This is a genomic window from Capnocytophaga catalasegens, from assembly GCF_026005215.1.
Taxonomy (GTDB): Bacteria; Bacteroidota; Bacteroidia; order Flavobacteriales; family Flavobacteriaceae; genus Capnocytophaga; species Capnocytophaga catalasegens.
Window position 1 is genome coordinate 106,472 of the sequence record NZ_BPMA01000021.1, and the last position, 57,671, is coordinate 164,142.

Consider the following 57,671-nt stretch of genomic DNA (forward strand, 5'->3'; position numbering starts at 1 on the left):
TTATTTCTATTCTGATATACTTTTTGTATAATCCATTAGAAAAGGAAAAACAAACTATTTGCCTAATGTATGTAGCATTTGCCTGCGAGTGTGCCAACTGGGTACCTACTGACTATGTACAATATTTAGATAATCCGTCATTAGCCCCATCTGATTATAGCATTTTTATAGAACCTGCATATACAAACTTAGTTCTTCCAGATACATTAGGATATAACGGAGATATTATTTGCTTTACAGGACAATTCTATCAACAAAAAGGCTTTCCAAAAGGTTATAAATCATATCAATACCCCGAAAAAGCTCGTGTATTTCGCTATACTGATTATAAAATAATTTCAAGCAATTATCAAATTATTCAAAAAAACATAAAAGAGCCTAACAACTCTTTGTAATATCTTTTTATTATATACAAAATTATCTCAGTTTTTTAATCATCTAAGTACGAAATCGTAGGTAAAAAAGCTCCTTTTAAGGTATTTTTCTCTTTATCAACATCAAAAAATAGCATTTTATGACGAAAAATACTATTTTATTTTGTTGAAAATCAGCTATATAAACATTTTTATCCTTTTTTATTTTTTATTTTCAAATAAAAATTTACTTTTGCGCAAACAAAAATATATTAAAATTATGTATTGGACATTGGAATTAGCATCTTATCTGAGTGATGCACCTTGGCCTGCTACCAAAGATGAAATTATCGATTATGCAATTCGTACAGGCGCACCTATGGAGGTTGTTGAAAACTTACAAGCCTTAGAAGACGAAGGAGATATGTACGAATCAATTGAAGAAATATGGCCAGACTACCCTACTGATGAAGATTATCTTTGGAATGAAGATGAATATTAAAAAAGAGATGCCCTTTTGCATCTCTTTTTTCTGTTCATCTATTCTATTTTAGGCAATTGCCAATGGTATTTTACCGCAAGTAATCGTATTACAATAATAACTGCTACCGTTAGTATATCGACCCAATTATTTTCAAAATTTGCAGATCGCAACAATACAAATACTATCCCCCCTACAAGACACGGAGTAGCGTATATCTCCCGATGCAGAATAGCAGGAACTTCATTGCACAAAATATCTCGAATAGCTCCACCAAAACAACCTGTAACCGCACCAAGCCCAATAGCAATAGCCGGATGAAGCCCAAAAGCAAGCCCTTTGTGTATCCCTATAATGGTAAATACTCCAAGTCCAATTGTATCAAAAAGCAGTAATGATTTGCGTAAATATAACATCTTTTCACGAAAAATAAATGTCAGAGAAGCTCCAATAGCTATCATGACCATATAAATAGGTTGTTTCATCCAAAAAACGGGTGTACTTCCAATCATCATATCACGCAATGTCCCCCCTCCCATGCCAGTTACCGAAGCTATGATAAACATTCCGAAGATATCCATTTTATGTTCTCTCGCTGCCAATGCTCCCGAAATAGCAAAAACAATTGTTCCTATCAAATCCATAATAAATAAAAATGGGACAAAGGTAAAATCATTGGGCAAAGCTTTCAGTGTTTCCATTATAAATAATAAAAAATCGTGCAAAATTACAATTTTTCAAAAGAAGTACATAATTCTGATACTTAAAATTTTTCCATAGAATATTTTTTGTACCTTTGTGCCTAAATTTTTTGTATTTGAGTACTCGTAACAAATTAAAAATAGTCAATGACCCAGTACATGGGTTTATAAATATCCCTGACGAATTGATTTTCGACCTAATAGAACATCCTTATTTTCAAAGACTTAGACGAATTTCACAAATGGGACTTTCGTATTTGGTATATCCAGGTGCAAGACATACACGCTTTCATCATGCGATGGGGTGTATGCACCTGATGCAAAAAGCTGTACAAACACTTCGCTTTAAGGGAATTCAGATATCCAAAGAAGAAGAAGAAGGTTTATATATAGCCATCTTACTACACGATATTGGACATGGTCCTTTTTCGCATGCAATGGAACACAGTATCGTTGAGGGAATTTCTCACGAAGAAATTTCGCTATTATTTATGCAAGAACTAAACAAAGTTTTCGACAATAAGCTCTCTATTGCTATTCAGATTTTCCGAAAAGAATATCCACGAAAATTTATGAATCAATTAGTTTCAAGTCAGTTAGATATTGACCGATTAGACTATTTGAAACGGGATAGTTTTTATACAGGAGTTGCCGAAGGAAATATCAATTCAGAACGAATTATCGCAATGCTCAATGTCAAAAACGATATACTTGTTGTTGAAGATAAAGGCATTTATTCTATTGAGAAATTTTTAGTTGCGCGTCGATTGATGTACTGGCAAGTATATCTGCACAAAACAAGTATTATTGCCGAACAATTACTTATAAAAGTATTGAAACGTGCCAAAGAATTGACTCACATAGGCAAAAAACTTCCAATGTCTTCGGCTTTGACCTATTTTGTTAGAAATAAAATTTCTACAGAAACCTTTGACAACAAAGCACTTTCTATTTTTGCTAAATTAGACGATTGTGATATTATCTCTGCTATGAAAGAATGGGAAAATTGTGATGATTTTGTTCTTGCAAAACTCAGTACAATGCTTCTGAACAGAGACCTACTTCGAGTAAAAATTCGAAAAAACTTACCTGACAAAGAAAAAATAAAGCAACTTAGAGAACAAACTGAACAGAAATATAATATCCCGTTAGAAATGACTGATTACTTCGTTTTTACAGGAGAAATTTATAATACAGCTTATAATAAAAATAGTCAAAATATTTTTATTTCGACTAAAAATGGGAAAATTTTAGATGTAACAACAGCTTCTGACCAAATGAATTTAGAAGCACTTTCTACTAAAGTTACCAAATATTTCTTGTGTTATCCAAAAGAATTTAATTGACAAGTTATAACAAAAACGATATTTTTTAATCAAAATTGTAAATAATTTGATTTGTTTTTTTATTTTTGTACCCAAATAAACAAATCAAATGGTAGAGTAATACCATATTCATTAAAATCGTACATAGTGAAAGTAAAAGCTATACAAATATCCGAAATACTGCAAGGAGAACTTGTTGGAAATCCTGATGTGGAAATTTTTAAACTTGCAAAAATAGAAGAAGGCACTAAAGGTGCTATTACTTTTTTGGCTAATCCAAAATATCGGCACCATATTTACACAACTGAGGCATCTGTGGTAATTGTAAGTGATGATTTTGTTCCTGAACAAAAAATAAAATCGACACTCATCAAAGTTAATAATCCGTATTCGGCTTTTACGAAATTATTGGAATATTATCATCAGATGAAGTTGATGAATAAAGTTGGGATTGAAAATCCTGTTTATATAGCTCCATCGGCAAAGATTGGAGAGAATGTATATATTGGTGCATTTGTTAGTATTGGAGAAAATGTTGTTATTAGTAACAATGTAAAAATTTATCCAAATACGAATATCGGAGAAAATACTTCTGTGGGAGAGAATACAATTATTTTCAGCGGGGTGAATATCTACTCCGATACTGTTATTGGTAAGAACTGCGTACTGCATTCGGGAGTGGTCATTGGAGGTGATGGCTTTGGCTTTGCACCACAAGAAGATGGTCATTATAAAAAAGTGCCACAAATAGGAAATGTCATTTTGGAAGATAATATTGAAATTGGAGCAAATACAACAATTGATAAAGCTACGTTGGGTTCAACAATTATCCGGCAAGGTGCCAAGATTGATAATCTAGTTCAAATTGCACACAATGTAGAAGTTGGTGAGCATACGGTAATTGCCTCGCAATCGGGAATAGCTGGGTCGACCAAGATAGGAAGTAATTGCGTTATCGGAGGACAAGTAGGTATTGTAGGGCATATTAGTATAGGTAACGGCGCAAAGATACAAGCACAATCGGGAATTGCTAGCAATATTGATGATAATGAAGTAGTGCAAGGTTCTCCTGCATTGGGATATATGGAATATAACAAGTCGTATGTTGTATTCCGCAAACTTCCGCAGTTAGCAAAAAAGATACACGAATTAGAGAAATATATAATCCATAAAAAACAATAAATAGTGAAACAGCATACTTTATCAACGGAGATTACCCTCACGGGTAAAGGTCTTCACACGGGAAAAGATGTTACATTAACTTTAAAGCCAGCCCCTATCAATACGGGGTTTGTTTTTGTACGTGTCGATTTGGAAGGCGCACCACACATTGAAGCAGATGCCAATTATGTTACAAATACTGAAAGGGGTACTGTTTTAGAGAAAAAAGGTGTGCGGATACAGACCTGCGAGCACATTTTGGCTTCGCTTGTGGGAATGAATTTGGACAATGTTTTCATTGAGCTTAATGCCTCAGAACCTCCTATTATGGACGGGTCTGCGAAATTCTTTGTAGAAGCCATTGAGAAGGCAGGAGTTGTAGTGCAAGATGCCGAGCGCAATGAATATATCGTTCGGGAGGTAATCTCTTATGTAAATGAAGAAACAGGTTCGGAAATAACGATAATCCCTTCAGAGGAGTATCAGGTTACTACGATGGTCGATTTTGGGACAAAAATTCTCGGCACGCAGAATGCATATATGAATTCGCTCAAAGAATTTCCAAAAGATATAGCTTCGGCACGGACATTCAGTTTCTTACACGAGCTTGAAACACTTCTGGATCATGGACTTATCAAAGGAGGCGACTTGAACAACGCTATCATCTACGTAGATAAGGAATTATCAGAAGAAACGATGGATAAGCTGAAAAAAATCTTCAATAAAGACAAGGTTGCTGTTAATCCCAATGGGATATTGGACAATATAACACTACACTACTCTAATGAGGCAGCACGGCATAAGTTATTGGACGTGATTGGCGATTTGGCGCTTGTAGGTACATACATAAGAGGCAAAGTAATTGCTAATAAACCCGGACACTTTACCAATACACAATTTGCAAAAAAATTATCAAAAATCATTGCCAACGAAAAGAAAAACGATATTCCGAAAGTAGATTTAAACCAAAAACCATTGCTCGATACGGTTCAAATAATGAATTTGTTACCGCATCGTCCTCCAATGCTTTTGGTTGATAAGGTATTCGAACTTTCAGACAAACACGTAGTTGCTACTAAGAACGTAACGATGAACGAACCATTCTTCGTTGGTCACTTCCCAGGCGCACCGATAATGCCAGGTGTTCTCCAAATAGAAGCAATGGCGCAGGCAGGAGGTGTACTGATACTAAGCACCGTTCCCGACCCTGAGAATTACCTTACTTTCTTTATGAAAATAGATAATGTAAAATTCAAAGTACCCGTAATGCCTGGTGATACACTTATCTTCAAGTTGGAATTGCTCACTCCTATTCGTCGTGGTATTTGTCATATGCAAGCATATGCGTATGCTAATGGACGACTTGTTACCGAAGGCGAGTTGATGGCAAAAATTGTTAAACGAGATAATCAGGTATAGCTATGAATCAACCTTTGGCATATATACACCCCGAAGCTAAAATTGCACAAAATGTAGTGATAGAACCTTTTGCTGTGATTTCTAAGAATGTTACCATAGGCGAAGGCACTTGGATTGGGTCAAACGTAACGATAATGGAAGGAGCTCACATTGGGAAGAATTGTCGTATCTTCCCTAGCGCTGTAATCTCTGCCATCCCGCAAGATTTAAAATATCAAGGCGAGGAAACCACTGTGCATATTGGTGATAACACAACAATACGAGAGTGTGTAACCATTAACAAAGGTACTTTTGACCGAATGAAAACTGTTGTAGGTACGAATTGTTTGATTATGGCGTATTGCCATATAGCTCACGATTGTATTGTGGGAGATGGTTGTATTTTTTCAAATGGGACGACGCTTGCCGGACATGTAAGCGTGGGCAATTCGGTAGTTATGGCAGGAATGACTGCTGTACATCAGTTCTGTTCGATAGGAAATTATGCTTTTGTAACGGGCGGGTCGTTAGTTCGTAAAGATGTTCCTCCGTATGTAAAAGCAGCGCGCGAGCCGTTATCTTATGTAGGAATAAATTCGGTTGGATTGCGTCGCCGTGGGTTTTCTTCTGAGAAAATTCGAGAAATACAGAATATCTATCGAATTCTTTTCCAGAAAAATTTGAATAATTCGCAAGCCCTCGAATATATTGAAGCAGAACTGGAGGCTACACCCGAGCGTGATGAGATTGTTCAATTCGTACGCGATTCACAACGTGGAATTATGAAAGGATATTTTAATTCAAGTAATTGATATTAAAGTAAAAACTATTAAAAATCACAACTTTTCATTCGAATGCATATCATAGTGTTTATTATGCTTATGCAATGTGGCAACAAATAAAAACACTACAACACAATTTTATTTAGAATTGAACACAGAAATATTATAAATTAAATACATTTTTTATGGCTTCAACAGCAGACATTAGAAAAGGATTGTGCATCAGATACAATCACGATATTTACAAAATCATTGAATTCTTACACGTAAAACCAGGAAAAGGTCCTGCTTTCGTTCGTACAAAACTCAAAAGCGTAACAACAGGTAAGACCATCGATAACACCTTTTCGGCAGGGCATAAAATAGAAGATGTACGTGTAGAAACGCGTTCGTTTCAATATCTTTACGAAGAGGGTGATACCTTTATATTTATGAATACTGATGATTACAATCAGGTAGCTATCCGAAAAGATATGCTCGACACACCAGACCTTCTCAAAGAAGGCGAAATAGTGATGATTATCTTCAATGCCGAAGACGAGTCACCCCTATCGGTGGAGATGCCTGCCAATGTGATTCTGACTGTAACACACGTAGAGCCTGGTGTAAAAGGTAACACCGCTACCAATGCAACCAAACCTGCAACCGTAGAAACAGGCGCTATTGTCAATGTACCTTTATTCATCAACGAAGGAGATCGCATTAAGGTTGAAACCGAAAAAGGTACATACGTAGAGCGAATGAAAGATTAACCAATGTAATAAATCACAAGTATTATTATTTTAAGTATAAATAAAAAAGTTTTCATTTTTTTTAAACTACACGTTTTTTATTACTATCTTTTTAAAGTTGTTAAATTTTTATTAGTTATCTGTTTATATATTTTATATAAGCAGATACTTTTTTTATAAAACTACCTAATATAAATTATTTTTTATCACAAACTATCTATTTAATAGATTTATATATACACATATCAATTAAATATATTATAAAATAATTTTTAACATATAACCTCCTTGACTTGTTTATTATAAAAATATTTATTTTATGTAAAAAATATATCTTTTAATATAAAAATGAAAGAATTTTTAATCTCCGTAACTTGATGGAAAAGAAAAATGAAATCATTTTTAATCTCCGTAACTTGACGGAAAAGAAAAATGAAAGCATTTTTAATCTCCGTAACTTGACGGAAAAGAAAAATAAAATCATTTTTAATCTCTGCAAACTGACGGAAAAGAAGAATAAAATCATTTTTAATCTCCGTAACCTGACAGAAAAGAAAAATGAAATCATTTTTAATCTCCGTAACTTGACGGAAAAGAAAAATGAAAGCATTTTTAATATTTTCAATTATTAAAACAATAAAAATAACTATATATTTATATATATAGGATATAAGATACTAATTTACAATTTGTAATATTACAAAAATAAATTATTTTTTTTTACATAAAATTTTTTTTTATTAAAAAAATAATTATATCTTTGTCCCATAAACTAAAAATAAATCAAAGTTAAATTAAAATTAGTTATTATGAAAGCAGGATTAACAAAACTATCTACCAAAGAATTAGCAACACTTGCCGAACAAGTTATCAATGCTACTAAACAATCAAATGTAAATGAAGCTAAAAAGCATTCGTTTTTATCTCAATTAGAAACTTCTTATGAAGAATATACTCCAGTACTATTTAAAACAACATATAGTGGTAAAGGAAAAAGTGTAGCTCAAGCAGATAAAGAAAGAGATACTTATTTACGTAGTTTTAAACTTATTTTAGAAGGTTATGCTAAACTTAAATCAATTACAAACTATGCTGATGCAGATAGTTTATATAATATACTAAAAGTACACGGTCTTAATTATGATAAACTATCATACTCTGAACAAACAGCACAGCTTAATAAATTAATAGAAGTATTGGAAATAGCAGAGAATACAGCCAAATTAGAAAAATTTCATTTAATAGAAATTTTTGATTTGATTAAAAGTGCACAAGAAAATTTTAAATCTATTTATGATGAACAAGCACTTGCTAATGCTGAACTTAGAAAAATAAAACCTGCATCTGTATTACGTAAAGATTTAGAGAAAAATCTAAAACGTTTCTTAGATTATGTTACACTTATGATTGATACTCCTTCTTGGAAGCCTCTTTATAATCAGCTTAATGAATATGTAAAAGCAAGTAAAAAACCTAATATAGCAAAAGAAGATAAATCAGATATAACAATATCTTAAAAAAAGATTATATTATGTAATATGACTATTAGTTAAAATGACATTATCAGAAATAAAAGATATTATTCTAAAGGCACAAAAAGAAGAAAAAAAAGTATATACAAATTATTTTATTATAACAAGTATTATTTGTCTTTTACTTTTATTTATAATTCCTATATTGCTAATAGTTCCTATTATATTTCTTTTATTCAAAATTTATCTAAAAGAAGAATCAAAACGAGTTAATCTATTTTTTGAACATATTTCAAAAGGAAAAAAAGCAGTTGTAATAGGTGATTTTTATTGTCGATTTGAATTTATACATAATTTTATAACATTAGATAATCTATACTATATACGTATAAATATAGATAATCAAACGATTACTATTCCTATCTTAAAGGAATATCTTTCAGAAATAAAAATAGCTCTTAGTAATGTTAATAAACAGGAATATCATCAAGTTATAAATCAATTATATAAAAATGAAAATCTTGCAACTTCTTATACTCCTACAACTATTATGCCTGTTAGTGAATTTCTTACTTATGCAAAAAAAGAGATTATTCTTGATTTATCAACAGATAAAAAATTAAATAAAGGAATTAGTTTAGAAGATATCCTTTCTATTTTAAGTATTTATTTTTTTAAAAAAGATATACAATTAGAAGAAAGACAAGAGTTATTTTATAAAAAAGAGAAAATTTTTACTAAAATAGTAAACTATATCAATCCTACATTTTCTTATGTAAAGGAAGGACATATTAGTCTTAAAGAATTTCTTTACTCAGGATTATATATTGAAGATGATTATATTGTAGATGGTAATGATTTAATATTTGGTAACTATAATGGAATACCTTTTCAACTATGTCAGTTAGATGTAAAGCTACCTTATAAAAATAAACAAGATAAATCATTGAATTATGACAATATTTTTAATGGATGGTATTTCATTGGCAATTATCCTAAAAAGATACCATCTCCTTTAATTATCGTTCCTAAAAAAAATATTACAAATTGGTTTGAAAATAATTTAAATTATAAAAACCTAAATAAGTATTTAGAAGATATTGATTTAGAAGACCCCGAGTTCAAAAAAAAATATAATATTTATTGCAATGACCAAATTATGGCAAGATATATTCTTACTCCTATAATGATAGAGAAAATAAAACAACTCTACGCACAAAGTAAAAATGGATTCTTTATGGTATTTCATCAGCATACAATTATAATAGCTATTCATCATAATAAATATCAAAATACAGAATTTGATGAAATCAATTTTAACTCTGAAATAGAAAGTCTAAATTTATTAAATAATTTATATAGAAATATTACACTACCATTGCAGATGGTACAATCTTTACAATAAAATACTACCACTTGGTAATATATAAACATAAATAATTTACTTTTAAATAAAATTCATATGATAATTATTACTATTATTTTAATTATAATTGTATTCTTAGTATCATCATATAATACAATAGTATCAAATAAAAATCAGATACAGAATGCTATTTCATCGTTAGATGCTCTTTTTATACAGCGTTCCGATTTAATTCCTAATATGGTAGCTACTGCTAAAAGATATGCTATTTTTGAAAGAGAAACTCTTGAACGTATTATAGAGCTTCGCAATTCAGAAAAAGTTACTAATCAAGAAAATGCTTATATACAAGAAGATAAAATAAGTTCATTACTGAAAGAATTACGGATACAAATAGAGAACTATCCTGAACTAAAAACAAATGAACAATTTATGGCAATACAAAGACAACTTATCAATTGTGAAGAACAAATTGTAGCAGGAAGAAGATTTGTAAGTAGTTCTATTACTATTTATAATAATAGTATTGTAGTATTTCCTAATATACTTATTGCTCGTAGTTTTGGGTTTGTTACTTATCAATGGCAATATGCACAAGAAAAGCAAAAAGAAGTTCCTAAGGTTGATGAATTATTTCAAAAATAAATTTTTTTATATAAAATGAGTTATTTAATAAAACCCAAAGACTATAAACCTATTCTAGATTTACAACAAACAGAATTAGGAATACAGAAAATAAAAGATTTTTTTCAAGTAAATCTATCTGCTGAACTTCGATTACGAAGAGTTACCGCTCCCCTATTCGTTTTACAAGGTACAGGACTTAATGATGATTTGAATGGAATAGAACGTGCTGTTCAGTTTCCTATTAAAGATATAGATAATGCAAAAGCAGAAGTTGTTCATTCTTTAGCTAAATGGAAACGTGTAATGCTTGCCGATTATAATATTAGACAAGGATACGGAATATATACTGATATGAATGCTATCAGAGCTGATGAAGAGTTAGGAAATCTTCACTCACTTTATGTAGATCAATGGGATTGGGAAATGGTCATCAGCGAAGAACAACGCACTATTTCTTTTCTTAAAAATATTGTGAAAAGAATTTATGCCACCTTACTTAGAACAGAATATTTGGTTTGCGAAAGTTTTTCAGATATAAAACCAATATTACCTCCTGATATATATTTTATTCACTCTGAAGAACTTTTACAAAAATATCCGAACCTTTCTGCTAAGGAAAGAGAAGCCGCTATAGCAAAAGAGCATAAAGCTGTTTTCATAATAGGAATAGGTGGAAAACTCTCTAACGGCGAAAAGCACGATGGAAGAGCGCCCGATTATGATGATTGGAGTACATTATCTGAAAACTATTTAGGACTAAATGGCGATATTATTCTTTGGAATCCTATTTTAAATGTTCCTTTTGAAATATCATCAATGGGAATACGTGTAGATAAAAAAGCTCTTTTGTATCAACTAAGTCAAGAAGGAAAAGAAGACAGACTACAATTTTACTTTCACCATCGATTAGTTAGTGATTCACTTCCTCTTTCCATCGGTGGAGGAATAGGTCAGTCAAGACTTTGTATGTTTTTACTTCACAAAGCACATATAGGAGAAATTCAAGCAAGTATTTGGTCAAAAAAAATGATTGAAGATTGTAAAAAAATAAATATACCTTTAATATAATGTAATTAAAAAATTATGAAATTTATACAACCTTATACCTTAGAACAAATAGCTACAATTATTAACTCAAAATATGTAGGAAATAGTAATTTCCCAGTACTTGGAATGAATGAAATCCATGTAGTTGAAGAAGGAGATATTGTTTTTGTTGATCATCCTAAGTATTACGACAAAGCCTTACAATCACGAGCTACTATTATTCTTATAAATAAAGAAGTAGAATGCCCAACAGGAAAAGCACTTCTTATATCTGATGATCCCTTTCGTGATTTTAACAAATTAACTGATTTTTTCAAGCCTTTTCAAGAAGCACAAACAAATATAGCGCCTTCAGCAGTCATTGGAAAAAATACAATTATACAACCCAACGTTTTCATTGGAAATAATGTAAAAATTGGAAGTAATTGCCTTATTCATGCGGGAGTTACTATTTATGATGATTGCATTATCGGAGATAATGTTACTATTCATTCAGGAACTATTCTTGGTGCCGATGCTTTTTATTATAAAAAACGTCCTGAAGGTTTCGACAAATTAAAATCTGGTGGAAGAGTTGTTATTCAAAATAACGTTGATTTAGGTGCTCTTTGTACTATTGACAGAGGCGTTACGAACGATACAACTATTGGTCAAGGAACTAAAATTGATAATCAAGTTCACGTAGGACACGATACTGTTATTGGAAAAAAATGCCTAATTGCATCACAAGTAGGAATAGCAGGTTGTGTTATCATTGAAGATGAAGTTACCATCTGGGGACAAGTAGGAATAACAAGTGGAATTACCATTGGAGAGAAAGCAGTTATTTTAGCACAGAGTGGTATCTCCAAATCCCTCGAAGCACGAAAAACTTATTTTGGTTACCCCGCCGAAGAAGCTCGCAAGAAATATAAAGAAATGGGAGCTATTCGGGCTTTAATCCATCATAAAGAATAAAATAATTTTCTATTCAAAGTAGAATATAATTTATTTATTATAAAAAATAATCTAATAAAACAATATAGAAAACTATTTGTATTTTACCATTTATAATTATTGTTTGTTTATTGTTTTTATATTTGATATATAATATAAACAATTCTGATTATCATTTATCAAAAATAAAAAGGCTTTACATAAATTTATGTAAAGCCTTTTGTGCCTACGACTGGATTCGAACCAGCACGCCCGAACGAGCACCACCCCCTCAAGATGGCGAGTCTACCAATTTCTCCACGTAGGCATATTGCTAATAAAAAAAGTTAAGTTGTGTAACTTAACCTTGTGACCTGGCTGGGGCTCGAACCCAGGACCCCAACATTAAAAGTGTTGTGCTCTACCAACTGAGCTACCAAGTCTAAAAAAATACTCTTATGAAAAAAAATTAAAATTGTGACCTGGCTGGGGCTCGAACCCAGGACCCCAACATTAAAAGTGTTGTGCTCTACCAACTGAGCTACCAAGTCCTTAACTTTCTTATCAGAATGCGGGTGCAAATATACAACAAAATCTTTATAACACAAGTAAAAAATTATTATTTTTGCACTTTATTTTTATGTATATATTCAACTTTTTGAAAAACAGCATTTTATATGAGTAAAAAAATTATTCTTATCGGTTATATGGGTTCTGGGAAATCAGTAATTGGAAAGTTTTTAGCTCAAAAAATAAATCTTCCTTTTATTGATTTAGACCTTTTTATTGAAGAAAAGGAACAAAAAACAATTTCAGAAATCTTTAAATTGAATGGAGAAATTTATTTTCGTAAAATAGAAACTATGTATCTGAATCAATTATTAGATAGTAAAAAAGATTTTGTGCTTTCTGTAGGAGGAGGAACTCCTTGTTTTGGTACAAATATACAGCAAATAAACAAGGCTTCTGAATTTGTTTTTTATTTGCAACTCAATGCTCAAAGTTTAACCAAACGCCTTACTACACAAAAAGGAAAACGTCCTCTCCTTACAGGATTACAAGATGATAAAATTTTGGAAGATTTTATAAACAAACATCTTTTCGATAGAAATCCTTATTACAGACAAGCACATATTATCTTACCCTCAGACGGGCTTTCTATTACAGAAATAGTTAATAAAATAATCACGTTTTTACCTTCTGATTTATTTAAAAAGAAAAATGTAATAGAATAAAGATTAAATAGTTTTTTATATAATATTTTCCAATAATAATTTACTCGAAAACGTAAAAGTTTTTATACTTGGAGAAAATATAATCTTCTTCTGTAAAATGTATATTTTTTCATAATTTTGCACTTTACAAACAATTTTATTTTATGTTGATATCTAAAAAAAACTTGGAGAGAACAACTCATCTTCTTGCTGATATTAGTGCATTGTTAATTGGAAGTGGTTCTAACACTCGACGTGCATTACGTAATGTAGAACGAATAGCCAATGCCTTGGGGTATCATTCGGAGATTTTTCATTCATATTCAGGTGTAATACTTACTGTATATGATAAAACAACACAAGAAAAAGAAACTTTAGTACTGACTATACCTCATCACGGAGTTAATTTTAATGCTATTTCTGCTATTAGCATTCTTTCGTGGCAAGCTATCGAACAAAAATTATCTATTGATGATATTGAAAAAGAAGTAGCTTTTATAAAGAAGCAACCTCATTATAATATGGTCTTAATGTGGTTTTTCACAGCCATAGCAGGAGGTTCATTAGCTTATATTTTTGGAGGTAACAATGGTAGTTATATTGAATTTGGAATTTCATTCTTAGCTACTTTTGCAGGAATTTCAGCAAGAAAACTTTTACAAATAAAGCATTTTAACCATTTTATTTGTTGGGCTTGGGCGGCATTCGTCTCTGTATCAGTTGTGAATATATTCCGAATGTTGGAGGTTGAACCGATAAACAATGCGTTGGCTGCTTGTGTTTTATGGTTAGTACCTGGAGTTCCTCTCATTAACGGATTCATAGATTTACTTACTGGACACGTAGTTTCTGGATGGGCAAAAATATCTACAACAGGTATTTTGGTTTTTATGATAGCTATTGGTTTTTATCTTTCACTTATTCTTTTTGGTTATGAATTACTTTGATATATTTTTACAACTTTCTGAACGTATTTTCTGGTCAATGTGGGTTTCTATTGGTTTTGCCATGTTATTTAATACACCTCGCAGGGCCATGTGGATTGTTGGTCTATTAGGAGCAATTGGCTGGGCTATTAAAGCTATACTTTTACATACATTGATGCCTGCACAAGTTGTTCTAACAACTTTTGTTGCTGCTTGTGCTGTTGGATTTCTGGGTATGTATTTTGCTCATCGAGTACATACTCCACCTGTGGTTTTTACCATTCCTGCAGTTATCAATATGGTTCCAGGCAAATATGGCTATGAATTTATGATGGGACTTATTAAAATTGTTACTTTACAAAATGAAAATGACCTCACTACAGAACTTGTTTTCAAAACGTTAAGACAAGGGCTACAAACTGGATTTATAACAATGAGTTTGGCTTTCGGAGTGATTGCTCCTATACTATTATTGAATACATATTCCGTCAAAGGAAAAGATTTGAACAAATTTATTGCACAACGAATCAAAAAACGTAGAAAAATAAATAATAATTCACAAAACACATCAGCTTAATGAAAAAATTACTTTTGGCAAGTACCTCTACTCTACACGAGGGTACTTATTTGTCATATTTACAAGAAGAATTGTATCATTTTTTTGAAAAAATTGATGAAATTTTGTTTATTCCGTATGCACGCCCCAGTGGTATTTCTCACGACCAATATACAAAAATCGCACAACAAGGATTTTCTCATATTGGTAAAAAAATTATTGGAATCCACACTCTTGACAACCAATACGAAGCTATCAGACAAGCACAAGCAATTTTTACAGGAGGAGGAAATACGTTTTTACTCGTAAATGAATTATATCAACTACAACTTATTGATATTCTAAGAGATACTATTAACAAAGGAACACCTTATATAGGAACAAGTGCTGGAAGCAATATTGCAGGGCAAACGATGCAAACTACCAATGATATGCCTATTATTTATCCTCCAAGTTTTCAAACTTTGGGACTTGTTCCTTTCAATCTGAATCCGCATTACTTAGACCCTGACCCTAAAAGTACTCACAAAGGAGAAACTCGCGAGACTCGCATTAAAGAATTTCATACTCTGAATAATATTCCTGTTGTGGGGCTTCGTGAAGGAAGCTGGTTACTTATTAACAATGAGCGCATTACACTAAAAGGTAATCTCACTGCACGTATTTTTGAACAAGGAAAAATTCCCTATGAATGGGACGGAAAAACAAATTTGCCTTTTATAAAATAATTAAAAAATAACACACTTCACAAGAGATTTGAATTGCAAAATATAATTTGCTTTATCATAAATATATTTTTATAGTGATTATTTGCTTAAAAAATAGTATCTTTACGCTCAAATTTTTGTTAGAGAACAAAAAAGATAATATATTGTTTTCTAATCACTTAAAAATAAAAAAATGTATTTAATATTCGATACCGAAACCACAGGACTTCCTAAGAATTACAATGCTCCTATTTCTGATAGTGAAAACTGGCCTCGTGCTGTGCAGATTGCTTGGCAATTACACGATGAAATGGGGCAACTGATTGAACATCAAGATTATTTAATACAACCTGACGGATTTAATATTCCGTACGATTCAGAGCGAGTTCACGGAATATCAACAGAACTTGCTCAACAACAAGGTATTACAATCCGTGAAGTTTTGCAAAAATTCCAAGAGGCTCTTAGCAAAACAACCTATATTGTAGGGCAAAATGTTAGTTTTGACATCAATATTATGGGAGCCGAATTTTATCGATACAAAATAGAAACAAACCTTGCCGAATTTCCTGTTTTAGATACTTGTACCGAGATTACAGCAGAGCTGTGTCAAATACCTGGTGGTCGAGGAGGACGTTTCAAACTACCAACCTTGACTGAACTTCACGAATTTTTATTTAAAATTCCTTTTGCCGAAGCTCACAACGCAACTGCCGATGTTGAAGCTACCTCGCGCTGTTTTTTTGAGTTAATCCGTATTGGAGAAGGTTTTTCCGAAGAACAGATTTCAAAAGAATACATAGACAGATTTCGGATTGCTAATCCTGAGACAATACAACTTATTGGTTTAAAACACATTAACCTAAAAAAGGCTTCAGAAGAAATTCGAGAAAAATTACAGAAAAGTAATATTCTTAATGATATTTCAGAACAACAAATACAAGAAAATTTAGCTCTATTAGCCGATGCTCCTTTTGTTCATCTGCATAATCACACTCAATTTTCGGTTTTACAAGCAACAGCTTCTATCGCTGAGTTAGTCAAAGCTACTGCCCAACAAAAAATGCCTGCCGTTGCAATTACCGACATAGGAAATATGATGGGAACTTTTCATTTTATCAAAGAAATTGCCACATATAACAAAGGTGTAAAAATACGCAATCAAGAAGCTATTGAAAAAGGAGATGAATCTCAAGAACTTTCTATAAAACCTATTGTAGGTTGTGAGTTTTTTGTTTGTCAAAATCATCTTGACAAAACACAGAAAGACAATGGTTATCAAATAGTTATGATTGCTAAAAACAAAAAAGGTTATCATAACTTGGCCAAAATGGCTTCTATTGCTTATACTGAAGGTTTTTATTACGTTCCTCGCATTGATAGAAAAATTGTAGAAAAATACAAAGATGATTTGATTATTCTTTCCGGAAATTTGTTTGGCGAAATTCCTTCCAAAATTCTCTACGTTGGTGAAAAACAAGCTGAAGAATCTCTTTTGTGGTGGAAAGAACTTTTCGGAGAAGATTTTTATTTGGAAATTATGAGACATGGGCAAGAAGATGAAGACCGCGTTAATTCTGTTTTACTTAATTTTTCTAAAAAGCACAATATCAAGTTAGTAGCTACAAATAATACTTATTATATAAACCCAGAAGATGCCAATGCACACGACATTTTACTTTGTGTGAAAGAAGGTGAAAAACAAACAACAGAAATTGGTCGTGGTCGTGGATACCGATATGGATTGCCGAATCAGGAATACTATTTCAAGTCAGCACAAGCAATGAAAAATCTTTTTAAAGATATTCCTGAAACCATTCTATCAATAAAAGAAATTATTGAAAAAATTGAACCTTATGAGCTGGCTCGTGAGGTGCTTTTGCCAAAATTTGATATTCCGGAAGAATTTCAGGTAGAAGATGATGAAACAGGTAAAAAAGGAGAGAACAAATATCTTAAACACTTAGCTTATCTGGGAGCTGAAAAAAAATATAAATCAATTACTGACCAAATAAAAGAACGTCTTGATTTTGAGCTTTCAATCATTGAAAAAACAGGATATCCTGGGTATTTTCTCATCGTACAAGATTTTATCGCTGCGGCTCGGTCTATGGGAGTTTCGGTAGGCCCAGGACGTGGTTCTGCTGCGGGTTCAGCTGTGGCTTATTGCTTAGGAATTACCAATATTGACCCTATAAAATACGATTTACTTTTTGAACGTTTTCTGAATCCTGACCGAGTAAGTATGCCCGATATTGATATTGATTTTGATGATGAAGGACGAGGGCGTGTAATGGAATACGTTATTGACAAATATGGTGCCAACCAAGTAGCTCAAATAATTACTTACGGCACAATGGCTGCCAAATCCTCTATTCGTGATACAGCAAGAGTGTTGGATTTGCCTCTTTCTGATGCCGATAAAATAGCCAAACTTGTCCCTACTATAACAGATAAAAAACTCAATACGCTCAACAAACTTATCGCTGCCGATGAACAACTTTTACGCGAAAAACTTCGTTCGGAAGATGTAGAAAAAACACATCAGCTAAAACAACTCTCACAAGGGAATGACCTACTGGGAGAAACTATTCAGCAGGCTAAATTGTTGGAAGGTTCTATCCGAAATACGGGAATTCACGCCTGTGGAGTTATTATCACTCCTGATGATATTACTAATTTTGTTCCTGTTTCGATTGCCAAAGATTCTGACCTATGGGTAACACAATTTGATAACTCCGTGGTTGAAAGTGCTGGACTTCTGAAAATGGATTTCTTGGGACTAAAAACACTCACTTTGATAAAAGATACCGTTAAATTGGTCAAAGAAACGAGAAATATCGACCTAAATCCTGATGATTTTCCTATTGATGATGAGAAAACTTATCAGCTTTTTCAACGAGGTGAAACTGTTGGAATTTTCCAATATGAATCGGCAGGAATGCAAAAATATATGAAAGAGTTGAAACCGACTGTTTTTGCTGACCTTATTGCGATGAATGCACTTTATCGTCCAGGTCCTTTGGAATATATCCCAAGTTTTATCAGACGAAAACACGGTTTGGAGCCCATTTCGTACGATTTGGACGATATGGAAGAATACCTAAAAGAAACGTACGGAATTACCGTATATCAAGAGCAAGTTATGCTTCTTTCGCAGAAATTGGCAGGTTTTTCAAAAGGTGAAGCCGATATGCTACGTAAAGCGATGGGGAAAAAACAAAAAGATGTTTTGGATAAAATGCGTCCAAAATTCATTGAACAAGCCTCTGAAAAAGGATATGACACGGAAAAATTGGCTAAAATATGGCAAGATTGGGAAGCCTTTGCAAGTTACGCCTTTAACAAATCTCACTCTACCTGCTATGCTTGGGTTGCTTACCAAACGGCTTATCTTAAAGCCAATTATCCTGCCGAATATATGGCGGCGGTTCTCTCTAACAATATGAATGATATTAAATCGGTTCGCTTCTTCTTGGAAGAATGTCATCGTATGGGAATCAAGGTGTTAGGCCCCGATGTGAATGAATCGAATTACAAATTTGCAGTGAATAAAGATGGAGCAGTTCGCTTTGGAATGGGCGCGATAAAAGGCGTTGGCAAAACCGCTGTTGATACCATTGTTGAGAACAGAGAAAACGGGCATTACAAATCTATCTTTGATATGGCAAAACGTGTTGATTTGCGTGCTGCCAACAAAAAAGCCTTTGAAAATATCGCCTTGGCTGGTGGTTTCGATTCGCTGGGAGCCGCACATCGAGCTCAATATTTTTATACTGAAGTCGGAGAACAAAGTTCGCTTTTGGAAAAAGCAATTCGTTATGGTTCCAAAGCACAAGAAAGCGCTAACTCTCTGCAAATGAGTCTTTTTGGCGAAACAAACGAAATCGAAATTCCAGAACCTACAATGCCTACTTGCAACGAGTGGGGAACTTTGGAGAAACTTCGCCGAGAAAAAGAAGTTGTCGGAATGTACATTTCGGGACACCCGCTTGATGATTTCAAACACGAAATAAAAAATTTCTGTAATAGCGAATCGTACAATCCTTCTGAGCTTGAAAACTTGGTGGGCAAAGAAATAAAAATGGCTGGTATGGTAACCCAAGTTGAACACAAAACAGCTATGGACGGAAGAAAATGGGCTATTTTTTCAATAGAAGATTATGATAATATACACGAATTTCGAATATTCAAAGATGATTATCTGAAATACCATATCTATCTGGTTACCAATCAGTTTATATATTTTAAAATAAAAATAGAAGAAGGATTTTTTGATAAAAAAACCAATCAACGTGGAAAACCAAGAGTTGTTTTCACTCAAATGTATTCATTGCAAGATGTTTTAACCAAAAATGTAAAAAAAGTAGATATTTGGTTAGATTTAAAAGATATTTCGATAGAAAATATCGCACAACTCAAATATATAACTGAGAAATATGCTGGTAATATTCCTTTGAATTTTTTAATCTACGAACCTCAAAGTACATCGGTTAACGTAGTTGATACCGAAATAGAAGAGAATTCAGAAGAGAATTTGGAGATGGCAGAAATAGCCCCTTCACAAGAAGGTATTCGACGTGAAGATATGAAGATATCTTTGGAAATGTATAGTCGAAAGACAAAAATTCAACTTAATAAAGACTTTTTGAACGAACTTGAATACAACAAATATTATTTCAAATTAAGTTAAAAATCAATTTAAAACTAATTTTCAATATATTTTTATTGAAATGTTATTAAGAATTCAGTTAAATTATCTTCTTCAGATAGGTTAAGTTTTTTGCGAAGACGATATCGAGCTGTTTCTATCCCTCGCACCGAAACTCCTTGCATCGTGGCAATATCTTTGGTAGAATAATTAAGTCGCAACAATACACAAAGTTTCAAATCAGCAGGTGTTAAATTGGCGTATTTCAGTTTGAGATTTCGGAAAAAATTCTGATGTATCATATCAAAATTTTCTTGAAACATTTGCCATTGGTCTTGGGTAGAAATATGTTCTCTAATATGCTGAATAATATGATTTCCTTGTTGTTTAGTAAGTTTATTTTCTGTTAAAAAACATTGAAATTCTTGTAAAAGATTTTTTAGAAAATCATCATGTTTAATATTCAATATAGTAGCACTTGCCAACGCTTTGCTTTTGTGTTCCAATTCTGATTCAAGTTTTTCGTTACGAAGTTTTGTTATTTCTTCTTGTTGTTTTTCAAGTAGTCGTTGTTTTTTGGCTTTTTCTCTCACAAAAAGCTGTTCCTTCTTTTTTAATTTATATCGATAATAAAATATTGTAAATAAAGAAGTTATAGCCAAAAAAGTAAATCCATACAAGACAAAAGCCTTAGCCGATTTGTACCATGGAGTAGTTATCTCAAAGGGAATTTTACACGACGCTATTTCTTGATTTAATTCATTGATTATCTTAGTTTTAAGTAGATATTTTCCTTGCGGAATATTTTGATATGTAATTGTAAAGTCAGAGCTATTTTCGTTCCATCGCTTGTCATAATTCTCCAAATAATACTGCAAACGATAGTTTTGTTGTGAGAAATTAGGATATTGCAACTCAAAAACCAAATTATTCTTTGTATAATCAAAAGACATTCGGTCTTTTATTCGCTCCGATGTGCATTGGTCAGTATTTCTATCATAAGATTTCAAAGACGATAAAACCAAAGGGGGAGTCGAACTTCGAATAATTTTTTCCATAGAATGATACAATGCTATTCCTTCGTTCAAACAAAAATAAGAATTGCCTTGTTCAACAAAAATAGTTGCTCGTCGCTCGCTTGATGGATTTAAAAGATTATTAAATGCGATTTTATCTTCAATAGAATACGCACCATCTTTGAACTTCACTGCGTAATATTCTTTATCTGTAATAAACCAAAACAAATTATCATTAACAGGTACTATCTTTCTGGTTTTGACCAAATTGGGCAAGTTTTTATTAAGTAATTCATAAGATATAACTTGCTGATTATCATCATTGTAAATATAAAATTGTTGATTATCTGTAAAAATTATTTTTCCTCGTAATTTTAATAATTTAAGTGGTTTATTTTCAGAAAATTGTTCATAAAATTCTTTATTTTTGATATGAATTAAATCTTCTTTCAGAGCAATTCGATAAACACCTTTATGTGGATGATTTGCCCAAATATTGCCTACATTATCTATTTCAATATTCTGTATCAAATCCGAAAAATCAGAAATTGAATGAGAAACTATCCATTTTCCTTGATTATTTTTCTTAAAAATAGTCAAATACGTATATGATGATGCTACTAAAACCTCTTGTCCGTGAATAATCCCTTTTTTCATATCCGTCCCTCCTACTCCTATATTATTAAGATTTTGTATATGTTGTGTATTATCAATAACAGATGTTCCCTTATTATGCCCTACAAACAACTGATTATCAAATCTTTTGACAAACCAAACTTGCGAATCTAAATTGGGTAACTTACGTAATTTTCTATCATAAAATTCATAAACTCCTTTATTAGAAGCCAAGTACATTTTTCCAAAAAACACTTCCATATCTTCCACTAATTCAATATCCGATTTGAAATCAAAAAATTGAAGTTTAGAATGAGGTTTCAAGTACGAAATTCCATTATCAAGAGCCAGCCATATATTCTGTTGTACATCTTGAAATAATCCTAGTATTGTATTGTTTTTCAATCCATTAGATTTATTGATATGCCATATTTTTTTTCCTTGAAAATCCAAAGCAAAAATTCCCTCATCTAAACTACCCAAAATCAGTAACGAATCAGAAGTTATAAGAGTTCTATTAAGTGATATTTTTGAAAATTCTTGGTCAAAATCTGTTTTCTTTCGTTGCAACTGTTTGGTTTTCAAACTATAAGAAAACAAACCATTTTTTATAGTTGTCAGAATAAGGCTATCTCTATGCTGAAAAAGTCCAATTATTTTATCATTATATATCTGTTCCTGTTTTATAACAAGTTCGAGCGAATCATTGTTTAATTGATAAAAATCTCCTTCAATTCCTTGCATATAAAGAGCTTGCGGAGTTGGGTATATTCCCAAAGGAGAAGGATTGGGTTTGTGAATTTTTATATGTTTTCCATCATAGGTAAAATACGAAGAAAAGGTCTGAAAATACAACTTTTTTCCATATTTGACAATAGACCAAACTTCATCATTTTGAAAAGGATAATCTGTAAGTTGCTCACTTAAAGATTGATAGACCAATTGATAAGAATCTGTCCGGTAAAAAAAGCCAAACTCTTCAAACGAACCTACATATATGCGCTCCTGTCCGAAAATTTTATCAACAAAAACCGCACGTACTATTTTGTTTTCAGGCAAAGTATATAATTTCCATTTTTTACCATCAAAACAAAGTAATCCTTGGTTATTAGCTATGTAAATAACTCCGTTCGAATCTTGTGCAATGCCCCAATTCTGCGTACCTGCTTCGTATTGATATTGCGAATAATTATGTACAAAAGGTACAAAAGGCAATTTTTGTCCTAAAAAAGTGCCTGAAATAAATAACAAAATAAACAAAAAAAGATTTTTTCGCTTCTGTTCATACCTATTTTGTTTTTTCTTTTGTATCATAACATTGTAATTATTAGATTTTTACATAAAAAAATAAAAATAAAAAAAGAAGATTATTCATCTTTACAAAAATAATCTTCTTTTAAGAAAAAAACACTATATTTTGTCATTTTTTTCTAATTTCCCCAATCAATTTTTCTTGAAGCGTACATAACTATGGCTAAAATGGCAAACAAACCAAGACTTCCTACCAAAAGCGCATAGCTTTCTAACTGAATAATTACAAATATAAATCCGTACAAAGCCAAAAGAGAAAGTCCTATAAATAGTGGAAATTTCTTATTTTTCAATATTGAAATCGAATAAAGGCTAATGAGTGAAACTACTAATAATGAGGCTATTAAGTAGGCTTTAAGAAAACTACTATGCTCGGTTATCGAAATGAGCAAGGTGTAAAACATCACAAGCGAAAGACCTATCATTGTATATTGAAAAATATGAATTTTTATCTTACTTATGGTTTGTATCAGAAAGAAAATCAAAAATGTGAGCCCAATAACCAGAAAACCATACTTGGAGGCTCTTTCGTTTTGTTGATATTCATCAACAGGGATTACAAAATCAACTTCAAAAGCATACTGACGGATATTGGGCAAAACTTCAAATGATTGTTGCGAAAAAGGTCTATTTATATGCAAAATTTTCCAATTTGCCGAGAATCCATTATTTGTAATTTCTTTTTGATAAGGCAAAAAACTTCCTGTAAAACTTGGAGACTTCCAATTGGATTGCATCGTACTTTCGGTAACTTTTCCTATGGGAACAATTCCTATCTTGGAACTTCCGTCATACATTATTGAAAAACTAAAATCTCCTTCTTCAAACGCAGTCAAATCAATAAATGATGTTTCAAGTGAAGAAATATCTGTCTGATAATACGACCCATCATAACTTTCTGCTGTCGATTGATTATCATAAATCGGTTCAAAAGTATAATTTTTGCCTGCCAAATTGATAGAAACTTCATTTTTGATACTTGACAAATTGGTTGTACGAATAAGAATAGTCGCCTTATTCCATTGAATATCTTTGTTAGAAATATTTTTAGACGAAAAATCGGGTTTTAGATATTTTCCAACAAAATCCATTTGTGTAGAAAATACAACCGATTCGTAATTATTGCGTTTCTTAGTTTCGGTGGTTACCTGAGATGAATTTTTCAGTAATTCTGGAAAAAAATAAGCATAATTTTGAAAACTCTCTCGCTGAATTATTATTTTTTTAGTTGTTTGGTCATATACTTCATTTTCTTTGTATGCTGTATACGGAATTTTCAAAATAGGTCCGTAGAGGAAAACGTCTTTTCCCCATTTTGAATTGATTTCATTGACTACACTTAACTGACGTTCTGCTCGTTCTTCAATAAGATTTCTTACCAAGAATAAAGGTATCAGTAAGAAAAGTGTTAAAAATCCAATCATAATAAGCCGTGCTGTATTCGATTGAAAAAATGATCCGATGTTTTTTGAATTTGTGTTCATAAAAATTCTTTTTTTAAAAATTAATATTATAGTATTTATTATTATTTCGTAATAAAAAGCACTTTGTTTTTCAAAGTATTTATGTAAAAAAAATTATTTTCGCATATTTTCGGCTATTTTTTCCAAAGCGTTCAAATGTTCTTCAAAAGCCTTTCTTCCTTTAAGTGTAGCTTGATAAGTAGTATTAGTCTTTCTCCCAATAAAATTCTTTTGTACTTCTATATATTGTTCATTTGCAAGTGTTTTAGTATGATTTGCCAAATTTCCATCAGTAACATTTAGTAACTCTTTGAGCGTATTGAAATCGGCTTTTTCATTCACCATAAGAACCGACATAATTCCCAATCGAATTCGATTATCAAAAGCTTTATTTATATGTTGTAAAATTTCTTTCAAATGTCAAATTTTCAATTAAACAATCTAATTTCTATCATATTTAAAATACATTATTGCTCCATACAAAATATGACAAATTCCAAATCCAATAACCCAAAAAAGTAATCCATATCCTGAAAAATAAACTGCCAAAAATCCTAAAATAATTTCAGTAATGCCTAAATATCGAACATCTCTGAATGTGTATTTGCTCACATTGACACAAGATAATCCGTAGAAAATCAAAGTCATAGGCGACAAAAGTCCATAATATTGATTTTTTAATAACAGAATTATCAATATACCTCCTGTTAACATCGGAATAGAAAAATTCCAAAATGCTCGTTTGGAAGTCGTATTGATAAGCATTTCTCCTTTACGTTTTGCTTTTCTTAATGACAAAAAATAAGCTGTTGCTAGTGAAAATATTAACACAATAAAAGCTATGATAAGAATTGCTTTAAAAGTCCAACTCTCAAGAGTTATACACTGATATGGGTGTTTTTCAATAAGATAATAAACCCAATAGGCTCCCACCAAGGCATAAATTCCTGCTAAAACTCCCGAAAGTCCGCTCAATGACAAAAATTGTGTTGATTTACTCATCAGTTGTTTAATATCTTGTAAATCTTTTAAATAGTTTTTATCTTTCATACAAAAAGTACTTTGAGTTGCAAAGTAAAAACAAATTTTTGAGACTACAAAATTTTTTGCCTATTTTTTATAAAAAAGCGAGTTTTTACAACTAAAAACTCGCTTTAAAGATTATGAAATATTTCTAATTTTAATGATATGTAATCTCTCGAACCAAAATCAATTTCGGAAATTCATTTATATATTCAATGCGTTCTACCCAATTTCCTTTTTGGTCAAATTTATAAACAAATTTCTTTTCTTCAACGAATGTATCATTTCCATCAAAAATACGTTGTCCAATTTCATTTCCCAAATTATCATATTTGAATATTGTCTTTTGTACTAATGTGTTATTTTTGTATAAATCAGTTTGCAAAAGTCTTCCTTGTTTATCATAAGTATACTTTTCACAGTTTTCAGGTTGTTCTTCTTGTTTGTTATATTTGCAAAGTTCTACTACTTTTCCTATATTGTTATAACTATATGTATATTTACCACACGGGGTATTTTTAAATCGGGTACATACTTCTTCTATTTCTCTTCCTTTTGCATCATTTTTGTAAGTAAAAGAATTAGTTAGTTCGCCTTTGGCATTATAACTATTATATGCTATTTTAAAGCCATTAGTATCATATACGTACAGGTTTTTTTGAAAAATTTTCCCATGTGAATCATAAATATCTCGAGTGGTACGTTTACGTTTTGCATTGTATTTGAAGATAACTTTCTGATTGAGTTTTCCTGTTTTATCGTGATAATTAGTTTCTGTTTTGTAACCTTCTTTGTCAAAAACAGAGATAATGTCACCTCTCCAAAAATCAGCTTTGTCTCCTTTTTCTATAACACCAAAACTCTCAACAACTTTATAAGGAGTGATGTAAATAGATTGTACATTAGCTTTCAAACCAAGCTCTTTTAGGTGGCTAACAGGCTTCTCTGGCAATACCATTTGTCCCATAGCAATATTACACATAACAAGTGCAATTGTTAATAAAATATTAGTTTTCATTAGTAAAAAAGTTATTTATATATTTATTTAATAAAAAATGTTTCTCTGGGCAAAGTTACATAAAAAAATTAAATAAAAAAACTAAGTTTGTAAAATTTAAACAAAAAATAATAATAAACTAAAAAAATAAGTCTTAAAGAAGTATTATTTTTTAAGTTTTTAAATAAAAAAATGTAATTTTGCCTGCTCTAATTTATTATTATGGAAATATTTTTCTCATTATTAGCATCATTGCTAATACTAATAGGTATTATAGGAGTTATTGTACCTGCTTTACCTGGGGTTATTTTATGTTATATCGGGATATTATTACATTATTTTTTAGGCTCGGGAACAATTTCTTGGGTTTGGCTACTTATTTTTGGGATTTTGACTATTTTTACATTAGTACTTAACTATATTATTCCTCTTAAAACAACTCGAAAATATGGAGGAAGCAAATGGGGCGATATAGGTGGATTAGTCGGAATGCTTGTTGGTTTTTTTTGGATTCCCGTACCATTTGGTTTTCTTATCGGAATGTTTGCCGGTGTTTTTCTGGGTGAATATGTACAGAATAAGAAAGCCAAAACAGCATTCAAAGCGACCAAAGGAGCATTGATTGGTTTTTTGTATAGCACAACATTTAGTTTCTTGGTAGGGCTTTCGATGTTAGTCGTTCAACTATATTATTTTATATTAGGATAATCGTTTATGTAAAAAATTATTTTTTTAAATATTTTTGTTTTTAAATTATTAAAAATCAAACATTTAGTAATTTCATATTAAAAATATTTATTTTTTAAAGAAGAAAAATTTGCATAATAAAAAAAAAGTTGTAATTTTGCACTCGCATTTTGAAAATCATAATTCATTCAATTTGGCCCGTTCGTCTATCGGTTAGGACGCCAGGTTTTCATCCTGGTAAGAAGGGTTCGATTCCCTTACGGGCTACAAATCAAAATATTAAAAATTAGTATTAGGTCCGTTCGTCTAGGGGTTAGGACGCCAGGTTTTCATCCTGGTAACAGGGGTTCGATTCCCCTACGGACTACAATTATTGTGGTGTAAATCTTTACTTAATAAAATTAAAAGAATTGAGAAATGGCAAATCATAAGTCAGCATTAAAAAGAATTAGAAGAAACGAAGCTGTTCGTTTGAGAAATCGTTACCAACATAAAACAACACGTAATGCTATTAAGCGTCTACGTAATACAGAAGATGCTAATGTAGCAAAAGAACTTCTACCGACTGTTGTTTCTATGATTGATAAACTAGCAAAAAAGAATATTATTCATAAAAATAAAGCAGGAAACTTAAAAAGTAACTTGACAAAACATGTCAATAAATTAGTGGCTTAGTTCGAAAAAATTGTTTCATAAGTATAATATATTTAATAGATTTTTGGAAAAGATTATCCCTATGGATAATCTTTTCTTTTTAATAAAATAAGTAATAGTAATTGATTTGTAAGTGTTAACTTTTACAAATGATGTAAATAACAATATATATCATAAAAAATCCATCTGTCTATTGAGTCGAATATTCAAAAGTTAAAAAAATTAGATAAAAAACTTTTTAATTCATAAAAAAAAACTATCTTTGCCCAAGATTAACATATAAATTTTTATAAGTATGAAAAAAAATTCTTTTTTGCTTAGTTAGTATTTTCTTTATTACAACCTCTTGTAATAATAAAGATGATGATGGGGATACAACTCCTCCACTATCTACAACACAAATCGTATTTGGAACCAAGAATGACTTGGAAAAATACAATGTTCCCAAAACAATACCAATCAATTATTTTGGGTATAAAAATATGTGTATTATACCCGATGATGAAAATTCTATAAAATTATCAAATGTAAAATTAAATGAGTTTTATCAGAAGTATACCTTTGTAAATGTTGAAAAGAAAGAAATTACACATACCTCAGATGGGATAGCTTTTGTTTCTGAAGAACATCGTTTGAAGTATCTTAGAAAACCATTGAAATTTGAAGTAGATTGCAGACTAACAATGCCTGTTGCTTCATCAGGAAATATAATATATGGTCTGATGGAGAAAGAACGAATAGTAGCTTTTTATACTTTTAAAAGTGGAATAGCAGAATATAAAAAAGGAGATGGATATTTGTACGAAACATCCAATTTTTATGTATTTCCGACCGATGAAGCCTATAGAGAATATCTTAGTATTCTTAAATCAATTCATTATGACCCAACAGAAATATATAAATTTGTAGATGCTCACAAGCCTGCATTGCCTTTGGTTTTATTAGGATTTAGAGATGAAGATATTCCAAAAAGTGTCCCCAAAACAACGTCATATAATAACCAAAATTCAAATCCATTTACTTTTTATAATTCAGAAACTCGTATGTATATATTGAATGACAGATATAAAGATACTTATATAGGTAAATATAGATTTGAACCCTACAATAAATGGGAATGTTAATACAGGACAGTTTATGCATGAACCTATTGTTATAGAAAATCTTGAAAAAGCTTATGAACCTAATTCACAGCGAGATGATAAATATTTAGCCTTATATATAGGAGGAGTATATGGACGTAGAGTAAATTTAGATAATAGTACAAGAATAAAACTCATGGAAGGAGAAAAAATAATTTCATTTTATTGGGGTGGGCTTTTAGATGCTTTTATTTTATTTCCTAATATAGAGTCATATAAAGAATATGAAGCTATTCTCAAAGATATTATTAAAAACAAACCAGCGCAAGACCTTATTTTCATCAAATAACGAATGGAAAATTACAAAAAACTCTATTTTTTAAATAGAGTTTTTTTTGTGAATTTTTTTCATTTTTTATTGTATAAAAATGAAAAAAAGACTAACTTTGTCTGTTGAACAATTAGATTATTTAATAATAAAAATTACATATATTATGGACAAGATGTTAGAACATAGTAAAGAAGTAGCAAAAATGTGGTTGTCTCCCATTTTTGATGACCAAACCCAAGACAAAGTGAGAGATTTACTTGAAAATAATCTTGAAGAACTTAAAGAATGTTTTCATAAAAACTTGGAATTTGGAACTGGAGGTATGCGTGGAATTATGGGGATTGGAACCAATCGAATCAACCGATATACGCTTGGAAAAAATACTCAAGGACTGAGCAATTATCTCAAAAAAGTGTTTGCTAATGAACAAATAAAAGTAGCAATTGCTTATGATTGTCGTCATAACTCACAAACACTTGCCAAAGTTGTTGCCGATGTATTTTCTGCCAATGGAATAAAAGTATATCTTTTCTCAGAATTAAGACCAACACCTGAACTTTCGTTTGCAGTTCGTTACCTGAAATGTCATTGTGGAATAGTCTTAACAGCATCTCATAATCCGCCAGAATACAATGGTTACAAGGTATATTGGGCTGATGGTGGGCAGATTGTTCCTCCGCAAGATATGGAGGTTGTTAAAACTATTGACCAATTACAATTTTCAGATATTAACTTCAATGCTAATGAAAATCTGATTGAAAAAATAGATACTCAAATAGATGAGGCTTTTGCTGATGCATCGTTAGAAAATGCAAATTTCAATGCGCCCGACAAAGACAAATTTAGCATTGTATTTACTTCATTGCACGGAACCTCCATCACAATGGTTCCACAAGTATTGGAGCGAGCAGGATTCAAAAATGTGCATATTGTAAAGGAACAATCCCAACCCAATGGAGATTTTCCAACGGTAAAATCACCCAATCCTGAAGAACCCGAAGCTCTTACAATGGCACTTAAAAAAGCAGACGAAATAGGAGCTGATATCGTAATAGGAACTGACCCTGATTGTGATAGAATAGGAGTAGCAGTGCGTGATTTAGATGGAAAAATGGTTCTTCTTAACGGAAATCAGACGATGATAATGATGACTAAGTTTTTACTAGACCGCTGGAAAGAAAAAGGCTTTAAAGGAAATGAATTTATCGCATCTACGATTGTTTCTACTCCAATGATGAGTGAAATTGCTAATGCTTATGGTGTAGAATGTAAAGTAGGACTTACTGGCTTTAAATGGATCGCTAAAATGATTAAAGATTTTCCTCAGCAAAAATTTGTTGGAGGTGGTGAGGAAAGTTTCGGGTTTATGGTTGGAGATTTTGTTCGAGATAAAGATGCTGTTACAGCTACTCTTTTGGCGTGCGAAATTGGTGCAACTGCCAAAGCCAAAGGAAGTTCTTTCTATAAAGAGTTATTAAAAGCATATACCGAATTTGGTCTATTCAAAGAACGCTTGATTTCGCTGGTTCGCAAGGGAATTAGTGGTTCTCAAGAAATAGCACAAATGATGATTGACCTTAGAGAAAATCCACTTCGAGAAATTGCAGGTGAAAAAGTTGTAATGATTGAAGATTATCAATCGTCGGTAGCACGAGATTTAATTCGTGAGGAAGAACATTTTATAGATATCCCTAAATCGAATGTACTTATTTATTATACTGAAAAAGGTAGCAAAATTGCAGCTCGACCAAGTGGTACAGAACCTAAAATTAAGTTTTATTTCAGTGTAAATTGTCCTCTTGAAAGTATTGAAAAATTTTCAGAAACCGATAAAAAATTAGATAAAAAAATCAATACGATTATTAAAGAAATGAAACTTGAATAAAAATAATTTTTATTGAATATAATCAAAAAAACGCTTTATAAGGCGTTTTTTTTTGATTTTTGTGAAAAAAATACATTTTTTTATCTGTATATCCGTTTAGTGTAATAAATGATTTTTTTTGTAATAATTTATCAAAAATATGAAAATATAACTATTTGGTTTTCAGTTATATATCTTTACATTTGACTTATAAAATTTAGCAATTATATTCTTTTATTAGTAATAACGGAGATACATTTTTTTTTATTACTTTTCCTTTTATTATTCAATATTTTTTTATAATTTTGCCACAACTTATTTAAAACATCTAACAATTATTACATCTAACTTAAATTTTATGAGAATATGAAAAAAACATTCTATTCAATGCTCTTGCTATGTGTTTTTTTTAGCCAAAACTTGTTGGCTGATGATACTCCCAAAAAAACACAAAATCACTTGAAAGATTTGAATCTTAAAGGAAATGTGAAAACTTTTAAACTAACACCTTACAAAGCCGTTGATTATTTTGGAAAAATAATTAAAGGTAACAAACAAGATTTCTGGAATGGTGATGTGGTTATTGTTTTTGACCAAGAAGGATTCAAGACAGAAACGAATCGGTACAACAAAATAGGACAACTTTCTCAAAAAGTTATCTACAAGTATGACGAACAAGGGAAACGAACTACCCGTGATGTATACAATTCGTTTGGAAAAGTACAAGTCAAATTCTTGTATGTATATGATGACAAAGGTAATAAAGTTGCCTATAACAGCTACTCACCTACTGGAGAACTTAATGACACTTATTCTTATGTGAATGACGAAAAAGGACGTATCTTGGAAGAACTTTGGACAAAAAGCGATAAATCGTTCGGCTCCAAATATACCTACAAATACGATCCGAAAACAAATCATTTGATAGAAACCTGTCAATATACGAAATCTGAAACAGAAATTGATAATTGTACACGATACAAATACAATAACAAAACGGGGCTTATTACAGAAATTGAAATTTACAATTCTGAAAATGTCTTAATTCGTAAAACTGTTATCTCTTATGATGAAAAAGGCAATGAGAAAAGTTTGAAAAACTTCAACAAAGATGGTGATTTTATTGACGAAAAAGAATATTCGTATGTGTATGACAACAATGGAAATTGGATAGAACGTACTGAATATGTAAATCAGTTTCCGAAATCTATTATTGAACGAGAAATTACATATTATTAAAATTTTATTTGTTTGAAAAAATGGATTACCCAGAGTAATCCATTTTTTTTTATTCTAACCTAAAACGATTACGCTGACTTATCAAGAATAAAAGTCAGAAATGTTTTTGAAAATTCTTTTTTATTTCTATATTTGCACTACTAAAAAATAAGAATCATAAATTTAAGTATTCTATTTTTTATACTTAATTAGTTGCGGAAAAAATTTATATGAATTTGACAACTTAATTTTTCGAATACAAATATACTATACAATTTTGAGTATTATCCTAAATAAAATAAGTAAAATAAGATATAAAAATAACATATATGAAAGTAACAGTTGTAGGAGCAGGTGCTGTGGGCGCAAGTTGTGCTGAGTACATTGCTATTAAAAACTTCGCTTCGGAAGTAGTTTTGGTTGATATCAAAGAAGGATTTGCCGAAGGGAAAGCTATGGATTTGATGCAAACAGCATCACTTAATGGATTTGATACAAAAATTACAGGAGTAACCAACGATTACTCTAAAACGGCTGGTAGTGATGTAGCTGTTATCACTTCGGGAATTCCTCGAAAACCAGGAATGACTCGTGAAGAGCTTATCGGAACTAATGCCAACATTGTCAAATCGGTTGTAGAACAATTAGTAAAGCATTCGCCAAATGTTATTGTTATCGTAGTTAGTAACCCAATGGATACAATGACGTACTTGGTACATAAAGCAACTAAATTGCCTAAAAATCGTATTTTAGGTATGGGTGGTGCTTTGGATAGCGCACGTTTCAAATACAGACTTGCTGAAGCACTTGATTGTCCTATTTCTGATGTTGATGGTATGGTAATTGCAGCTCATAGCGATACTGGTATGTTGCCACTTACTCGCTTGGCATCTCGTAATGGAGTACCTGTAAGCCAATTCCTTAGTCAAGAAAGACTCAATCAAGTAGCTGAAGATACTAAAGTTGGGGGAGCTACCCTTACTAAACTTTTGGGTACATCTGCTTGGTATGCGCCAGGAGCTGCCGTTTCGGCTATGGTACAAGCGATCGCTTGCGACCAGAAAAAAATGTTCCCTTGCTCTACCCTATTGGAAGGAGAATATGGACTTTCTGATATTTGCTTAGGAGTTCCTGTACTTGTTGGAAAAAATGGTATTGAACAAATCGTTACTATCGATTTGAATGATGCTGAAAAAGCAAAATTCAAAGAAAATGCAGAAGCAGTACGTGAAGTAAATAAAGCTCTTGATAGCGTAATTTAGAATTTTTATTTTTTTTTCATAACAAAAAATAGGTGGTTTTAAAAACCACCTATTTAATTTTATCTTTTACTATTATTTAAGCATTATAAGCTAATAAAAAAATTAGTGCAACTATAAACGCAATTCCTCCCACAATTACCACGCCCAAAAGCCAAAACAAAAGTTTATTTGTCTGCTCCATTCTTTTATCTAAATGTTCAACTGCTTGTGTAAATTCTTTCATATCCTGTTTTGTTTTAAGGATAATAATTTTTAAAATAGTTTGTTTTTGCTCAGTGGCAATTTGTCAGTTTCTTTTATTATTTTTTTCGAGATATTTTTCTAATGCTACGGTCATAGAAGGCGCTTCGGAAATGGGCGCTTGTATATCGACTATCAGACCTGCTTTTTGAGCTGCTTCAAGAGTAGAACTTCCAAAAGTAGCTATTCTAATATCATTTTGTTTAAAATCGGGAAAATTCTTAAACAAAGACTCAATGCCAGCGGGGCTAAAAAAAGCAACAATATCGTATTTAATATTTTTCAAATCACTAAGATCAGAATAGACTGTTTTATAAAAAACTCCTCTTTTCCAGTTAATTTTCAGATCATTAAGTGCTTTTTCTACTTCTATTTTAAGTATATCAGAGGTAGGAAACAAAAATTTTTCTTCTTTATGTTTTTTAATAATTGGTATTAACTCACTAAAATCTCGTTTTCCTACATAAATTTTTCTTTTTCTATAAGTTATATATTTTTGTAGATAATAAGCAACCGCTTCAGATTGACAAAAGTACTTCATCGTATCGGGTACCTTAAAGCGCATTTCTTCTGCTACTCTAAAAAAATGATCCACAGCCTTTCGACTTGTCATAATAATTGCTGTATGTTGTTGTAAATCAATCTTTTGAACTCGCAAATCTTTTCCTGACATACCTTGTACTTGGACAAACGGCTTAAAATCAACTTTTATTTTGTGTTTTTCGATAATTTGATGATATGGTGTACTATCAGCTTGTGCTGGTTGTGACACCAAAATAGATTTGACTCTCATAAAAACGAGTTTAATTTTGCTTTAATCAATATTTAATCAAATACCCTATGAAAATATAAGGTGCTATTTCAAAAGTGCAAAGATACAAAATAAAATAAAATAAATATGGTTTAATTGATTTTTTATATAATTTTATGAAAGAAAATAGCCCAAAAACAAGTATATATAGAAATATTATCAATGAAATATAGAAAAAATATCTATTAAAAGATACCCCATAAATAGTTATCATATTCAGTATAAAAAGTAAGAAACTAGCGTAATTTGAATAAGTTAACCTATTGAAAAAAAACATTTTTCCAAAATTTGATATATCAAAAATATAAATGATTAGATATTGTACTAACATTTTCAATAGTAAAAAAATCAATATTAAGAAAAAAATAACAAACTCAAAAGGTATTGGCAATGGAAAAAAATCAGTTGATAGTCCAAAAATATAAAAAAAAATATATACAGAAATACTCAGTGTAAGCCATTGAATTAGAAAAAATAACATTGTAAAAAACAATCGAACTTTTTCTTTTTTACCATATATTACAATATATCGGTCATTGAATATAAGCTGTAAAAATTCTTTGGTTTGATATGCATAATGCCTTTTGATAAAAGCAAAAAGCAATAAAATAATTACAAAAATAACAAATAACCAATTGTGAGATTGTGTATGTAAGTCAATCCAATTCACTATATACTAAGCATTTAAGATTTTAATTTATTTTTCTATAGTTGGAAGTTTTTCTAATTTTAGCGTATCTTTTTTCTGTGCAAGACTATCTTCTTTCTTTAACCGAAGTTGCACATTATCAATTATTTTGCTGTAAATATTGGGATGAGAAGCATAATAAATCATATTTTCGACTAATTGGAGACTATCTATTCCGTTTGTTTTGTAAAGAATTTCGTTCACATCAACAAAATGATTATCAAAAATATGTGCATCAACACTTTTGGCAGCATTAAGAATAGCCAAATCGTAGAGAATTTGCTCCATTTTTTCTTTTGGAATAAACTTTTGGGGCTTTTCAATTACATTTTGCCCACACGAAAAAAGTGCCAACACAATAATGTACAACCAATTATACTTCATTTTTTTATTTTAAAAATACACTGCAAAGTTATTATTTTTTTTTGTATCAAACATTTTTCTTGCAAAAAAGATAGCAAAATTTGTATTTTTATAAAAAGAAAAATGAATATAGAAAAGGAAAAATCTTTTCTATATTCATTTTTATTCATACTTAAAAATATTTAATCTATTCCAAAAAGACCAAATGTCATACGTGAGGTATCAAGTGTTATGGCATATTCTCCTTCTTTTTCTATATCCAATTCTATAATAAAAGAACTATTTTTGTATCGATACGCATTAAATGGCAGAAAATCAATATCTGCTGACTTGCTTCCTGCAAAAGTATGTGCTTCACTTACGACAACAAAACGAATTTTTCTATCTGCTTGTAACTGAAATATATTAAAAATTTCTTTTGGATCTATATTTGGGTTATCAACTTTGGTAAATAAACGTATTTTTCCTTTGGGTAATCGCACTGTTGATTTTCCTCCTTTTACGTAATTTCTTGTTTTGGCACTACCTATTCCAACTATATATACAGAAGCAGTAGCATTGGTTTTTACACTTGATTTTTGTGTTTCTAATGTATTGAGTATTGTACCATTTTCGTCAATATAATAAATTATTCCAACATATTGAGGCTCTGGTATATCAAATGTATAAGGAGAGTTTTCAACTGCAAGATTGTCAAACTTTTGCACTCTACCTAACTTGTATTTTATCTCCTTAATTTGGTTTGTAAAATAGCGATTTATTAGTGTTTCCTTTTCGTAACTAAAAATCACTTCAGAAAGGGTAACTTCTTTAATATTTGCTTTAATTTCCTCTCCATTTCTAAGAGTTATAACATCTTGTGCCTGCACACTTAAAAATCCTATTACAAAAAATACACTTATTAAAAATTTTTTTTTCATATCAATATTATTTAATTTTTTACTCTAATCAATAAGTTCTACCTTTTTCATTCATAAGTCGCCAACCTTTATCCTCTGTCTTATAAAACAGTACATCTTGTACTGAGAAGTCAGTTGGGTCATCTTCAAAAATAAAGAAAGGAGTTTTATCTTTTTTCTTAAACTTTGCTTTGGATGTTGCTGTTTTTTCTTCTTTTCTGATAAAAATATCGCTAATTTCGTCTAATTCAATCGTATAGGTTCTCATTTCATAACGTGTTTTCTCATCATCCGGAATTATTTTTAAAACAAAATCTTGTGATTTATTTGTCAAAGATATTATATAATACTTATCTATTGACCAACGTCCTCGCTCTTCTTCCTTGTATTCCATATTTAAGTATCTGTCAGCTGCCAATTTTTTGTACTTTTCAAGATTACCTCCCATCAGATAGTAACTATCTGCATTTATTTTTCCTGCATAAACAGCAACCTGTCCGTTTTTAGGTTTTTCTTTCAAATACTCCTCAACAATATCTTCTGCCTTAGAAGTTGTAAGATTTTCAGAGCAAGATGTTAATAAAAATCCTGTACATAACATAATAATAACTCATCTCATATCTGTCTAATTTTGTTAATTTTTACTATGCAAAATTACTACAAAAAGCGTATTATTGATTATTCAAAAAATAGATATTTTATTTCTTTTTTTGCATAAAATTTTATTGCTATGAATGTATTAGTTGGACAAAAAATAAAAAATTTACGAAAAAAGAAAAGACTTTCGCAAGAAGAAATTGCCGAGTACATACACACAGCACAATCAACTTATGCTCGTATTGAAAACGGAATTGGTAATTCGTGGGCAAATTACATTATGCCTCTTTGTGAATTATTTGATATTGAACCCGAAGATTTGTTAAAATCAGACCAAGTTATTATTCATAACACCAATCAAAGTACAGGTGTTTTCAAAGGAGCTTATATAATCAACGAACTCTCCGACAAACTTATTGAGCAATTTGAAAAACGTCTTGAAGAAAAAGATAATTATATTGCCGAACTTAAAGAAAAAATTACCTCATTAGAAAGAGAGAAATAATCCCCTTTTTCTAATGAGGCTCTATACAAAAATAAATTTCTTTCTAACGTTTAAAAAAGCGTTTTATCAACAATTTGCGTATAGGTTCATCATACAACTTCAAACAAAGATAAGCTAATACCATACACCCCATAACAAGCGCTAAAGCTCCATATATAGATTGGGTAAATGTCAAATTTTCATTTTTTACCCAAGCATAATATATATATATAAAAGGATAGTGTACCATATAAAGTGGATAAGATATATTTCCTAAAAATTTACATATTCGAGCAGTTAATGGAGTGGTTGTTGTTTCAGAAGCTCCAAAGATAACAAGCAATGGAAAAATAATCAATACACAAAACATTTCGTACAAGCCATTTGCCCAAAGATTTTCACTTCCTCCTATGCGAGGCATTGCCGTTAGTAAAATAAACACCAAACTTCCTATCCAAAAAATTCCTTGTATTTTGACAGGTTTAAATATACGCGATAGTAACAAACCTGCTGAAAATGAAAATAATAACCGAAATGAACCACCTATCATTTCTTGACCTGTCATTGTCCAACCTGCACAAATATCTCCATAAGGTCCCCAAATAGCAAATATAGCCAAGCCACACCCTGCCAAAGCTACCCATACCGAAAGTATTTTTGTAGGAAGTTTACGAAGAAAAAAGGCATACAAAATATTACCTATATATTCAAAAAATAAAGACCAACTGGGACCATTGAGCGGATACATCTCTCCTAAGCCTCGGATTTCGGTAGTGGGAGTGGCTGGAATTAAAAACATATTGAGTATCATAGCTCCTAAGAGCATCAATATTGATGTTTCTGAAACATTCCACTGCGAATAATCCTGAAAATAATACAAAACAGCACCTATAATTGCTCCCATAATTACCATAGGGTGTAAACGAATAATCCTACGTTTTATAAAATCTTTTATGCTTAATGTTCCCCACCGGTCGTTATAAGCATATCCTATAACAAATCCCGAAAGAACAAAAAAGAAATCTACTGCCAAATATCCGTGATTAACTATCTGGTCTAAATGGCTGGTTGCATAGGCTTCAAATATATGAAACCATACGACGATGATTGCTGCCACACCACGCAATCCATCAAGTATAAGATAATGAGGTTTAGCATCGGCAAATGCTACTGATGAAATTTTTGACATTTTTTATATGCTATTTAGCCTTGCAAAGGTACAAAATAAAACTAATTAGTAAATAACAATTCTCTATATTTTGTCATTGACCAAAGTTCATCATCAACAATTATTTCAAGTTTGTCGCAATGATAGCGAATGGTGTCAAAAAAAGGCTTTACTTCATTACAATACGCATAGGCTTTACTTGCTACGTCGGTAAGTTTGTTAGCTTTTTTGCGAACCTCAACCATTGCATCAACCTGATTATAAATCACCGCTATGTGTTGTGATATTCGGCGAATTAAATCCATTTGTTCTTCTGCGTATTGAATATAATCGTCTGCAAAAATATCTTTCAATCCACGAACGTTTTTGACTAAAATATTTTGATATTTAACCGCTGTGGGAACAATATGATTGCGAGCAATATCACCAATTATACGACTTTCTATCTGAATATTTTTCATATATTCTTCAAGTTCTATCTCATAGCGAGCCTCTATTTCAATATGATTGAGAATTTTCATTTCTTGAAAAAGTTTTATACTTTTCTCACTCACAAGTACTTTGAGTGCTTCGGGCGTGGTTTTATTGTTGCTAAGTCCGCGATTTTGAGCTTCTTTTTCCCACATTTGGCTATATCCATCGCCTTCAAAACGAATTTTCTTAGACGATTTTATATATTCTCTCAATACGTTAAAAATGGCTTCATCTTTTTTCAAATTTTTTGTTTCGATAAGAAAATCAACTTCTTTTTTAAATTCGGTTAATTGTTTAGCTACAATCATATTGAGTATCATCATTGGTTTTCCACAATTCGCCTTAGAACCTACGGCTCTAAATTCAAACTTATTCCCCGTAAAAGCAAAGGTTGAGGTACGATTTCTATCCGTATTATCAAGTAATACATCAGGTATTTTACCAACTACATTGAGTTTCAGTTCGGTTTTTTCTTCGGGAGAAAGTTTTCCATCAGAGACACCTTCCAATTCGTTTAAAACTTTGGTAAGTTGTTCGCCTATAAAAACCGAAACAATAGCAGGAGGAGCTTCATTAGCTCCCAAACGATGGTCATTACTTGCCGAAGCTACCGAAGCCCGAAGCAATTCTTCGTACTCTGCCACAGCTTTAATTGTATTTATGAAGAAGGTAAGAAATTGCAAATTTTTCATCGGAGTACTCCCTGGAGCAAGCAAATTAACGCCTGTATTGGTTGCTAAAGACCAATTATTATGCTTCCCCGAACCATTTATCCCCGCGAATGGTTTTTCGTGAAACAAGACAACAAAATTATGTTTTCCTGCTACTTTGTTCATTACATCCATCAGAAGTGAATTTTGATCAACAGCCAAATTCGCTTCTTCAAAAATAGGTGCTAATTCATATTGATTAGGTGCCACTTCGTTATGGCGAGTTTTCACCGGAATTCCAAGTTTTAAACATTCTATTTCGAGTTCTCGCATATAATTAAGAACTCTTTGCGGTATCGCTCCAAAATAATGGTCATCTAATTGTTGTCCTTTGGCAGGCGAATGTCCCAAAAGCGTTCTCCCTGCCAGTTTAATATCTGGACGAGAATGTGCTAAGGCTTTATCAATTAAAAAATATTCTTGTTCCCAACCCAGAGTTGCATTAACTTTGGTTACATTTTTATCAAAATATTTGGCAACATCGGTAGCTGCTATATCAATAGCTTGCAAAGCTCTAAGTAAAGGCGCTTTATGGTCAAGTGCTTCTCCGGTATATGATACGAATACGGTGGGAATACAAAGTACTGTTCCCAGAATAAAAGCGGGCGAAGTAGGGTCCCAAGCCGTATATCCTCGAGCTTCAAATGTATTTCTAATACCTCCATTAGGAAAACTTGACGCATCAGATTCTTGTTGTACGAGCTGACCTCCGCCAAATTTTTCGATGGCACGACCTCTCGTTATAGGTTCGAAAAAAGCATCATGTTTTTCGGCTGTTGTTCCCGTAAGTGGCTGAAACCAATGTGTATAATGCGTAGCCCCTTTCGATATTGCCCAATCACGCATTGCTGCTGCCACCTGGTCTGCTACTTTTCTATCTATTTTTTTTCCTTCATTCATAGCGCTCATTACACTATCAAAAGCATCTTTGGTCATATACTGACGCATAGCATCTTCATTGAAAACATTTTTCCCAAATAATTCCGAACGCTTTCCTTCTTCTTCAACAGTAACAGGTTCTCTATAAAGAACATCTTGCAAAGCATTAAAACGAATTTTTGACATAATACCCTATTTTTTTAGGGGCAAAATTAAAAAATACATACAAAAAAACAAAATAACCCCTTATATTTTTTCACCAAATTAAAAAATTTCTTTTCATTCCCTATCTTTCAAGTCAAACGCACGAAAATTATGAAGGAATGTCATTATGTAGTGTAACTATAAAATTTTAAAACTAAGTTTTTTGATAATTTTTTAAGCCCAAATACATCTGTATAGAATTTTCTAATCAAAAAATTTATTTAAAACATATATGTAGGAAACTTTTTTTATCAAAAAATATCTCAAACACATTTGTAAAAGATTTTCCAATTGTTGGAAAATACAAAACATTCGTGCAAGAAACTTTTTTATCCAAAAAATATCTCAAACATGTTTGCAAAGGGTTTCCAATGATTGAAAAATGTAAAACATTCATGTAGGAAACTTTTTTATCCAAAAAATATCTCAAACACGTTTGTAAAAGGTTTTCCAATGATTGGAAAATGAAAAACATTCGTACAGAAAACTTTTTTTGTAAAAATTTGAGCAAAACAAATTGAAATTAGGTCAAAGACACGAAAATTTTGGAGAAATATCAAAATATTTTCGTGCGTTTGACCTACTTATCTTTTATTTCAAACTGAACTATTATAAAAATTTCTTATCTTTGCCCTTTATTTTTTGAGTAATGAAAAAGAAACAAACCATTGAGGTACAAGGAGCAAGAGTACATAATTTAAAAAATATAGACGTAAGTATTCCTCGTGGAGCATTAGTTGTTATTACAGGTCTTTCTGGTTCGGGAAAATCTTCTTTGGCATTTGATACTATTTATGCCGAAGGACAACGGCGCTATATCGAAACTTTCTCAGCGTATGCAAGACAATTTCTGGGAGGATTGGAACGCCCTGATGTAGATAAAATTGATGGGCTATCTCCTGTTATTGCCATTGAACAGAAAACAACCTCCAAGTCGCCTCGTTCTACGGTTGGAACGATTACAGAAATTTATGATTTCTTACGACTGTTATTTGCTCGTGCTTCCGATGCGTATAGCTATCTCTCTGGCGAAAAAATGGTAAGTTATTCCGATTCCCAAATTCAAGAACTAATTCTTTCTAAATATAAAGGCGTTAATATCAATATTCTGGCACCTATTATACAATCGCGCAAAGGACACTACCGAGAACTTTTTGAACAAATTGCCAAGCAAGGCTTTGTAAAAGTTCGCGTTGATGGCCAAATATGCGATATAGAGCAAGGAATGAAACTTGACCGATACAAAACACACGATATTGAAATTGTTATTGACCGAATAAAAATAAGTCATGATGAGAATTCGCTTAAACGACTCTCTGATAGCTTACAAGTAGCTATACAACAAGGCAATGGCGTACTTATGATACTTGCACAAGGAGAAAACAAACCACGATATTTCAGTAGAAACTTAATGTGCCCTTCGACAGGTATTTCATATCCACTACCCGAACCGAATACTTTTTCATTCAATTCACCCAAAGGAATGTGCCCACATTGCAATGGCTTAGGGATTGTTCAAGAAGTAAATATTGACAAAATTGTTCCAAATAAATCACTCTCTATCAAAAGTGGAGCTATTGCCCCCATTGGAGAAGCTGATAATAAATGGATTTTCAAGCAAATAGAACTTATTTTGCTTCGTTTTGGACACAAAATAACCGATGCTTTTAACGATTTATCTCCTGAATGTGTTCAAATGCTTTTTTATGGAGGTGATGAACAATTTTCAACCAAATTAGAATCGGCGGGAGTTACCAAGACACATTCTATTCATTTCAAAGGAATTATCAATTTTATTCAAAGCCAACAAGAATCTGACAACGCCTCTATTCAACGCTGGGCAAAAGAATTTACAGACGAAAAAATCTGTCCAGAATGTCAAGGAACCCGATTGCGAAAAGAAGCTCTTTTCTTCCGCATCAATGAGTATAATATCTCACAACTTGCAACAATGGATATGGACGAATTAGCTCAATGGTTCAAACATTTACCTGAAAAACTATCTGCAAAACAACAAAAAATTGCTTCAGAAATTATTAAAGAAATTACTTCTCGAATAGGTTTTTTGTTAGATGTAGGGTTAAATTATTTGTCACTTAATCGAAGTTCTAAATCACTTTCAGGAGGCGAGGCGCAACGCATTCGATTGGCTACACAAATAGGTTCAAAACTGACCAATGTACTCTATATTCTGGACGAACCAAGTATCGGATTGCATCAACGAGATAACGAACGTTTGATACATTCGTTGAAAGCCTTGCGCGATATTGGCAACTCAATCTTGGTTGTTGAACACGATGCTGATATGATTTTGCATGCTGATTATATAATTGACATTGGTCCCAAAGCTGGAAAAAATGGAGGGGAAATCATTTTTGCAGGAACTCCTTCTCAGATGATGAAAAAAAATACTTTAACTGCCAATTATTTAAACGGAAAACAAAAAATAGAAATTCCTACTCAATACCGAAAAGGCAATGGGAAAAGCATTGTACTTTCTGGTTGTACAGGTAATAATCTAAAAAATGTTAGTGTTTCCTTTCCTTTGGGAAAAATTATTGGTGTTACTGGCGTGTCGGGAAGTGGTAAATCAACTCTTATCAACGAAACGCTTTATCCTATTTTGAATGCACATTTTTACAATGCTGTCAAAAAACCAATGCCTTATACTTCAATTGAAGGACTTGAATATATTGACAAAGTAATTGATATAGACCAATCACCTATCGGACGTACACCAAGGTCTAATCCTGCCACTTATACAGGAGTTTTCAGTGAAATAAGAGACCTTTTTGCCAAAACTCCTGAAGCAATGATACGTGGGTACAAGCCTGGTCGATTTTCTTTCAATGTAAAAGGAGGAAGATGTGAAACTTGCGAAGGTGCAGGACTTAAAGTAATTGAAATGAATTTCTTGCCCGATGTTTATGTAGAATGCGAAACCTGCAATGGCAAGCGTTTTAACCGCGAAACACTCGAAATTCGTTACAAAGGTAAATCAATCGCCGATGTTTTAGAAATGACCATTGATGATGCTGTAACTTTCTTTGAACCTATTCCAAAAATATATCGAAAACTCAAAACAATACAAGATGTTGGCTTAGGATACATCACTCTGGGGCAACAATCAACAACACTCTCAGGAGGTGAAGCTCAACGAATCAAACTAGCTACTGAACTATCAAAACGAGATACAGGAAACACTTTTTATATTCTTGATGAACCAACAACAGGACTACATTTTGAAGATATTAACGTACTGATGGATGTTCTGAATCGGCTTGCCGACCGCGGAAATACTATATTGATAATCGAACACAACTTAGATGTTATCAAAATGGCTGATTATATTATTGACATTGGTAAAGAAGGCGGAAAAGGTGGTGGCGAAATCATTGCTTATGGCACACCCCAAGAAGTTGCTCAAAGCAAAAATAGTTATACAGCAAAATTTTTAAAAGAAATTCTAAGTAAATAAGTCAAAATGATGACAATAACCGATACGCATACACATTTGTATAGCGAAGAGTTCAATAATGACCGTAGCGAAATGATTCACAGAGCATTACAATTAGGTATTACACGATTTTTCGTACCTGCTATTGATTCGAATTATACCGAGCAAATGCTTCTTTTACAAGAAAAGTTCCCTTCTAATATATTTCTGATGAATGGACTTCATCCGTGTAGTGTAAGAGAAAATTATCAAGAGGAATTATCTCATATAGAGCAACTTATGAAAACATATCGTTTTTATGCTATCGGTGAAACAGGAATTGATTTATATTGGGATAAAACTTTTTTCAAAGAGCAACAAGAAGCCTTTCGATGGCAAATTCGTCTTGCTAAAGAAAATAAATTACCTATTGTAATCCATTGCAGAGATGCTTTTGACGAGGTTTTTGAAATTCTCGAAGAAGAAAAATCGCCACTTTTACAGGGTATCTTTCATTGTTTTACAGGAACAGAACATCAGGCTTGGCTAGCTATCTCTTATGGTATGAAACTTGGAATAGGTGGTGTTGTTACTTTCAAAAATGGGAAAATTGACCAATTTTTACAAAATATACCTCTTGAACATATCGTATTAGAAACTGATGCTCCTTATTTAGCTCCTGTTCCCCACAGAGGCAAACGTAACGAAAGTGCTTATTTGACATATATAATAGAAAGATTATCAAATATTTACAAACTTCCTGAAACAACGATAGCTTCGGTTACTACCAATAATTCTAAAAAAGTTTTTGGTGTATAATGTAATATTTATAAAAATATTCCGTATCTTTGCCTGATAATTTGAAATAAAATTTCAACTAAAAGAATAATTATTTTGAGTGAATTCAGTGAAATAAGACCTTTTCATAACAGCGAAGTTTCAGAGGTTTTGAACCAATTTAAAAACCATGAAATGGTGCAGCAGTTATTACAAATTGGTTTTCCAAATCTTTCTAATGAAGAACGTAATAGAAAGTTATTGGAATGTCAAAAAATAACTGATTTTCAAGTCAAAATAATGTATCCCATCATTCAAGGTGTTATCAACAAAAGTGTGACAGAACTTTCAAGCGAAGGGTTTGATAAACTTGATACAAATAAAGCATTTCTGTTCATTTCTAACCATCGAGATATTATTTTAGATACTTCTTTTCTAAATTTTAAACTTCATGACTTTGGTCACAAAATGACAGCTTCAGCCGTAGGAGATAATCTAGTCAAAAAACCTCTTGTTTTAGCTTTTGCAAGACTTAATCGGAATTTTCTTATTCACAGAGGATTACCTCCTCGTGAAACTCTCGAAAAATCAAAAATTGTTTCTAAGTTTATCTATCGATATACTATTGAAAAAAAACGTTCTGTTTGGATAGCTCAACGTGAAGGACGAACCAAAGACGGCGACGACCGTACTCAACAAGGTGTACTGAAAATGCTTTCGATGAATTGCCCAAAAGAAATGCCTGTTATGCAATACTTCAAAACCTTACATATCGTTCCAACAGCTATTTCGTACGAATTTGACCCTACCGATGCAATGAAGATGCCTACTCTTTTAGCTCAACACGAAGGAATCGAATATATTAAAACAACAAATGAAGATTTTAATAATATTGTACAAGGATTTATCGGTCAAAAAGGGCGAGTGCATTTGAGTGTTGGTAGTCCACTTGATACAGAATTAGATATTATTGAAAAAGAGTTTTCACATCCAAACAGACAAATACAAGCATTAGCAGAATTGATGGATCAAAAAATTTATTCATTATATAAACTCTTTCCTACTAACTATATTGCATACGATTTGCTAACTGGTTTAAACGAATTTGCAAGTGAATATACTGAGAAAGAATTACGCCAATTTGAACGACGTATTGTCAATCGAAGCTCTTCAGATAACGAAATTTCAAAGCAAAAATTTCTTGAAATGTATGCTAATCCTGTACGAAATAAGTATAAATTATAATGAAAAAAGCACATATCCTTTTAATATATACAGGTGGAACCATCGGAATGGCAAAAGATTTTCAAACAGGAACTTTGAAAGCTTTTCATTTTGAAAAAATAACAGAACGCCTACCCGAATTATCGTTTTTAGATTGTGAAATAGATACTATTTCTTTTTCACAACCCATTGATTCGTCTGATATGAATCCTATTCTTTGGACAGAAATAGCCACTATTATACAAGATAACTATAACGCTTTTGATGGTTTTGTTATCTTGCACGGAAGTGATACAATGAGTTACTCTGCTTCTGCACTGAGTTTTATGTTAGAAAATCTGTCAAAACCTGTAATATTTACAGGTTCGCAACTTCCCATAGGAGATTTACGTACCGATGCCCGTGAAAATCTGATTACATCTATTCAATTAGCAAGCCTCAAAGAAAATAAACAAGCTATTATTCAAGAAGTTTGTTTGTATTTTGAATATAAATTGTATAGAGCTAATCGAACTACTAAAATTGATGCTGAAAATTTTCAAGCATTTGCTTCAATGAACTATCCAACATTGGCTGAAAGCGGTGTTCATCTGAAAATAAATAGAGAATATTTGTTTAGACGAAAAAATAATGTACCTTTGTCTGTTTTTAATCAGTTAGATACCAATGTTGCAATAATCAAAATATTCCCTGGAATTTCAGAGAAAATTTTGAACGGATTTTTATCTATTAATGGGCTAAAAGCTGTAGTTTTAGAAACATATGGTTCAGGGAATGCTCCAACAGGAAAATGGTTTTTAGATACACTTTCTGATGCTATAAAAAGAGGATTACATATAGTAAACGTAACTCAATGTGCAGGAGGAACAGTAATGCCAGGTATATATGATGCTGGTTCTTACTTTGATAAAATAGGAATTATCAACGGAAAAGATATTACAACCGAAGCAGCTATTAGCAAATTGATGTTTTTACTTGGAAAAAATATAAATGCTAAAGAACTGAAAATCAGATTTGAAACCCCTATATGTGGAGAAATTTCAAAAAAAAGTTTATAAAAAATTTGTTCAATTAAAAAAAAAGCTATAATTTAGCTCTTTGTAACAGAGAGGTGTCCGAGTGGTTGAAGGAGCACGCCTGGAAAGTGTGTATACGTCAAAAGCGTATCGAGGGTTCGAATCCCTTCCTCTCTGCACAAAATAAAATTGTAAACGTAAAACCCTTTTTAATTATAATAACATTTAAAATTTTTAAAAGATGAGAAAAATGTATGCTAAGGTAGCATTCGTTGCTATGTTAATTATGAATGTCGCTATTGTAAATGCACAAGAAGTAGCTGAAACAGCTGAACAATCACAAAGTTTTCACCAAGTACTAAAACAACGTTTTATTGAGGGTGGACCTGAATTTATGGGAATCGTACTCTTGTGCTTGATACTTGGTTTAGCCGTAGCTATTGAACGGATTATTTTCTTGAATGCTTCTACTACAAACTCTAAGAAATTATTAGCAAAAGTTGAAGATGCCCTTCAAAATGGTGGTGTTGAAGCAGCTAAGGAAGTATGCCGTAACACTCCTGGTCCAGTAGCATCTATCTTTTATCAAGGTCTTGACCGTGTAAATGAAGGCTTAGATGTAGTAGAAAAATCAGTGGTATCTTACGGAGGTGTTCAAATGGGTCAATTAGAGAAAAATGTATCTTGGATTTCACTCTTTATCGCTGTAGCTCCGATGCTTGGGTTTATGGGAACGGTAATTGGTATGATTTTGGCGTTCGATAAAATTAGTGCTGCAGGAGGATTAGATGCTTCACTCATTGCAGGAGATATTAAAGTAGCATTACTTACTACTGTATTTGGTCTTATTGTTGCTATTATTCTTCAAGTATTCTACAACTATATCATTGCTAAAATTGATGCAATTGTAAATGATATGGAAGATGCTTCTATCTCATTGATTGATTTACTTGTAAGATTTAAAAAGTAATAAATTTTATTTGAATAAAAAATCGTAAATTATGTATAAAATATCAAAAATAAGTGTCTATATCTTAGGTATTATAGGAGCTATTCTATGGATTGCTCTTGCAGGATTTGCCGATGGAAATGACATAAATAATGCTCCTATGCAATGGATGTTCATCATTTCGTACATACTTTTAGCAATAGCAATTTTGATGGCAACAATTTCAGGGGCTAAGAACATAATGTCTTCACCCAAAGCATTGAAAAAAACACTTCTATATACAGGAGTATTCGTCGTTATTGTATTAGTTTCGTATCTTCTTGCTATGGGAGAATCTAACACAACAGAACATTGGGTAAGTACAGGTCTAATTGCATTCTACATTCTTACAGCGATGGCTACAGGATTACTTATATTCACAGGTATTAAGAATGCTTTAATAAAATAATAATACTATGGCAAAAAGAGCAATACCTGAGGTAAATGCAGGTTCGATGGCTGATATTGCTTTCTTGTTGTTGATTTTCTTCTTAGTAACAACAACTATCGAAACGAATGCAGGTATATCGACCAAATTGCCTCCCAAAGTAGAAAAACCAGATACCCCTCCTGTTAAGGAACGTAATCTGTTTGTAGTAATTGTTAATAAAAATAATCAACTTTTGGTAAGAGACCAATTGATGAATATTAAAGATTTGCGAAAAGCAACTAAGGAATTTTTAGATAATGGTGGTGGTGTAGGAGATATGGCTTGCAAACACTGTAAAGGTGCTAAATCAGAAAGTTCTTCTGAAAATCCAGATCAAGCTGTTATTTCTTTGCAAAATGATCGTGAAACTTCGTATAACACGTATATTGCTGTTCAGAATGAACTTATTGCAGCTTATAACGAACTTAGAGAACGGGAACGTCAAAGACTTTTTCCCAATGAAGTTTCTTACGTAGAAATGGATGCAGAGTTCAATGCAGCAAAAACTCCAAAAGCTCGTAAAGATGCTCTAAAACCTAAAATCGAAGAATTACAAAAGCTATATCCACGTAAGTTGGTTGAAGCAAGTATTAAGAAAAATTAAAATTTAGAACAAATGGCAAAATTTACAAAGAAAAAAAGTGGTGAATTGCCTCCTGTTTCAACAGCATCTTTACCCGATATCGTATTTATGCTCTTGTTCTTCTTTATGACCGTAACACAAATGAAAAATAGTGATCTTATGGTTTATAATGAAGTTCCTACTGCTAATCAAGTACAGAAATTGGATAAAAAAGACCCTGTTATGTACGTTTTTGCAGGAGAACCTTTGGAAAGATTTCAAGCAAAATATGGTAAGAATGCAAAATTACAAATAAATGATAAATTTGCTGAGGTAAAAGAAGTTGCCCCTTTTGTACTCAAATACAAAGATGGACTTCGACAAGAATTACAAGATATTTTTATTACTGCTTTAAAAGTAGATAAAGATACCAAAATGGGGATTGTTAGTGATGTGAAAGAAGAATTACGTAATATTAACGCTTTGAAAATCACTTATATTACCAAAGAAGGTAATGCTATTGAAGCATTAGGTAAATAAATATAGTATATGTCTATAACTAAAAGTGCTTTACAAATTGATGTAAAGCACTTTTTTATTTCATTTTTGGTTTGTACATTTGCAAAAAAATTCAAATGAAATCAATTATTTTTTTTATCTTACTTTTTCTAAGTATTCAAAACACATTTACTCAAATAGATTCTACGCAAATTGACACAAAATATTTGGAAGACCAATTTTATATTGGTATTTCGTATAATCTATTGACTAATAAGCCTTCGAAAGTTAATCAATACAATCTTTCTAGAAGCATGTATGGAGGATTTATCAGAGATATTCCAATGAATAAACAACGTAATATAGGTATTGGAATCGGTATTGGATACTCGTACAACCTGATATATACTAATATTAAAGCCACTTCAACTTCTTCGAAAATATTATATGATATTGTTTCAATGAATGATAATAATATAGAAAAAAATTATTATCAATGGCACTCTATGGATTTTATTCCTATGGAATTTCGATGGAGAACATCTACTGCTTATTATCACAAATTTTGGCGTATTTATACGGGAATAAAAGCTTCATATTTATTCGGTTCGAGCTATCGAATGAAAAATGACACAGAACAATTGTTTTACAAAAGTCCCGATACTCAAAAATATTTTGAATGGAAAATATACACATCTGTTGGGCATAATACTTGGAATTTGTTTGTACAATATTCTTTGCGCCCACTTTTCAAAGATCAAACAACCCAATCGGGAGTTCCTATTGATATGAATGTACTCAATATTGGTTTAATATTTTATATTTTATAACAATTTTTTACACAAAATAATTAGAATACTAATTTATTATTTATTTAACATTTAATATAAATAAAACTCTTATATTTGCCCTCGAAATAGTAATTTTAATTTTATCATTATGGGATTTTTAAAAGAATTCAAAGAATTTGCCGTAAAAGGAAATGTAGTTGACATGGCTGTTGGGGTTATCATAGGTGGAGCTTTTGGGAAAATAGTTAGCTCTTTTATTGAAGATGTTATTACCCCTCTTCTTCTTACACCTGCATTAGAAGCTGCAAATTTAAAAAACATTGAAGAACTTACAATCTTCGGAGGTGTTAAGTACGGAATGTTTCTCTCTGCGGTAATTAACTTTGTTATTATTGCATTTATTTTATTCTTGATGATTAAAGGAATAAATAAACTTAAAAATGAAAAACCTGCAGAAGAACCAGCTGCACCAGCAGGTCCTACTCAAGAGGAACTTTTGTCTGAAATCAGAGATTTGTTGAAAAACAAATAAGAAAGATGTATGACTTGTAATCATTTCTACGCACAAATTAGTAATGTTAAACCACGCCCAAAGAGCGTGGTTTTTTATTAGATATATATTTTTTTAATATTTATGATACAAATCTATTTTCAGTTAAAGATACTTTTTGTTCAGCATAAGCCTTATCAACATTAAATGTTTTAATTTCTGTACCTGGTAAATCATACATCGCATCTGTGAGAATAGTTTCACAAAGAGAACGTAATCCACGAGCTCCAAGTTTATATTCAATCGCCTTTTCAACAATATAATCAAGCGCTTGTTCGTCTATCGAAAAATCTATCCCATCCATGGCAAAAAGTTTGGTGTATTGCTTAATAATAGCATTTTTCGGTTCAGTCAAAATCATTCTTAGCGCCTTTTTATCAAGCGGATTCATATGAGTTAATACAGGTAATCGGCCTATAATTTCAGGAATTAGTCCAAAATCTTTTAAATCTTTCGGGGTCAAATATTGCAATAAATTTTCGTGATCAATTCGAGCTTCTTTTGAAGCACTATAACCAACAGCTTGCATATTCATTCGCTTGGAAATAATAGATTCTATTCCATCAAAAGCACCTCCTGCAATGAATAAAATATGCTCTGTATTTACCTCAATGTATTTTTGATCTGGATGTTTTCTACCTCCTTTGGGTGGTACATTAACTATCGAACCTTCCAAAAGTTTTAGTAAAGCTTGTTGTACTCCCTCTCCTGAAACGTCTCGCGTAATAGAAGGATTTCCACTTTTACGAGCAATTTTATCAATTTCATCAATAAAAACAATTCCTTTTTCAGCTTTTTCTACATTATAATCTGCTGCTTGCAACAAACGAGTAAGTATACTTTCTACATCTTCCCCAACATATCCTGCTTCGGTAAGCACTGTAGCATCAACAATAGCCAAAGGAACATTTAACATTTTAGCAATAGTCTTGGCAATCAAGGTTTTTCCTGTTCCTGTTTGCCCAACCATTATAATATTACTCTTTTGTATTTCGACCTCATTCTCATCATTGGGCTGTATCAACCGCTTATAATGATTATATACAGCAACTGAAAGTACCTTTTTAGTATAATCTTGACCTATAACATATTGGTCTAAAAACGTTTTTATTTCTTGGGGCTTCTTGAGAATAATCTCCTCATTAGATTCCTTTACTGAATTGATATATTCCAAATCAGCCATCCACATAGCGTAACCTTGTTCTATACAATGATTACAAATATACGCATTAGTGCCACCACTTGAAATAAGCAATTCAACTTCTTCGCGGATACGCCCACAAAAAGAACAGGAAGCATTTTTTTCACTCATAAATAATCAATATTGATATATAATTTAGAATTTTATTTTGCAAATATTTAGTTACTCGATATACAAGGTTTTGTCTTTTGGATATTTAATGATATATTCTAATTCAAGTTCCTGTTTCTGAGTAGGTTGTAATGAAATAAACCATTGTATGATACCTGTTTCTTTATTTAGTTTGCCATTAGAAATATTTTTGGTAATAACTTCAATTTCTTTGTTAGTCGAAACAGGTATTTGATCAAAAACTAAAAGCTTTATAGGTTGATTTTTATTATTTCGAATGGTAATTTTCCAAAGTTTTGAAACTTCTTTTCGGTTACCAATGAATTGTTTGGTATCAAAATCTTTTACTTTTTCACGTTGAATAGAAACTTTGCTATCTTGTCCAAGCGAAATTTTCAATGTATCAGAAATTTGTGAAGTAGATAATTGTGTTTTGCCAACATAAGTATCTTCAAAGAAAATAGCAGCTTCTCCTTCTAACAAATTATATTTTTCCCAATCTGTAACATATCCTAAAAGAAAAGCTGTTGATTCAACTTTGGGTACTACATGATATTGATAATCAGTCGGTAATTCAATTGCTTGCATTTCAACTACGTAATTCTGATTATTAGATTTAATAGAATAAAGTTCCATTATTTCAAATTGGATATTAGTTGGAGTAGATGAAGTTTGTAAATCTATATAGTCCTTTTCAGGAGAAACAACATTGATATTTCCATTGAGTGCTTTGGCTATTTTTTTTTCTCCAAAAGATTCACGATTATTTGTATTTTCTTCAATTCTTTTTGCATATCCTGTCATCACAACCTCTTCTAACTCTTGATTATCTTCTTCTAACTGAATAGTCATAATAGATTTAGGAGCAACCAACTGCGATTTAAAACCAATAGACGAAATTTCTAACATATTTGTTCCGACTTTTTCAGCACTAATAGAAAATTTTCCATCAAAATCAGTAGAAACACCATGTTCTTTTCCTTTGACAATAATCGAAACTCCTGGTAAAGGTTCTCCTTGTTGATCAACAACAATTCCTTGAATAAGACCTCTAACTGAATTGATTGATTTCTGTTGCTTTTGATAAGAAGGAGGTCGTGTATTGTATCCAAGAAAATAAGTTTTCAATTCGGGAGCATCATTGTTAATATAAGGATTTGCCGAAGAAAGTTTGAGTTTAACATTTTCCCAATCTTCTTTTGTATCTTGTTTAACATTCGCTTTGTAAATCAAAGTTATTGGACGAGAAATATCAGTCGTACGCAGGTCATAACTTGGTGTCCAAGAAGCATTTTCAACAACATAAGATAACTCGAATGGAACGGAGATTGTTTTTTCAGAATTTATTTTTACGACAATTTCACTAGTTTCAATATTGAGTTTCCCTGAAATTGTACTTTTCTGATTTTCAACTTCATGTTGTTTTTTAATGAGCTCTACAAGTCGATTGTTCCGTTCATTTTCTTTGAATTTTAAATCTGTAATTCGTTGGTTATAAAAATCTAAAACTTGTTGCAAATTTGTAGCAGAAATAGGATTATTTTTACCGCTTAAATCTTTATTCTTTTGTAATAAATCAATATTTTCTTTAATAATTGATAAATGAGTGCGTTCAATTTTTATTTGATTTTCAAGCGTTTCGAGCGTTTTATTTAATAATTCAATCTCAGAAGGTGTTTTTAATTTATCTAAAAAATTTATTTGATGAGATACAGACAATATAGTAATTCCTGATATAGCTTTCAAATGAATACTTTCAGAATTGATATAAGGTGATAAATCTTTGAATTTCAATTCAGTAATACCTTTTGATATTTCAATTTGCTTTTTTCGTACTATTTGAGCTCCATTACTAAAAATAGTAACTTCATTAACTTTTGTCTTAACTTCTCTCAATTGTTGTTGTCCATAGGTACAAAGACTTAAAAATACAACAATGCTACAAATAATTATTCTCATAGAAATAATATTAAAAACTTTGCCCTCATTAGAAAAGGCAAAGTTTTATTAGATTAACTACGTATTAACACTTCATCTATAATTCCATATTCTTTTGCTTCTTGTGCAATCATCCAATAATCTCTTTCCGAATCATTGTATATTTTCTCAAAGGGTTGTCCTGAATGTTTGGCTATAATTTCATATAGTTCATTTTTTATTTTCAACATTTCTTTGAGATTTATTTCTACATCAGTAGCTACTCCATGCGCACCCCCCGAAGGCTGATGAATCATAACACGTGAATGAGGAAGTCCAGAACGTTTTCCTTTGGCCCCTGCACACAAAAGAATAGCTCCCATAGAAGCAGCCATACCTGTACAAATAGTCGCCACATCAGGTTTGATAAACTGCATGGTATCATAAATACCTAATCCCGCATATACATCTCCTCCTGGTGAATTGATATAAATTTGTACATCTTTCTGACTATCAACACTTTCTAAGAATAAAAGTTGTGCCTGAATTACATTTGCCATTTGAGAATTAACATCTGTTCCCAAAAAAATAATTCTATCCATCATCAAGCGAGAAAAAACATCCATTTGCGCTACATTCAACTGGCGTTCTTCCATAATATATGGAGTCATACTTGCTATTATTTTATCATAATATAAGCTATTGACACCCCGATGTTTGATCGCATATTTTCTAAATTCTTTTGAATAGTTCATTTCTAAATTTTATTGATTTTTTTTAGTTTTCATTTGGAAAAACTTCTTTGATAAATTCATCGTAAGTAACTTCTTTTTTGTCCAAATTCAGATTTTCTTTATAGAAAGTAATCAGTTTTTGGCTCAAAATCTGCTGATTAAGACGATTTAGTTCTTCCTGATTTTGCATAATACGCTTTACAATATCTTCAATCTGTGCATCATCAGGAGGCATTCCAAATTGTAACATCTGCTGGCGTACATAATTTTTAGCAAATTCTTTCAATTCTTCAAAAGTTACTCGCAAATTATTATCTGCAATTATTTTTCCTTCAATAAGCTGATAACGAAGTCCTTTTTCTGATTTTTCGTACTCATCGTTTGCTTCTTCTTCGCTTAAAACTTTTTCGCCTGCTGTACGAAGCCATTTTTTCAAAAATTCGGAAGGAAGTTCAAATTTTGTAGTATCTAACAAATAATCAGTCGTATCATTAAGTAATTGTTGGTCAGCTTGTTGTGCGTACTGTTGTTTTGCATTTTCAGCTATTTTAGTACGAAGTTCTGCTTCTGAGGTAACTTCTCCTGCAGGGAATAATTTATCAAAAAGTTCTTGATTTAACTCCGCTGGTTCACGTTTATTCACTTCTTCAATTGTAAATGTAACATCAACATTCAAATGATGAGCTTCATCATGAGACACTCCCAAGAAATGCATCAAATCGTGTACATCTTTGAAAAGATTTTGCGTATTGAGCGTAAGTTGATCGCCTACTTTTTTACCTTTGAATTCTTTAAAACTCTTATCTGATAATGTTTCTACTTTAAAAGTTGATGTTTTGTCAATATTTTTTTCTTCATTGAAAAAACTTCCTGTAAGTTCAATATTTTCAGTAACTTTTGCTTCTGTAACCAATTTACCAAACTGCGTACGAATACGCTCTACTTGGTTATCAATGACACTATCTTCTACTTTTATATCAAAGAAACGAACTCCTTTTTTGGGTTGTAAATTCACGTCAAAAGCTGGTGCTAATCCTATTTCAAAATCAAAAGTTAGACTTTCAGCATCCCAATCAATATCATTTTCTTTTGGAAGCGGATTTCCTAAAATATCCAATTTTTCATCAACCAAATATTTGTTTAATGAGTCTTGCAATAACCGGTTAATTTCTTCAACTTGTATAGCTCTTCCATATTGTTTTCTAATCATTCCCATCGGAACGTGTCCTTTACGAAACCCTGGTATATTAGCTGTTTTACGATAATTATTCAAAGTATTTTCTACTTTGTCAGTATAATCTGCTCTGTCAATTGTTACGCTAAGTACCGCATTTAGTGGGTTTATTTGTTCTTTGGTAATTTTCATTTGTTTTTGTATTAAATGCTAAAAATTCGGTCGGCAAAGGTAACATAAATAATTGAGGTTGTCAAATTTTTTTTACAAAATATCTCTTAAAACAAATGTCTTGTTTTGATTTTTTCTTTATTACTGAGAAAAATAAAAAAAATCGCTCCTACAAAGAGCGATTTTATATTGATTTTAATCTATTCAAAGGAATTCACTTACCGAATGATAAGGCAAGTTTAGTGAAGTTGCTACACCTTTGAAGACAACTTTGTGGTCAATTATATTAAGACCTTGCTGTAAATCAGGGTATTTGCGGCAGGCTTCTTTCCAACCCAAATTTGCTAACTTAACCACATACGGAAGTGTAGCATTAGTCAAGGCTTGTGTGGAGGTCATCGGGACGGCACCTGGAATATTCGCTACACAATAATGTACAATACCATCTACTTCGTAAATAGGTTCGGTATGTGTGGTAGGTCGTGTGGTTTCAAAGCAACCTCCTTGATCTACTGAAACATCAACCAAAACACTACCTTTTTGCATCAATTTAAGCATCTGTTTGGTAACCAAATGAGGAGCTTTCTCCCCAACAGTTAAAGTTGCTCCCACAACCAAATCGGCGGTTTTGAGTAATT

The 57,671-nt window shown here is 31.6% G+C and carries 55 protein-coding genes and 6 tRNA genes (2 of these 61 running past the window's edge); 39 read left to right on the forward strand and 22 right to left on the reverse strand.

Going from position 1 to position 57,671, the window contains the following annotated elements; translation table 11 throughout:
- On the forward strand, nt 1-395 hold the 3' portion of the coding sequence (locus tag OO775_RS07295; RefSeq protein WP_264846425.1) for a hypothetical protein. It extends 34 nt beyond the left edge of the window; only the last 395 of its 429 coding nucleotides appear in the window; its start codon lies off the left edge, out of view; the stop codon is at nt 393-395.
- 238 nt (nt 396-633) lie between these two features.
- Complete coding sequence (locus tag OO775_RS07300; RefSeq protein WP_264846426.1) at nt 634-855, forward strand: DUF2795 domain-containing protein; 222 nt, start codon at nt 634-636, stop codon at nt 853-855.
- Nucleotides 856-893: 38 nt separating this feature from the next.
- On the opposite strand, the gene OO775_RS07305 is transcribed toward OO775_RS07300, so the two are convergent.
- Nucleotides 894-1,535, reverse strand: coding sequence for a trimeric intracellular cation channel family protein (locus OO775_RS07305; RefSeq protein ID WP_264846427.1), 642 nt, complete (start codon nt 1,533-1,535; stop codon nt 894-896).
- Nucleotides 1,536-1,651: 116 nt separating this feature from the next.
- Here OO775_RS07305 and OO775_RS07310 point away from each other — a divergent pair, with 116 nt between their 5' ends.
- The 11 genes from OO775_RS07310 to OO775_RS07360 all read left to right on the forward strand — a co-directional run bounded on the left by OO775_RS07310 (nt 1,652) and on the right by OO775_RS07360 (nt 12,401).
- Nucleotides 1,652-2,881, forward strand: a complete 1,230-nt coding sequence (locus tag OO775_RS07310; RefSeq protein WP_264846428.1) for an HD domain-containing protein — start codon at nt 1,652-1,654, stop codon at nt 2,879-2,881.
- 126 nt (nt 2,882-3,007) lie between these two features.
- Nucleotides 3,008-4,042 carry a UDP-3-O-(3-hydroxymyristoyl)glucosamine N-acyltransferase gene (gene lpxD, locus OO775_RS07315; protein ID WP_264846429.1) on the forward strand — a complete coding sequence of 345 codons (1,035 nt, stop codon included), beginning with the start codon at nt 3,008-3,010 and terminating at the stop codon, nt 4,040-4,042.
- A complete protein-coding gene (locus OO775_RS07320) occupies nt 4,043-5,440 on the forward strand; it encodes a bifunctional UDP-3-O-[3-hydroxymyristoyl] N-acetylglucosamine deacetylase/3-hydroxyacyl-ACP dehydratase (protein WP_264846513.1) in 1,398 nt (465 codons plus the stop codon).
- 2 nt (nt 5,441-5,442) lie between these two features.
- Nucleotides 5,443-6,231, forward strand: coding sequence for an acyl-ACP--UDP-N-acetylglucosamine O-acyltransferase (lpxA, locus tag OO775_RS07325; RefSeq protein ID WP_264846430.1), 789 nt, complete (start codon nt 5,443-5,445; stop codon nt 6,229-6,231).
- Between the two features lie 155 nt (nt 6,232-6,386).
- The gene (gene efp, locus OO775_RS07330; RefSeq protein ID WP_264846431.1) at nt 6,387-6,953 is read left to right on the forward strand and encodes an elongation factor P; all 567 of its coding nucleotides are present in this window, start codon (nt 6,387-6,389) and stop codon (nt 6,951-6,953) included.
- 356 nt (nt 6,954-7,309) lie between these two features.
- The gene (locus OO775_RS07335) at nt 7,310-7,564 is read left to right on the forward strand and encodes a hypothetical protein (RefSeq protein WP_264846432.1); all 255 of its coding nucleotides are present in this window, start codon (nt 7,310-7,312) and stop codon (nt 7,562-7,564) included.
- Between the two features lie 177 nt (nt 7,565-7,741).
- Nucleotides 7,742-8,449: a DUF6261 family protein gene (locus OO775_RS07340; protein ID WP_264846433.1), complete on the forward strand. Its 708-nt coding sequence runs from the start codon at nt 7,742-7,744 to the stop codon at nt 8,447-8,449.
- Nucleotides 8,450-8,486: 37 nt separating this feature from the next.
- On the forward strand, nt 8,487-9,809 hold the full coding sequence (locus OO775_RS07345) for a DUF3137 domain-containing protein (protein ID WP_264846434.1): 1,323 nt from the start codon (nt 8,487-8,489) through the stop codon (nt 9,807-9,809).
- 57 nt (nt 9,810-9,866) lie between these two features.
- Entirely contained in the window at nt 9,867-10,415 is a 549-nt protein-coding gene (locus tag OO775_RS07350) for a LemA family protein (RefSeq protein WP_264846435.1), read from the forward strand.
- Between the two features lie 15 nt (nt 10,416-10,430).
- Nucleotides 10,431-11,465, forward strand: coding sequence for an aspartate--ammonia ligase (gene asnA, locus OO775_RS07355; protein WP_264846436.1), 1,035 nt, complete (start codon nt 10,431-10,433; stop codon nt 11,463-11,465).
- A gap of 15 nt (nt 11,466-11,480) precedes the next feature.
- Entirely contained in the window at nt 11,481-12,401 is a 921-nt protein-coding gene (locus OO775_RS07360; RefSeq protein ID WP_264846437.1) for a UDP-3-O-(3-hydroxymyristoyl)glucosamine N-acyltransferase, read from the forward strand.
- Nucleotides 12,402-12,603: 202 nt separating this feature from the next.
- On the opposite strand, the gene OO775_RS07365 is transcribed toward OO775_RS07360, so the two are convergent.
- The 3 genes from OO775_RS07365 to OO775_RS07375 all read right to left on the reverse strand — a co-directional run bounded on the left by OO775_RS07365 (nt 12,604) and on the right by OO775_RS07375 (nt 12,910).
- A tRNA-Leu gene (locus OO775_RS07365) sits at nt 12,604-12,687 on the reverse strand.
- Nucleotides 12,688-12,729: 42 nt separating this feature from the next.
- A tRNA-Lys gene (locus OO775_RS07370) sits at nt 12,730-12,802 on the reverse strand.
- A gap of 35 nt (nt 12,803-12,837) precedes the next feature.
- Nucleotides 12,838-12,910 (reverse strand) — tRNA-Lys (locus OO775_RS07375).
- A 126-nt stretch (nt 12,911-13,036) separates the two neighbouring features.
- On the opposite strand from OO775_RS07375, the gene OO775_RS07380 reads away from it, so the two are divergent.
- From OO775_RS07380 to dnaE, 5 genes are all read left to right on the forward strand, one after another.
- On the forward strand, nt 13,037-13,594 hold the full coding sequence (locus tag OO775_RS07380) for a shikimate kinase (RefSeq protein ID WP_264846438.1): 558 nt from the start codon (nt 13,037-13,039) through the stop codon (nt 13,592-13,594).
- 143 nt (nt 13,595-13,737) lie between these two features.
- Nucleotides 13,738-14,520, forward strand: a complete 783-nt coding sequence (locus OO775_RS07385; protein WP_264846439.1) for a threonine/serine exporter family protein — start codon at nt 13,738-13,740, stop codon at nt 14,518-14,520.
- A complete protein-coding gene (locus OO775_RS07390; RefSeq protein WP_264846440.1) occupies nt 14,507-15,076 on the forward strand; it encodes a threonine/serine exporter family protein in 570 nt (189 codons plus the stop codon). Before OO775_RS07385 ends, OO775_RS07390 begins: the two co-directional genes overlap by 14 nt.
- Nucleotides 15,076-15,783, forward strand: coding sequence for a dipeptidase PepE (gene pepE, locus OO775_RS07395; RefSeq protein ID WP_264846441.1), 708 nt, complete (start codon nt 15,076-15,078; stop codon nt 15,781-15,783). Before OO775_RS07390 ends, pepE begins: the two co-directional genes overlap by 1 nt.
- Nucleotides 15,784-15,955: 172 nt before the next feature.
- On the forward strand, nt 15,956-20,455 hold the full coding sequence (gene dnaE / locus OO775_RS07400) for a DNA polymerase III subunit alpha (protein WP_264846442.1): 4,500 nt from the start codon (nt 15,956-15,958) through the stop codon (nt 20,453-20,455).
- A 32-nt stretch (nt 20,456-20,487) separates the two neighbouring features.
- On the opposite strand, the gene OO775_RS07405 is transcribed toward dnaE, so the two are convergent.
- From OO775_RS07405 to OO775_RS07425, 5 genes are all read right to left on the reverse strand, one after another.
- The gene (locus OO775_RS07405) at nt 20,488-23,358 is read right to left on the reverse strand and encodes a triple tyrosine motif-containing protein (protein ID WP_264846443.1); all 2,871 of its coding nucleotides are present in this window, start codon (nt 23,356-23,358) and stop codon (nt 20,488-20,490) included.
- Nucleotides 23,359-23,474: 116 nt separating this feature from the next.
- A complete protein-coding gene (gene creD / locus OO775_RS07410) occupies nt 23,475-24,839 on the reverse strand; it encodes a cell envelope integrity protein CreD (protein ID WP_264846444.1) in 1,365 nt (454 codons plus the stop codon).
- A gap of 93 nt (nt 24,840-24,932) precedes the next feature.
- Nucleotides 24,933-25,235 (reverse strand): winged helix-turn-helix domain-containing protein, encoded by a 303-nt coding sequence (locus tag OO775_RS07415; protein WP_264846445.1) that lies wholly within the window; start codon nt 25,233-25,235, stop codon nt 24,933-24,935.
- A gap of 24 nt (nt 25,236-25,259) precedes the next feature.
- On the reverse strand, nt 25,260-25,868 hold the full coding sequence (locus OO775_RS07420; RefSeq protein WP_264846446.1) for a hypothetical protein: 609 nt from the start codon (nt 25,866-25,868) through the stop codon (nt 25,260-25,262).
- A gap of 130 nt (nt 25,869-25,998) precedes the next feature.
- Nucleotides 25,999-26,859: a sugar-binding protein gene (locus OO775_RS07425; RefSeq protein ID WP_264846447.1), complete on the reverse strand. Its 861-nt coding sequence runs from the start codon at nt 26,857-26,859 to the stop codon at nt 25,999-26,001.
- A 201-nt stretch (nt 26,860-27,060) separates the two neighbouring features.
- Between OO775_RS07425 and OO775_RS07430 the strand changes: the two genes are divergently transcribed.
- From OO775_RS07430 to mdh, 9 genes are all read left to right on the forward strand, one after another.
- Nucleotides 27,061-27,546, forward strand: a complete 486-nt coding sequence (locus OO775_RS07430; RefSeq protein WP_264846448.1) for a DUF456 domain-containing protein — start codon at nt 27,061-27,063, stop codon at nt 27,544-27,546.
- A 174-nt stretch (nt 27,547-27,720) separates the two neighbouring features.
- Nucleotides 27,721-27,792 (forward strand) — tRNA-Glu (locus tag OO775_RS07435).
- 28 nt (nt 27,793-27,820) lie between these two features.
- A tRNA-Glu gene (locus tag OO775_RS07440) sits at nt 27,821-27,892 on the forward strand.
- Between the two features lie 50 nt (nt 27,893-27,942).
- Nucleotides 27,943-28,200: a 30S ribosomal protein S20 gene (gene rpsT / locus OO775_RS07445; protein ID WP_264846449.1), complete on the forward strand. Its 258-nt coding sequence runs from the start codon at nt 27,943-27,945 to the stop codon at nt 28,198-28,200.
- Nucleotides 28,201-28,661: 461 nt separating this feature from the next.
- Nucleotides 28,662-29,303, forward strand: coding sequence for a hypothetical protein (locus OO775_RS07450; protein WP_264846450.1), 642 nt, complete (start codon nt 28,662-28,664; stop codon nt 29,301-29,303).
- Nucleotides 29,275-29,610: a hypothetical protein gene (locus OO775_RS07455; protein ID WP_264846451.1), complete on the forward strand. Its 336-nt coding sequence runs from the start codon at nt 29,275-29,277 to the stop codon at nt 29,608-29,610. The genes OO775_RS07450 and OO775_RS07455 overlap by 29 nt, the downstream gene beginning before the upstream one ends.
- Before the next feature lie 145 nt (nt 29,611-29,755).
- Nucleotides 29,756-31,477 (forward strand): phospho-sugar mutase, encoded by a 1,722-nt coding sequence (locus OO775_RS07460; RefSeq protein WP_264846514.1) that lies wholly within the window; start codon nt 29,756-29,758, stop codon nt 31,475-31,477.
- Nucleotides 31,478-31,822: 345 nt separating this feature from the next.
- Entirely contained in the window at nt 31,823-32,695 is an 873-nt protein-coding gene (locus tag OO775_RS07465; protein ID WP_264846452.1) for a sugar-binding protein, read from the forward strand.
- Between the two features lie 308 nt (nt 32,696-33,003).
- Nucleotides 33,004-33,936, forward strand: a complete 933-nt coding sequence (mdh, locus tag OO775_RS07470; RefSeq protein WP_264846453.1) for a malate dehydrogenase — start codon at nt 33,004-33,006, stop codon at nt 33,934-33,936.
- A gap of 76 nt (nt 33,937-34,012) precedes the next feature.
- Here the strand turns inward: mdh and OO775_RS07475 are convergent, their stop codons facing one another.
- The 6 genes from OO775_RS07475 to OO775_RS07495 form a co-directional block, all read right to left on the reverse strand.
- The gene (locus tag OO775_RS07475; protein WP_264846454.1) at nt 34,013-34,159 is read right to left on the reverse strand and encodes a hypothetical protein; all 147 of its coding nucleotides are present in this window, start codon (nt 34,157-34,159) and stop codon (nt 34,013-34,015) included.
- A gap of 63 nt (nt 34,160-34,222) precedes the next feature.
- The gene (locus OO775_RS07480; RefSeq protein ID WP_264846455.1) at nt 34,223-34,969 is read right to left on the reverse strand and encodes a uroporphyrinogen-III synthase; all 747 of its coding nucleotides are present in this window, start codon (nt 34,967-34,969) and stop codon (nt 34,223-34,225) included.
- Between the two features lie 25 nt (nt 34,970-34,994).
- On the reverse strand, nt 34,995-35,657 hold the full coding sequence (locus OO775_RS14140) for a DUF4271 domain-containing protein (RefSeq protein ID WP_373874557.1): 663 nt from the start codon (nt 35,655-35,657) through the stop codon (nt 34,995-34,997).
- 27 nt (nt 35,658-35,684) lie between these two features.
- Nucleotides 35,685-36,059 carry a DUF4296 domain-containing protein gene (locus OO775_RS07485; protein WP_264846456.1) on the reverse strand — a complete coding sequence of 125 codons (375 nt, stop codon included), beginning with the start codon at nt 36,057-36,059 and terminating at the stop codon, nt 35,685-35,687.
- A 161-nt stretch (nt 36,060-36,220) separates the two neighbouring features.
- Complete coding sequence (locus OO775_RS07490; protein WP_264846457.1) at nt 36,221-36,958, reverse strand: hypothetical protein; 738 nt, start codon at nt 36,956-36,958, stop codon at nt 36,221-36,223.
- 28 nt (nt 36,959-36,986) lie between these two features.
- Nucleotides 36,987-37,538 carry a hypothetical protein gene (locus tag OO775_RS07495; RefSeq protein WP_264846458.1) on the reverse strand — a complete coding sequence of 184 codons (552 nt, stop codon included), beginning with the start codon at nt 37,536-37,538 and terminating at the stop codon, nt 36,987-36,989.
- 129 nt (nt 37,539-37,667) lie between these two features.
- Between OO775_RS07495 and OO775_RS07500 the strand changes: the two genes are divergently transcribed.
- Nucleotides 37,668-38,039 carry a helix-turn-helix domain-containing protein gene (locus OO775_RS07500; RefSeq protein ID WP_264846459.1) on the forward strand — a complete coding sequence of 124 codons (372 nt, stop codon included), beginning with the start codon at nt 37,668-37,670 and terminating at the stop codon, nt 38,037-38,039.
- 43 nt (nt 38,040-38,082) lie between these two features.
- Here the strand turns inward: OO775_RS07500 and OO775_RS07505 are convergent, their stop codons facing one another.
- Both OO775_RS07505 and OO775_RS07510 read right to left on the reverse strand, forming a co-directional pair.
- Nucleotides 38,083-39,207 carry an acyltransferase family protein gene (locus tag OO775_RS07505; RefSeq protein ID WP_264846460.1) on the reverse strand — a complete coding sequence of 375 codons (1,125 nt, stop codon included), beginning with the start codon at nt 39,205-39,207 and terminating at the stop codon, nt 38,083-38,085.
- 41 nt (nt 39,208-39,248) lie between these two features.
- A complete protein-coding gene (locus OO775_RS07510) occupies nt 39,249-41,435 on the reverse strand; it encodes a glutamine synthetase III family protein (RefSeq protein WP_264846461.1) in 2,187 nt (728 codons plus the stop codon).
- Nucleotides 41,436-42,102: 667 nt separating this feature from the next.
- On the opposite strand from OO775_RS07510, the gene uvrA reads away from it, so the two are divergent.
- From uvrA to mscL, 11 genes are all read left to right on the forward strand, one after another.
- Nucleotides 42,103-44,931: an excinuclease ABC subunit UvrA gene (uvrA, locus tag OO775_RS07515; protein WP_264846462.1), complete on the forward strand. Its 2,829-nt coding sequence runs from the start codon at nt 42,103-42,105 to the stop codon at nt 44,929-44,931.
- Between the two features lie 15 nt (nt 44,932-44,946).
- Nucleotides 44,947-45,708, forward strand: coding sequence for a TatD family hydrolase (locus tag OO775_RS07520; RefSeq protein WP_264846515.1), 762 nt, complete (start codon nt 44,947-44,949; stop codon nt 45,706-45,708).
- 75 nt (nt 45,709-45,783) lie between these two features.
- The gene (locus OO775_RS07525; protein WP_264846463.1) at nt 45,784-46,911 is read left to right on the forward strand and encodes a 1-acyl-sn-glycerol-3-phosphate acyltransferase; all 1,128 of its coding nucleotides are present in this window, start codon (nt 45,784-45,786) and stop codon (nt 46,909-46,911) included.
- Nucleotides 46,908-47,948: an asparaginase gene (locus OO775_RS07530; protein WP_373874559.1), complete on the forward strand. Its 1,041-nt coding sequence runs from the start codon at nt 46,908-46,910 to the stop codon at nt 47,946-47,948. Before OO775_RS07525 ends, OO775_RS07530 begins: the two co-directional genes overlap by 4 nt.
- A gap of 47 nt (nt 47,949-47,995) precedes the next feature.
- Nucleotides 47,996-48,083, forward strand: a tRNA-Ser gene (locus tag OO775_RS07535).
- Between the two features lie 64 nt (nt 48,084-48,147).
- On the forward strand, nt 48,148-48,876 hold the full coding sequence (locus tag OO775_RS07540; RefSeq protein WP_264846465.1) for a MotA/TolQ/ExbB proton channel family protein: 729 nt from the start codon (nt 48,148-48,150) through the stop codon (nt 48,874-48,876).
- A 31-nt stretch (nt 48,877-48,907) separates the two neighbouring features.
- Nucleotides 48,908-49,303 carry a hypothetical protein gene (locus OO775_RS07545; RefSeq protein ID WP_264846466.1) on the forward strand — a complete coding sequence of 132 codons (396 nt, stop codon included), beginning with the start codon at nt 48,908-48,910 and terminating at the stop codon, nt 49,301-49,303.
- Nucleotides 49,304-49,310: 7 nt separating this feature from the next.
- Entirely contained in the window at nt 49,311-49,928 is a 618-nt protein-coding gene (locus OO775_RS07550) for an ExbD/TolR family protein (protein ID WP_264846467.1), read from the forward strand.
- Between the two features lie 12 nt (nt 49,929-49,940).
- Complete coding sequence (locus OO775_RS07555) at nt 49,941-50,426, forward strand: ExbD/TolR family protein (RefSeq protein ID WP_264846468.1); 486 nt, start codon at nt 49,941-49,943, stop codon at nt 50,424-50,426.
- A gap of 95 nt (nt 50,427-50,521) precedes the next feature.
- Nucleotides 50,522-51,214 (forward strand): outer membrane beta-barrel protein, encoded by a 693-nt coding sequence (locus OO775_RS07560; protein WP_264846469.1) that lies wholly within the window; start codon nt 50,522-50,524, stop codon nt 51,212-51,214.
- Between the two features lie 109 nt (nt 51,215-51,323).
- Entirely contained in the window at nt 51,324-51,707 is a 384-nt protein-coding gene (gene mscL, locus OO775_RS07565; RefSeq protein ID WP_264846470.1) for a large-conductance mechanosensitive channel protein MscL, read from the forward strand.
- Nucleotides 51,708-51,807: 100 nt separating this feature from the next.
- Here mscL and clpX read toward each other — a convergent pair whose 3' ends face one another.
- The 5 genes from clpX to ald all read right to left on the reverse strand — a co-directional run.
- Entirely contained in the window at nt 51,808-53,037 is a 1,230-nt protein-coding gene (clpX, locus tag OO775_RS07570) for an ATP-dependent Clp protease ATP-binding subunit ClpX (RefSeq protein ID WP_264846471.1), read from the reverse strand.
- Between the two features lie 51 nt (nt 53,038-53,088).
- Nucleotides 53,089-54,996, reverse strand: a complete 1,908-nt coding sequence (locus OO775_RS07575) for a mucoidy inhibitor MuiA family protein (RefSeq protein WP_264846472.1) — start codon at nt 54,994-54,996, stop codon at nt 53,089-53,091.
- A 53-nt stretch (nt 54,997-55,049) separates the two neighbouring features.
- A complete protein-coding gene (locus tag OO775_RS07580) occupies nt 55,050-55,709 on the reverse strand; it encodes an ATP-dependent Clp protease proteolytic subunit (protein WP_264846473.1) in 660 nt (219 codons plus the stop codon).
- 22 nt (nt 55,710-55,731) lie between these two features.
- Nucleotides 55,732-57,054: a trigger factor gene (gene tig, locus OO775_RS07585; RefSeq protein WP_264846474.1), complete on the reverse strand. Its 1,323-nt coding sequence runs from the start codon at nt 57,052-57,054 to the stop codon at nt 55,732-55,734.
- A 183-nt stretch (nt 57,055-57,237) separates the two neighbouring features.
- Nucleotides 57,238-57,671 carry the 3' end of an alanine dehydrogenase gene (gene ald, locus OO775_RS07590; RefSeq protein WP_264846475.1) on the reverse strand. 682 nt of this gene lie beyond the right edge of the window, so the window shows 434 of its 1,116 coding nt (coding positions 683-1,116); the start codon falls outside the window, past its right edge — the gene reads right to left on this strand; its stop codon occupies nt 57,238-57,240.

Excerpts from the sequence above, each read along its gene's own strand:
- OO775_RS07300 (WP_264846426.1), top strand. The coding sequence starts at position 634 with ATGTATTGGACATTGGAATTAGCATCTTATCTGAGTGATGCACCTTGG.
- OO775_RS07305 (WP_264846427.1), bottom strand. The coding sequence starts at position 1,535 with ATGGAAACACTGAAAGCTTTGCCCAATGATTTTACCTTTGTCCCATTT.
- lpxA (WP_264846430.1), top strand. The coding sequence starts at position 5,443 with ATGAATCAACCTTTGGCATATATACACCCCGAAGCTAAAATTGCACAA.
- efp (WP_264846431.1), top strand. The coding sequence starts at position 6,387 with ATGGCTTCAACAGCAGACATTAGAAAAGGATTGTGCATCAGATACAAT.
- OO775_RS07335 (WP_264846432.1), top strand. The coding sequence starts at position 7,310 with ATGGAAAAGAAAAATGAAATCATTTTTAATCTCCGTAACTTGACGGAA.
- OO775_RS07340 (WP_264846433.1), top strand. The coding sequence starts at position 7,742 with ATGAAAGCAGGATTAACAAAACTATCTACCAAAGAATTAGCAACACTT.
- OO775_RS07345 (WP_264846434.1), top strand. The coding sequence starts at position 8,487 with ATGACATTATCAGAAATAAAAGATATTATTCTAAAGGCACAAAAAGAA.
- OO775_RS07350 (WP_264846435.1), top strand. The coding sequence starts at position 9,867 with ATGATAATTATTACTATTATTTTAATTATAATTGTATTCTTAGTATCA.
- asnA (WP_264846436.1), top strand. The coding sequence starts at position 10,431 with ATGAGTTATTTAATAAAACCCAAAGACTATAAACCTATTCTAGATTTA.
- OO775_RS07360 (WP_264846437.1), top strand. The coding sequence starts at position 11,481 with ATGAAATTTATACAACCTTATACCTTAGAACAAATAGCTACAATTATT.
- OO775_RS07380 (WP_264846438.1), top strand. The coding sequence starts at position 13,037 with ATGAGTAAAAAAATTATTCTTATCGGTTATATGGGTTCTGGGAAATCA.
- OO775_RS07385 (WP_264846439.1), top strand. The coding sequence starts at position 13,738 with ATGTTGATATCTAAAAAAAACTTGGAGAGAACAACTCATCTTCTTGCT.
- OO775_RS07390 (WP_264846440.1), top strand. The coding sequence starts at position 14,507 with ATGAATTACTTTGATATATTTTTACAACTTTCTGAACGTATTTTCTGG.
- pepE (WP_264846441.1), top strand. The coding sequence starts at position 15,076 with ATGAAAAAATTACTTTTGGCAAGTACCTCTACTCTACACGAGGGTACT.
- dnaE (WP_264846442.1), top strand. The coding sequence starts at position 15,956 with ATGTATTTAATATTCGATACCGAAACCACAGGACTTCCTAAGAATTAC.
- OO775_RS07405 (WP_264846443.1), bottom strand. The coding sequence starts at position 23,358 with ATGATACAAAAGAAAAAACAAAATAGGTATGAACAGAAGCGAAAAAAT.
- creD (WP_264846444.1), bottom strand. The coding sequence starts at position 24,839 with ATGAACACAAATTCAAAAAACATCGGATCATTTTTTCAATCGAATACA.
- OO775_RS07420 (WP_264846446.1), bottom strand. The coding sequence starts at position 25,868 with ATGAAAGATAAAAACTATTTAAAAGATTTACAAGATATTAAACAACTG.
- OO775_RS07425 (WP_264846447.1), bottom strand. The coding sequence starts at position 26,859 with ATGAAAACTAATATTTTATTAACAATTGCACTTGTTATGTGTAATATT.
- OO775_RS07430 (WP_264846448.1), top strand. The coding sequence starts at position 27,061 with ATGGAAATATTTTTCTCATTATTAGCATCATTGCTAATACTAATAGGT.
- rpsT (WP_264846449.1), top strand. The coding sequence starts at position 27,943 with ATGGCAAATCATAAGTCAGCATTAAAAAGAATTAGAAGAAACGAAGCT.
- OO775_RS07450 (WP_264846450.1), top strand. The coding sequence starts at position 28,662 with ATGTGTATTATACCCGATGATGAAAATTCTATAAAATTATCAAATGTA.
- OO775_RS07460 (WP_264846514.1), top strand. The coding sequence starts at position 29,756 with ATGGACAAGATGTTAGAACATAGTAAAGAAGTAGCAAAAATGTGGTTG.
- OO775_RS07465 (WP_264846452.1), top strand. The coding sequence starts at position 31,823 with ATGAAAAAAACATTCTATTCAATGCTCTTGCTATGTGTTTTTTTTAGC.
- mdh (WP_264846453.1), top strand. The coding sequence starts at position 33,004 with ATGAAAGTAACAGTTGTAGGAGCAGGTGCTGTGGGCGCAAGTTGTGCT.
- OO775_RS07475 (WP_264846454.1), bottom strand. The coding sequence starts at position 34,159 with ATGAAAGAATTTACACAAGCAGTTGAACATTTAGATAAAAGAATGGAG.
- OO775_RS07480 (WP_264846455.1), bottom strand. The coding sequence starts at position 34,969 with ATGAGAGTCAAATCTATTTTGGTGTCACAACCAGCACAAGCTGATAGT.
- OO775_RS07485 (WP_264846456.1), bottom strand. The coding sequence starts at position 36,059 with ATGAAGTATAATTGGTTGTACATTATTGTGTTGGCACTTTTTTCGTGT.
- OO775_RS07490 (WP_264846457.1), bottom strand. The coding sequence starts at position 36,958 with ATGAAAAAAAAATTTTTAATAAGTGTATTTTTTGTAATAGGATTTTTA.
- OO775_RS07495 (WP_264846458.1), bottom strand. The coding sequence starts at position 37,538 with ATGTTATGTACAGGATTTTTATTAACATCTTGCTCTGAAAATCTTACA.
- OO775_RS07500 (WP_264846459.1), top strand. The coding sequence starts at position 37,668 with ATGAATGTATTAGTTGGACAAAAAATAAAAAATTTACGAAAAAAGAAA.
- OO775_RS07505 (WP_264846460.1), bottom strand. The coding sequence starts at position 39,207 with ATGTCAAAAATTTCATCAGTAGCATTTGCCGATGCTAAACCTCATTAT.
- OO775_RS07510 (WP_264846461.1), bottom strand. The coding sequence starts at position 41,435 with ATGTCAAAAATTCGTTTTAATGCTTTGCAAGATGTTCTTTATAGAGAA.
- uvrA (WP_264846462.1), top strand. The coding sequence starts at position 42,103 with ATGAAAAAGAAACAAACCATTGAGGTACAAGGAGCAAGAGTACATAAT.
- OO775_RS07540 (WP_264846465.1), top strand. The coding sequence starts at position 48,148 with ATGAGAAAAATGTATGCTAAGGTAGCATTCGTTGCTATGTTAATTATG.
- OO775_RS07545 (WP_264846466.1), top strand. The coding sequence starts at position 48,908 with ATGTATAAAATATCAAAAATAAGTGTCTATATCTTAGGTATTATAGGA.
- OO775_RS07550 (WP_264846467.1), top strand. The coding sequence starts at position 49,311 with ATGGCAAAAAGAGCAATACCTGAGGTAAATGCAGGTTCGATGGCTGAT.
- OO775_RS07555 (WP_264846468.1), top strand. The coding sequence starts at position 49,941 with ATGGCAAAATTTACAAAGAAAAAAAGTGGTGAATTGCCTCCTGTTTCA.
- OO775_RS07560 (WP_264846469.1), top strand. The coding sequence starts at position 50,522 with ATGAAATCAATTATTTTTTTTATCTTACTTTTTCTAAGTATTCAAAAC.
- mscL (WP_264846470.1), top strand. The coding sequence starts at position 51,324 with ATGGGATTTTTAAAAGAATTCAAAGAATTTGCCGTAAAAGGAAATGTA.
- clpX (WP_264846471.1), bottom strand. The coding sequence starts at position 53,037 with ATGAGTGAAAAAAATGCTTCCTGTTCTTTTTGTGGGCGTATCCGCGAA.
- OO775_RS07575 (WP_264846472.1), bottom strand. The coding sequence starts at position 54,996 with ATGAGAATAATTATTTGTAGCATTGTTGTATTTTTAAGTCTTTGTACC.
- OO775_RS07580 (WP_264846473.1), bottom strand. The coding sequence starts at position 55,709 with ATGAACTATTCAAAAGAATTTAGAAAATATGCGATCAAACATCGGGGT.
- tig (WP_264846474.1), bottom strand. The coding sequence starts at position 57,054 with ATGAAAATTACCAAAGAACAAATAAACCCACTAAATGCGGTACTTAGC.